The 57,671-nt window shown below is 49.7% G+C and carries 58 protein-coding genes and 1 tRNA gene (2 of these 59 running past the window's edge); 11 read left to right on the forward strand and 48 right to left on the reverse strand.

Annotated features, from left to right (window positions below):
• From M2118_RS05655 to prmC, 24 genes are all read right to left on the reverse strand, one after another.
• On the reverse strand, window positions 1-181 hold the 5' portion of the coding sequence (locus M2118_RS05655; RefSeq protein WP_280794960.1) for a hypothetical protein. Its footprint begins 263 nt before the window's first position; only the first 181 of its 444 coding nucleotides appear in the window; it begins with the start codon at window positions 179-181; its stop codon lies off the left edge, out of view.
• Complete coding sequence (locus M2118_RS05660) at window positions 156-569, reverse strand: TadE/TadG family type IV pilus assembly protein (protein WP_280794961.1); 414 nt, start codon at window positions 567-569, stop codon at window positions 156-158. The genes M2118_RS05655 and M2118_RS05660 overlap by 26 nt, the downstream gene beginning before the upstream one ends.
• Before the next feature lie 8 nt (window positions 570-577).
• Window positions 578-766: a hypothetical protein gene (locus M2118_RS05665; protein ID WP_280794962.1), complete on the reverse strand. Its 189-nt coding sequence runs from the start codon at window positions 764-766 to the stop codon at window positions 578-580.
• A 26-nt stretch (window positions 767-792) separates the two neighbouring features.
• Window positions 793-1,731, reverse strand: coding sequence for a type II secretion system F family protein (locus tag M2118_RS05670; protein ID WP_280794963.1), 939 nt, complete (start codon window positions 1,729-1,731; stop codon window positions 793-795).
• On the reverse strand, window positions 1,728-2,612 hold the full coding sequence (locus M2118_RS05675; protein ID WP_280794964.1) for a type II secretion system F family protein: 885 nt from the start codon (window positions 2,610-2,612) through the stop codon (window positions 1,728-1,730). Before M2118_RS05675 ends, M2118_RS05670 begins: the two co-directional genes overlap by 4 nt.
• The gene (locus M2118_RS05680; protein ID WP_280794965.1) at window positions 2,609-3,823 is read right to left on the reverse strand and encodes a CpaF family protein; all 1,215 of its coding nucleotides are present in this window, start codon (window positions 3,821-3,823) and stop codon (window positions 2,609-2,611) included. Before M2118_RS05680 ends, M2118_RS05675 begins: the two co-directional genes overlap by 4 nt.
• Before the next feature lie 50 nt (window positions 3,824-3,873).
• Window positions 3,874-4,443: a DUF6036 family nucleotidyltransferase gene (locus M2118_RS05685; RefSeq protein WP_280794966.1), complete on the reverse strand. Its 570-nt coding sequence runs from the start codon at window positions 4,441-4,443 to the stop codon at window positions 3,874-3,876.
• On the reverse strand, window positions 4,443-5,018 hold the full coding sequence (locus M2118_RS05690; RefSeq protein ID WP_280794967.1) for a helix-turn-helix domain-containing protein: 576 nt from the start codon (window positions 5,016-5,018) through the stop codon (window positions 4,443-4,445). The genes M2118_RS05685 and M2118_RS05690 overlap by 1 nt, the downstream gene beginning before the upstream one ends.
• A 47-nt stretch (window positions 5,019-5,065) precedes the next feature.
• On the reverse strand, window positions 5,066-5,257 hold the full coding sequence (locus M2118_RS05695) for a hypothetical protein (protein WP_280794968.1): 192 nt from the start codon (window positions 5,255-5,257) through the stop codon (window positions 5,066-5,068).
• A 76-nt stretch (window positions 5,258-5,333) separates the two neighbouring features.
• Window positions 5,334-6,161, reverse strand: coding sequence for a YaaA family protein (locus M2118_RS05700; protein WP_280794969.1), 828 nt, complete (start codon window positions 6,159-6,161; stop codon window positions 5,334-5,336).
• A 77-nt stretch (window positions 6,162-6,238) separates the two neighbouring features.
• Entirely contained in the window at window positions 6,239-6,508 is a 270-nt protein-coding gene (locus tag M2118_RS05705; protein WP_277494327.1) for a F0F1 ATP synthase subunit epsilon, read from the reverse strand.
• Window positions 6,509-6,510: 2 nt separating this feature from the next.
• Window positions 6,511-8,013: a F0F1 ATP synthase subunit beta gene (gene atpD, locus M2118_RS05710; RefSeq protein ID WP_280794970.1), complete on the reverse strand. Its 1,503-nt coding sequence runs from the start codon at window positions 8,011-8,013 to the stop codon at window positions 6,511-6,513.
• A 38-nt stretch (window positions 8,014-8,051) separates the two neighbouring features.
• Entirely contained in the window at window positions 8,052-8,951 is a 900-nt protein-coding gene (locus M2118_RS05715) for a F0F1 ATP synthase subunit gamma (RefSeq protein ID WP_280794971.1), read from the reverse strand.
• Window positions 8,952-9,001: 50 nt separating this feature from the next.
• On the reverse strand, window positions 9,002-10,642 hold the full coding sequence (atpA, locus tag M2118_RS05720) for a F0F1 ATP synthase subunit alpha (protein ID WP_280794972.1): 1,641 nt from the start codon (window positions 10,640-10,642) through the stop codon (window positions 9,002-9,004).
• Window positions 10,643-10,700: 58 nt separating this feature from the next.
• Complete coding sequence (locus tag M2118_RS05725; protein ID WP_110232967.1) at window positions 10,701-11,498, reverse strand: F0F1 ATP synthase subunit delta; 798 nt, start codon at window positions 11,496-11,498, stop codon at window positions 10,701-10,703.
• Window positions 11,498-12,046, reverse strand: coding sequence for a F0F1 ATP synthase subunit B (locus M2118_RS05730; protein ID WP_110232966.1), 549 nt, complete (start codon window positions 12,044-12,046; stop codon window positions 11,498-11,500). The genes M2118_RS05725 and M2118_RS05730 overlap by 1 nt, the downstream gene beginning before the upstream one ends.
• Before the next feature lie 28 nt (window positions 12,047-12,074).
• Entirely contained in the window at window positions 12,075-12,311 is a 237-nt protein-coding gene (atpE, locus tag M2118_RS05735; protein WP_096380363.1) for an ATP synthase F0 subunit C, read from the reverse strand.
• 46 nt (window positions 12,312-12,357) lie between these two features.
• The gene (atpB, locus tag M2118_RS05740; protein ID WP_432418384.1) at window positions 12,358-13,188 is read right to left on the reverse strand and encodes a F0F1 ATP synthase subunit A; all 831 of its coding nucleotides are present in this window, start codon (window positions 13,186-13,188) and stop codon (window positions 12,358-12,360) included.
• Between the two features lie 212 nt (window positions 13,189-13,400).
• Entirely contained in the window at window positions 13,401-14,660 is a 1,260-nt protein-coding gene (locus tag M2118_RS05745; protein WP_280794973.1) for a Fic family protein, read from the reverse strand.
• A 115-nt stretch (window positions 14,661-14,775) separates the two neighbouring features.
• Entirely contained in the window at window positions 14,776-15,225 is a 450-nt protein-coding gene (locus M2118_RS05750; RefSeq protein ID WP_280794974.1) for a hypothetical protein, read from the reverse strand.
• Between the two features lie 2 nt (window positions 15,226-15,227).
• Window positions 15,228-16,565, reverse strand: coding sequence for an MraY family glycosyltransferase (locus M2118_RS05755; RefSeq protein ID WP_280794975.1), 1,338 nt, complete (start codon window positions 16,563-16,565; stop codon window positions 15,228-15,230).
• A gap of 3 nt (window positions 16,566-16,568) precedes the next feature.
• Window positions 16,569-17,246 carry an L-threonylcarbamoyladenylate synthase gene (locus M2118_RS05760; RefSeq protein WP_280794976.1) on the reverse strand — a complete coding sequence of 226 codons (678 nt, stop codon included), beginning with the start codon at window positions 17,244-17,246 and terminating at the stop codon, window positions 16,569-16,571.
• A gap of 50 nt (window positions 17,247-17,296) precedes the next feature.
• Window positions 17,297-18,283, reverse strand: a complete 987-nt coding sequence (locus tag M2118_RS05765) for a glycosyltransferase family 2 protein (RefSeq protein ID WP_280794977.1) — start codon at window positions 18,281-18,283, stop codon at window positions 17,297-17,299.
• A gap of 30 nt (window positions 18,284-18,313) precedes the next feature.
• Window positions 18,314-19,213, reverse strand: a complete 900-nt coding sequence (prmC, locus tag M2118_RS05770; protein ID WP_280794978.1) for a peptide chain release factor N(5)-glutamine methyltransferase — start codon at window positions 19,211-19,213, stop codon at window positions 18,314-18,316.
• A gap of 99 nt (window positions 19,214-19,312) precedes the next feature.
• On the opposite strand from prmC, the gene cysK reads away from it, so the two are divergent.
• The 3 genes from cysK to epsC all read left to right on the forward strand — a co-directional run bounded on the left by cysK (window position 19,313) and on the right by epsC (window position 22,176).
• Complete coding sequence (gene cysK, locus M2118_RS05775) at window positions 19,313-20,248, forward strand: cysteine synthase A (protein ID WP_280794979.1); 936 nt, start codon at window positions 19,313-19,315, stop codon at window positions 20,246-20,248.
• A 135-nt stretch (window positions 20,249-20,383) separates the two neighbouring features.
• Window positions 20,384-21,559 (forward strand): ATP-binding protein, encoded by a 1,176-nt coding sequence (locus M2118_RS05780; protein ID WP_110234842.1) that lies wholly within the window; start codon window positions 20,384-20,386, stop codon window positions 21,557-21,559.
• Between the two features lie 32 nt (window positions 21,560-21,591).
• Complete coding sequence (epsC, locus tag M2118_RS05785; protein WP_280794980.1) at window positions 21,592-22,176, forward strand: serine O-acetyltransferase EpsC; 585 nt, start codon at window positions 21,592-21,594, stop codon at window positions 22,174-22,176.
• Between the two features lie 135 nt (window positions 22,177-22,311).
• Here the strand turns inward: epsC and M2118_RS05790 are convergent, their stop codons facing one another.
• The 7 genes from M2118_RS05790 to M2118_RS05820 all read right to left on the reverse strand — a co-directional run bounded on the left by M2118_RS05790 (window position 22,312) and on the right by M2118_RS05820 (window position 29,831).
• Window positions 22,312-23,307 carry a glycosyltransferase family 2 protein gene (locus M2118_RS05790; protein ID WP_280794981.1) on the reverse strand — a complete coding sequence of 332 codons (996 nt, stop codon included), beginning with the start codon at window positions 23,305-23,307 and terminating at the stop codon, window positions 22,312-22,314.
• Window positions 23,307-24,554, reverse strand: coding sequence for a glycosyltransferase family 4 protein (locus tag M2118_RS05795; RefSeq protein ID WP_280794982.1), 1,248 nt, complete (start codon window positions 24,552-24,554; stop codon window positions 23,307-23,309). The genes M2118_RS05790 and M2118_RS05795 overlap by 1 nt, the downstream gene beginning before the upstream one ends.
• The gene (rffA, locus tag M2118_RS05800) at window positions 24,554-25,702 is read right to left on the reverse strand and encodes a dTDP-4-amino-4,6-dideoxygalactose transaminase (RefSeq protein ID WP_280794983.1); all 1,149 of its coding nucleotides are present in this window, start codon (window positions 25,700-25,702) and stop codon (window positions 24,554-24,556) included. Before rffA ends, M2118_RS05795 begins: the two co-directional genes overlap by 1 nt.
• 20 nt (window positions 25,703-25,722) lie before the next feature.
• Window positions 25,723-26,802, reverse strand: coding sequence for a peptide chain release factor 1 (prfA, locus tag M2118_RS05805; protein WP_280794984.1), 1,080 nt, complete (start codon window positions 26,800-26,802; stop codon window positions 25,723-25,725).
• Window positions 26,803-26,805: 3 nt separating this feature from the next.
• Complete coding sequence (rho, locus tag M2118_RS05810; protein ID WP_280794985.1) at window positions 26,806-28,578, reverse strand: transcription termination factor Rho; 1,773 nt, start codon at window positions 28,576-28,578, stop codon at window positions 26,806-26,808.
• A 249-nt stretch (window positions 28,579-28,827) separates the two neighbouring features.
• Window positions 28,828-29,322 carry a hypothetical protein gene (locus tag M2118_RS05815; protein ID WP_280794986.1) on the reverse strand — a complete coding sequence of 165 codons (495 nt, stop codon included), beginning with the start codon at window positions 29,320-29,322 and terminating at the stop codon, window positions 28,828-28,830.
• A 35-nt stretch (window positions 29,323-29,357) separates the two neighbouring features.
• The gene (locus M2118_RS05820) at window positions 29,358-29,831 is read right to left on the reverse strand and encodes a TIR domain-containing protein (RefSeq protein ID WP_280794987.1); all 474 of its coding nucleotides are present in this window, start codon (window positions 29,829-29,831) and stop codon (window positions 29,358-29,360) included.
• A gap of 211 nt (window positions 29,832-30,042) precedes the next feature.
• Here M2118_RS05820 and M2118_RS05825 point away from each other — a divergent pair, with 211 nt between their 5' ends.
• Window positions 30,043-30,915, forward strand: coding sequence for a glycosyltransferase family 2 protein (locus M2118_RS05825; RefSeq protein WP_280794988.1), 873 nt, complete (start codon window positions 30,043-30,045; stop codon window positions 30,913-30,915).
• Window positions 30,916-30,922: 7 nt separating this feature from the next.
• Here the strand turns inward: M2118_RS05825 and thrB are convergent, their stop codons facing one another.
• The 5 genes from thrB to M2118_RS05850 all read right to left on the reverse strand — a co-directional run bounded on the left by thrB (window position 30,923) and on the right by M2118_RS05850 (window position 36,779).
• A complete protein-coding gene (gene thrB / locus M2118_RS05830; RefSeq protein WP_280794989.1) occupies window positions 30,923-31,858 on the reverse strand; it encodes a homoserine kinase in 936 nt (311 codons plus the stop codon).
• A 14-nt stretch (window positions 31,859-31,872) separates the two neighbouring features.
• Window positions 31,873-32,958: a threonine synthase gene (gene thrC, locus M2118_RS05835; RefSeq protein WP_280794990.1), complete on the reverse strand. Its 1,086-nt coding sequence runs from the start codon at window positions 32,956-32,958 to the stop codon at window positions 31,873-31,875.
• Window position 32,959: 1 nt separating this feature from the next.
• Window positions 32,960-34,288, reverse strand: coding sequence for a homoserine dehydrogenase (locus M2118_RS05840; protein ID WP_280794991.1), 1,329 nt, complete (start codon window positions 34,286-34,288; stop codon window positions 32,960-32,962).
• The gene (gene lysA, locus M2118_RS05845) at window positions 34,285-35,715 is read right to left on the reverse strand and encodes a diaminopimelate decarboxylase (RefSeq protein WP_280794992.1); all 1,431 of its coding nucleotides are present in this window, start codon (window positions 35,713-35,715) and stop codon (window positions 34,285-34,287) included. Before lysA ends, M2118_RS05840 begins: the two co-directional genes overlap by 4 nt.
• A gap of 98 nt (window positions 35,716-35,813) precedes the next feature.
• Complete coding sequence (locus tag M2118_RS05850; RefSeq protein ID WP_280794993.1) at window positions 35,814-36,779, reverse strand: PDR/VanB family oxidoreductase; 966 nt, start codon at window positions 36,777-36,779, stop codon at window positions 35,814-35,816.
• A gap of 111 nt (window positions 36,780-36,890) precedes the next feature.
• On the opposite strand from M2118_RS05850, the gene M2118_RS05855 reads away from it, so the two are divergent.
• Window positions 36,891-38,771 carry a hypothetical protein gene (locus M2118_RS05855; RefSeq protein WP_280794994.1) on the forward strand — a complete coding sequence of 627 codons (1,881 nt, stop codon included), beginning with the start codon at window positions 36,891-36,893 and terminating at the stop codon, window positions 38,769-38,771.
• Window positions 38,772-38,793: 22 nt separating this feature from the next.
• Here the strand turns inward: M2118_RS05855 and argS are convergent, their stop codons facing one another.
• A complete protein-coding gene (gene argS, locus M2118_RS05860; protein ID WP_432418380.1) occupies window positions 38,794-40,458 on the reverse strand; it encodes an arginine--tRNA ligase in 1,665 nt (554 codons plus the stop codon).
• A 59-nt stretch (window positions 40,459-40,517) separates the two neighbouring features.
• Between argS and M2118_RS05865 the strand changes: the two genes are divergently transcribed.
• Window positions 40,518-40,590: transfer RNA gene (locus tag M2118_RS05865), tRNA-Arg, on the forward strand.
• Window positions 40,591-40,643: 53 nt separating this feature from the next.
• Here the strand turns inward: M2118_RS05865 and M2118_RS05870 are convergent.
• The 7 genes from M2118_RS05870 to M2118_RS05900 all read right to left on the reverse strand — a co-directional run bounded on the left by M2118_RS05870 (window position 40,644) and on the right by M2118_RS05900 (window position 48,932).
• Window positions 40,644-42,800: a glycosyltransferase gene (locus M2118_RS05870; protein WP_280794995.1), complete on the reverse strand. Its 2,157-nt coding sequence runs from the start codon at window positions 42,798-42,800 to the stop codon at window positions 40,644-40,646.
• A gap of 8 nt (window positions 42,801-42,808) precedes the next feature.
• Window positions 42,809-43,912, reverse strand: coding sequence for a glycosyltransferase WbsX family protein (locus M2118_RS05875; RefSeq protein WP_280794996.1), 1,104 nt, complete (start codon window positions 43,910-43,912; stop codon window positions 42,809-42,811).
• The gene (locus M2118_RS05880; protein ID WP_280794997.1) at window positions 43,909-45,303 is read right to left on the reverse strand and encodes a hypothetical protein; all 1,395 of its coding nucleotides are present in this window, start codon (window positions 45,301-45,303) and stop codon (window positions 43,909-43,911) included. Before M2118_RS05880 ends, M2118_RS05875 begins: the two co-directional genes overlap by 4 nt.
• A 103-nt stretch (window positions 45,304-45,406) precedes the next feature.
• Entirely contained in the window at window positions 45,407-46,423 is a 1,017-nt protein-coding gene (locus tag M2118_RS05885) for a glycosyltransferase family 2 protein (RefSeq protein ID WP_280794998.1), read from the reverse strand.
• A 19-nt stretch (window positions 46,424-46,442) separates the two neighbouring features.
• A complete protein-coding gene (gene rfbA / locus M2118_RS05890) occupies window positions 46,443-47,339 on the reverse strand; it encodes a glucose-1-phosphate thymidylyltransferase RfbA (protein WP_280794999.1) in 897 nt (298 codons plus the stop codon).
• A gap of 31 nt (window positions 47,340-47,370) precedes the next feature.
• A complete protein-coding gene (locus M2118_RS05895; protein WP_280795000.1) occupies window positions 47,371-48,099 on the reverse strand; it encodes an ABC transporter ATP-binding protein in 729 nt (242 codons plus the stop codon).
• The gene (locus M2118_RS05900; RefSeq protein WP_280795001.1) at window positions 48,096-48,932 is read right to left on the reverse strand and encodes an ABC transporter permease; all 837 of its coding nucleotides are present in this window, start codon (window positions 48,930-48,932) and stop codon (window positions 48,096-48,098) included. The genes M2118_RS05895 and M2118_RS05900 overlap by 4 nt, the downstream gene beginning before the upstream one ends.
• Before the next feature lie 171 nt (window positions 48,933-49,103).
• On the opposite strand from M2118_RS05900, the gene M2118_RS05905 reads away from it, so the two are divergent.
• Window positions 49,104-50,474: a hypothetical protein gene (locus M2118_RS05905; protein ID WP_280795002.1), complete on the forward strand. Its 1,371-nt coding sequence runs from the start codon at window positions 49,104-49,106 to the stop codon at window positions 50,472-50,474.
• Here M2118_RS05905 and M2118_RS05910 read toward each other — a convergent pair.
• Window positions 50,463-51,590, reverse strand: coding sequence for a glycosyltransferase family 4 protein (locus M2118_RS05910; protein ID WP_280795003.1), 1,128 nt, complete (start codon window positions 51,588-51,590; stop codon window positions 50,463-50,465). The two genes, M2118_RS05905 and M2118_RS05910, sit on opposite strands and share 12 nt — an antisense overlap.
• A 75-nt stretch (window positions 51,591-51,665) precedes the next feature.
• Between M2118_RS05910 and M2118_RS05915 the strand changes: the two genes are divergently transcribed.
• Together M2118_RS05915 and M2118_RS05920 are read left to right on the forward strand one after the other, a co-directional pair.
• Window positions 51,666-52,469: a glycosyltransferase gene (locus tag M2118_RS05915; RefSeq protein WP_280795004.1), complete on the forward strand. Its 804-nt coding sequence runs from the start codon at window positions 51,666-51,668 to the stop codon at window positions 52,467-52,469.
• A 163-nt stretch (window positions 52,470-52,632) separates the two neighbouring features.
• Complete coding sequence (locus tag M2118_RS05920) at window positions 52,633-53,541, forward strand: alpha-1,2-fucosyltransferase (RefSeq protein WP_280795005.1); 909 nt, start codon at window positions 52,633-52,635, stop codon at window positions 53,539-53,541.
• Here M2118_RS05920 and M2118_RS05925 read toward each other — a convergent pair.
• A complete protein-coding gene (locus M2118_RS05925; protein ID WP_280795006.1) occupies window positions 53,538-54,908 on the reverse strand; it encodes a hypothetical protein in 1,371 nt (456 codons plus the stop codon). The two genes, M2118_RS05920 and M2118_RS05925, sit on opposite strands and share 4 nt — an antisense overlap.
• A 75-nt stretch (window positions 54,909-54,983) precedes the next feature.
• Here M2118_RS05925 and M2118_RS05930 point away from each other — a divergent pair, with 75 nt between their 5' ends.
• Entirely contained in the window at window positions 54,984-55,715 is a 732-nt protein-coding gene (locus M2118_RS05930; protein ID WP_280795007.1) for a glycosyltransferase family 2 protein, read from the forward strand.
• Window positions 55,716-55,719: 4 nt separating this feature from the next.
• The gene (locus M2118_RS05935) at window positions 55,720-56,085 is read left to right on the forward strand and encodes a DUF2304 domain-containing protein (RefSeq protein ID WP_280795008.1); all 366 of its coding nucleotides are present in this window, start codon (window positions 55,720-55,722) and stop codon (window positions 56,083-56,085) included.
• Here the strand turns inward: M2118_RS05935 and rfbG are convergent.
• Together rfbG and rfbH are read right to left on the reverse strand one after the other, a co-directional pair.
• Entirely contained in the window at window positions 56,069-57,088 is a 1,020-nt protein-coding gene (rfbG, locus tag M2118_RS05940; protein WP_280795009.1) for a CDP-glucose 4,6-dehydratase, read from the reverse strand. The two genes, M2118_RS05935 and rfbG, sit on opposite strands and share 17 nt — an antisense overlap.
• Before the next feature lie 2 nt (window positions 57,089-57,090).
• On the reverse strand, window positions 57,091-57,671 hold the final stretch of the coding sequence (rfbH, locus tag M2118_RS05945) for a lipopolysaccharide biosynthesis protein RfbH (protein WP_280795010.1). It continues 739 nt past the right edge of the window; the window shows 581 of its 1,320 coding nt (coding positions 740-1,320); its start codon lies off the right edge, out of view; it ends in the stop codon at window positions 57,091-57,093.

The raw sequence follows: 57,671 nt of genomic DNA on the forward strand, positions 1-57,671 counted from the left end.
GGGATTCGACGTAGACGCGTGCTGCCTGCCTAGCCGCACCCTCTGTCGCTAACGTCGCGCCTTGCACAGCACCGACTGCCACAACCAAATACACCAGAGGAATCAGGAGCAGCATTCCGGCCGTGATGAACTCAAGCGAAGCTGAGCCATCTTCTTTAGTGAAGAACTTCGGAAGCCGCATGACCACTCACCTCCATCGAAGCTGCAGGACCCCAGAGCCCAATCATGGGAAGTGGCGCTTTCACAGTGATCACCGTTGCGGGAGCACCCATCCATTGCTGGCTTGAAACAGCGATGTCTTGGGCATATTGATCCCCCACCGCAGTTGTGATGAGTTCTTTGGTGCGCTGGACACCTTCAGCAGGGGTGGAGTCGATCAGCGCACCCCACCTCGCTCCTTCTGAGGCTGCATCTTGAATGGTGTTGCGAACATGCAGAGCGAGGCCCAGTTGAAGCACACCCAGGGTCAGGAAGGTGAGCAAAATGCCCACAAAGACAAACTCGACCACAGCCGAGCCGCTCTCGTCATTGCGCACTCTCTCGAGCACGCGTCCTAACCCTGACTTCATGATGTGTTCTAGAAACTCACAACGCGTGAGATGGCCTGATCAAAGACGGTGCCCAGAGCTGGAGCGGCAATAGCCCAGATGGCAACAACGAGTCCAGCGGTCATCAGGGTAATCAGAACCCATCCCGGAACATCTCCACGCTCATCGCTGAACTTGGACTGAATAGCTGAGCTGATTCGAGTAATCATGCTTTTCATTTCTGTATTTCTCCTTGAGTTGTGGACTAGAAGCCCGATTGAATGACGAGTAAACCGGGGAAGACGGCAAAGACGATGGTGACGGGCAAGATCAGGAAAACCAGTGGCACCAGCATGGCCACTTCTTTTTGTCCAGCGCTTTCGAGCAATCTGCGCTTGGAATCTTCACGGGCATCTAAAGCATGTGCTTGAAGTACAGCTGACACTGGAGTTCCACGGTTGAGTGCTCCCAGAATCTGTTCAATGCCACGGGAAAGTGCAGAAATCTTGAGCTTGCGCTCTAGTGACTGCAGGGCAGTAGCCATTGGGATACCCAACTGAACATCCAGCACAACCACACGGAACTCATCTGTGATGTCACCATGGCCAATGGTGGCCATGCGGCGCAGAGCGTCAGGCAGTCCTTCACCTGCGGAAAGACTCAAGGATAAAAATTCCCACACCGCAGGCAATTGAGCCTCGATGCGCTTCACTCGAGCTTTTGCGGCATATCCCAAGAAATACCTCACGCTGAGAAAACCCACAAGCGCACCCATGACGGGCACGAGCACATAAGCGAGCGCACTGGGCTGTGTCATCACAGCAACAGCGCCATCAACCAGAAGCCCCGCTGCGGCTCCCCACAATCCCCAGGTAATTTGGCGGGCACGGAACTCAGTAACCGAGAGTTCGGATCCAGCTCTGGCAAGATCAAGCTCCACGGCATCGGCCGGACCTGCGAACCGTTCCGTGACAGTCATCAAACTGTTCTTCAGTCCACGAATACCAAAGTCGAACTGTGGCAATGGAGCAGAACTCTTTTCTGTCACATCGGCATAGGCCTGCGGTGAGATATCCGCGACCAAGTGAGCAACGCGTTTCTGGAGCGATGCGCTACGAAAGCTCGGCAGTGTGGTGAGGATAATCCACACGCCCAAACCGAAGAGAGCACCAAGTCCTATCCCCCATCCAGCAAGTGAACTCATGCCAACCACCGCTTCTCATCAGGGAGGTATCCCACGGCAGACATGATTCGGTATGCCAGCAGGCTCACTCCGAGTCCAATCAAAATGAGCACAACACCTGCGCCCGAGTTGTAGGCCTGGGCAGCTTCTGACCTGGTGGATAACATCACCAAGACAATCCAGGGAGCCATCACGCCAATACGAGCAGCCAAACGAATCCAGCCCTGTCGAGCTTCAACTTCCTGGCGCAGTGCCGATTCAGCACGGAGGTGCGACCCGAGTGATCCAAGAACGGTCGTGATTTCAGTTCCACCAAGTTCTCGGCCCAGGCGAAGGGTCTCCACGATGCGATCGCCATTGGGGTTGGCCCATCGAGCTTTGAGATCCAGTGCGGCCAGTTCAAAGTTTCCAGAAACTTTGTAATCCTGGGCAAATAAGGCCGCAGGTGTGCTCACTGCTTTCGAAGAGAACCCTGCAAGTGAGATAACAGCATCCGGGATATTCGCTCCAGATCGAATGGCAGAAATTAACGCATCCACCACATCAGGCCATTGATTTCGCAATGCCTTGCGTGCTGAAGCACGCCTGCTTGCGGCAAACATCACCGGAAGCGCTGCTGCCGTTCCCGCTAGAACCACGCTCAACACAGCAACTCCTGTTACTGCCCAAGCAAGAGTGCCACCAATGACTGCAAGAACAACACACAAAGCCAACAACACTGATGACTTCATGCCTAGTTGCAAGGCGGTTTCTTTCAGACCACGCGAAAACTTCGAGGGTGTCGATACCCGTTCCACACGCTCTTTCTTGGGCCACAGCTTGCTGGAAACGATCAGAAAGATGCCCAATCCGGCGCTGGCACCCAGAAAGATTCCCAGGATCTCGATAGATGACAGTCTCATGCTGCGTCCAAGACAATACGAGGGTTGAGGTTTGTCAGTTCAAACTTGTCCATGCGTTCGGGAGCTAGGCCAGTAGCTACCAAAACGTCTTCAACGAGGTGGAAGATGACTGTCGATTCAATCTCTCCATCCACGACACGTCCTGTGGGGGCGATGATTTCGCTGACACGGCGGCGACCAAAACGATCGAGCTCACAGTGCACAACGACATCAATACAGCTCGCCACCGTGGGCACCACGAAACTGGAGTCAATGTTGCGGCCCGCCAATAACGGCAGCGTGCAGAGCTTGGTAAGTGCATCTTGAGCGCTGTTGGCGTGAAGTGAACAGGCACCGGGAAGGCCACTGTTCAACGCGATGAGCAGATCGAGGCTCTCTGCTTCACGGACCTCCCCCACCACCAAGCGGTCTGGGCGCATGCGCAAAGCTTCTTTGATGAGGCGGCGGAGAGAGATCTCGCCTGTGCCCTCCAAGCTAGCCTGACGGCACTGCATCGCAACACAGTCACGAGCATCGAAGTTGAGTTCAAAAGTTTCTTCCACAGTGATGATGCGATCATTCTCACGAGAAGAACGAAGCAGCGCATTGAGCATCGTGGTTTTACCTGCCTGGGTTGCTCCACAAACGAGAATGTTCTGTCTAGCTAGGACACTCATGCGAAGAAACTCTGCTGCTTGGCGCGTGAGAGAACCGCTCTCCACAAGATGAGCCAAGTCACGCACGTTCTTGGAGAACTTTCGAATGTTCACGGCCCAGTGCTTGGAGGTGATGTCGGGAATGGTCACGTGAAGGCGTGATCCATCAGGCAGTGATGCGTCCACAAACGGTGAGGACATATCAACGCGACGCCCAGAAGCCTGAAGCATGCGCTCAACCAGGTCGCGCACCTGTGTATCTGTGAATGAGAGCTCGGTCAGCTCAGCGACACCATTGCGCGCAACGAATACCTCTGTTGGGCTGTTGATCCAAATTTCTTCAATGGAGGAATCTTCCAGCAGGGGCTGCAGTGCACCGAAACCATTGAGTTCAGCCATAGCGAGGAAACGAAGTTCCTCATCGTTAAGAGGGGCACCTGAATTGTGGGAACCATCCCGAAGAATCTCGTCACGAAGTAACTTCTCGAGGTCAGGATTCAGACTCGTCGAGGAAACAGCACCGTCATGTGCTTTGGCTCGAACAGCACCAACAATGCGGGAGATGGAATCAGACATGAAGAAATCATGCCCGTTCCATCACAACCGGCTTAGGAGTTATCCACACCTCACCCGAGTCCGGGAGGGGGTGGAGTTGTTGGCAACTCAGGCAAACCTGTGTTGAGCAAGGCGTTAATCATTCGATATGCCTTCTGAGGAAGGACATCCCCGGGGAAATATTCCTCGAATAATCCTTCAAGTTCTTCAAGTGTCGATAAACCGGTTATGGCAAGCAAATTAGCTATATCTTGATCGTCACGACCTGTACGTGAAGCAGCAAGCTTCATCACCAACATGACTTCAGGCGTGGTCACCTTGAAGGAGACTCCCTTGTTTTCATACAAGGTTTCCCAGGTGACGCTCTTTCCTAAAGATGGAACGAATTGGGTCGCAGCATTGTTGATCCAGTCAGGATCCCAGCCGTTGATGTCAGCAACAGCTTCTGCAGAAGGACGAATAATGTCAAAATTTATGGCACGCAGATCAACATCGCTAGTCAGTCGCCTGTCGAAATATCGAAGTACGAGTGCGGCACCGCCGATGATAAATATTTCAGCGGAAATACCGCGGCTATTGAGATCGTCAGCAAGTTCCTTGAGTCCACGAATGATGTCATCGCGCGAAAGTGATTGAGTCATTAGACGCTCTCCATCGCGATAGCAGGGAACAAAACATTGTGGCGTTGGAATGCAACTGATACCTCGTCGAGGTCTGGAGTTGGACCGTAAATTCCTTCGCGCAAATGCTGTAATTCAGGAAGAAATAATTCTGAACTTTCGAGCCACGAAGGCAATGGCAAAGACTCATCAATCAGCCAATGCTCGACTAGCGCAGCAATAGCTGCGTCATAAAGCGCCGAACCGGTAGATTCCGGGGCCACCAGCGTAAGCACAACACGGACAGCTGGAGTTTGTTTCCTCAGAGAATCACTAAACGAGATGAACTCTCGGTAGGCAGCCTGATTGTCACCTTCAGCAAGAAAAAGAGCGATACTTTCCGCTACTTCTCCTGCTGTGCTGGCCAAAGTCGGAATAGCAATCAACCTGTGCCGTGATTTCTTCAACAGCGATGAGAATCTCTCAACACTTACTCCACGTGCTCCAGTCTCAATTTGGCTAATTGCGGCAGCAGAAGTGCCGCCAAGATCTGCCAATTTACGCACGGTAAACCCACGAGCACGTCGTGCTCGACGAAGTTCTTTGCCTGCGTCCATAGGAGTCTCCTCTGTTATCACATATGATAACAGAGTTTGACTGATCATCACTTTTTTGACCAATCAATGCTGAGCTTTTCAATAACGTGCTCGTATAGCGCCGCCGCCACAGCGACAGACTTGAGCTTCTTGCCCTTCTTCAGCAGCAGGAACTGGTGTGGGTACTTCTCTATAAATCCCAGAGGGTCTTTGACGAACTGATCGTAATCAATAACTCTCTCGTTGGAATGGTGGGCCATGTTATTCCTTCTTCGTTGAATAACCGCTTTCGCGGCCCCCTCCTAAAAGAAAGATTGCCAGCAACCACTGACATTATTAGCAGAGCTTCTGAACGACTCCAGAAACAACCAGGTTGAGCTCTGCTGGCCACTCTGAAGTTGCTTCAGCTCCACGTTCCATGATCATGTTTTTGGAAGCTGCCCACGTAATGAGCTCCTCAACGGAGTTGATACTGCTTGTATTCGCTGCGTCCTTAGCCAGGGTACGAACAAACTCGCCCTTGCCCTTCTTATTGAAGTGATTCAGCGCACGCAGCTGACCGTTTTCACCTTTGGTCACCACGCGCAGATAGACCGTGTTCTCTGCAGGTGCAACAGGGGCGAGGGCTGAATAGCCTTCAGAGCGCAGATCCAGCACGAGCCTAGGTTCTGCCTTGAGCTTCTTGGCCAACGCCTTGCTTCCTGCCTCTGCCCATGCCTTCTTGAGGCTTCCAGCGGCTAATGCAGGCAGTTTGGAGTCGAATGAGAGTCGATATGCCGGGATGGGCTCTAAAGCTCCCACGGGCCCTAGAAGCGCGGATTGGATCATCACGTTCTCTGCCAGGAATCCACGGGCCTGCTCATCGAGATTCATGGCGGCAAGGCCGTCATAGAGAACGCCGGTATAACGATCAATGGCCGGCATGGTGGGTGAGGTCTTGACCGCCTTGTTGCGGTCAACCTCTCCCATCTGCTTAGGGCTCAGCTTGAGAACTTCAGCACAGACCTTGGGCTTGCGCGCCAATGACACTGTTGCAGCCACTACGCGCTTGCGAATGGCGTTCAGCTGAGGAAACGACAGTGCCGTTTCGGCAAGAAGCTGCTCCAAAGGAGCACCCTCTCCCCCGTCGCGCTTCGTTTCCGAAGGCGGTAACAAAATCAACATGTCTGTCCCTTAAGTGCAAACGCCCGCAGGAAGAGAAACTCTTCGACCGCGGGCATTAGCGTGTGAGAGGTTAAGCGTTAGCCAACCAATTCTGCGGCAGAAGCAACAACAGAAACGTTGTTGTTTTCAACCGAAAGGAAGCCACCAGCTGCGTTAGCAGTGATCTTCGAGCCGTCCTCAGCAGTGACGCGAACTTCACCACCGGCGAGAATCGCCAGCATAGGTTCGTGTCCGGGAAGGATACCGATCTCGCCCTCGCTGGTCTTGGCAACAACCATTGAGGCTGCGCCAGACCAGACTTCCTGGTCGGCAGCTACGACGCTGACCTGAAGGAGAGAAGAAGCCATGATTAGCCGTTTTCCTTCTGGATCTTTGCCCACTGCTCTTCAACGTCAGAGATAGCACCAACGTTGAAGAAGGCCTGCTCAGCCACGTGGTCGAATTCACCCTTAGCAATAGCGTCGAAGGACTCGATGGTTTCCTTGAGGGGAACGGTCGAACCTTCAACACCGGTGAACTTCTTCGCCATGTAGGTGTTCTGCGAGAGGAACTGCTGAATACGACGTGCGCGCGAAACGGTGATCTTGTCTTCTTCAGAGAGCTCGTCAACACCAAGAATCGCGATGATTTCCTGGAGTTCCTTGTTCTTCTGGAGGATCGCCTTGACGGTGGTCGCAACGCGGTAGTGGTCTTCACCTAAGTAGCGAGGGTCCATGATGCGCGAGGTCGAGGTCAGTGGGTCCACAGCGGGGTAGAGACCCTTCGATGCGATTTCACGAGAAAGCTCGGTGGTTGCATCGAGGTGAGCGAAGGTGGTCGCTGGAGCGGGGTCGGTGTAGTCGTCCGCAGGAACGTAAATAGCCTGCAGCGAGGTAATCGAGTGACCACGAGTCGAGGTAATGCGCTCCTGGAGGATACCCATTTCGTCAGCCAGGTTGGGCTGGTAACCCACAGCTGAAGGCATACGGCCCAGAAGGGTCGACACCTCAGAACCTGCCTGGGTGAAACGGAAGATGTTGTCAATGAAGAGCAGAACGTCTTGCTTCTGAACGTCACGGAAGTATTCCGCCATGGTCAGAGCAGACAGTGCTACACGAAGACGGGTTCCGGGTGGCTCATCCATCTGGCCGAAGACGAGGGCGGTCTTGTCGAAGACGCCTGCTTCTTCCATTTCGTGGATAAGGTCGTTACCTTCACGGGTACGCTCACCCACACCGGCGAATACCGATACACCACCGTGGTCCTGAGCTACACGCTGAATCATTTCCTGAATCAGAACGGTCTTACCCACACCGGCACCACCGAACAGACCAATCTTTCCACCCTGAACATAGGGGGTCAGAAGGTCGATGACCTTGATACCAGTTTCGAAGAGCTGAGTCTTGGACTCGAGCTGGTCGAATGCTGGTGGTGTGCGGTGGATAGGCCAGCGCTCCTTGATGTCAATCTTTTCGCCAGGCTTACCGTTGAGGATGTCGCCGGTGACGTTGAAAACCTTACCCTTGGTGACGTCACCAACGGGCACGGAGATAGGAGCACCGGTGTCGGTAACTTCCTGGCCGCGCACGAGGCCGTCGGTGGGCTTGAGGGCAATGGCACGCACGAGGTCGTCACCGAGGTGCTGTGCAACCTCGAGGACAAGCTTGGTGCTCTCGCTGCCGAGGACGACCGTGGTCTCCAGGGCGTTGTAGATGCCGGGGATCGAGTCGTGTGGGAACTCGATGTCGACGACGGGACCGTTCACGCGGGCGATGCGACCGGTTGCGGTTGCTGCCTTCTTAGGAGCCGCTGCTTTCTTAGCAGGTGCTGCCTTTGCGGGGGTCTTAGCCTTAGTAGCTGGTGCTGCTGCCATTGCTCTTCTTCTCTCTTACCGGGTTTGGAAAGTCTGTGTTACTTGGCGGACGACAGGGCGTCGGCGCCACCAACGATTTCGGAAATTTGCTGGGTGATCTCGGACTGACGAGCGTTGTTCGCCAGACGGGTGTAGTCGCGGATCAACTTGTCGGCGTTGTCGCTTGCCGACTTCATTGCGCGCTGACGGCTAGCGTGCTCGGACGCAGCCGACTGCAGCATCGCGTTGTAGATGCGGCTTTCGATATAAACCGGAAGCAGTGCATCCAGAACCTTGTCTGCCTCGGGCTCAAACTCGTAGAGGGGAAGAACTTCTTCTTCACCAGGAGCTTCGACACCTTCGACAACTTCCAACGGAAGCATGCGCACAACGGTGGGAACCTGAGAAACCATGGAAACGAAACGGTTGTAAACAACGTGGATTTCATCCACGCCACCGTCTGCGTAGTCGCGCAGGAAGCTTTCGAGAACGGAGGCAGCAATTTCCTGCGCAGTTTCGAAAACGGGCTGGTCAGTGCCACCGGTCCAAATACGCTCAGCGGGACGCTGGCGGAAGGAGAAGTAAGCGTTTGCCTTGCGGCCAACCAGGAAGTACACAACTTCCTTGCCCTGCTCACGAAGAAGCTCAGCGAGCTGCTCCGATTCGCGCAGAACCTGTGAGCTGAACGCACCAGCAAGACCGCGGTCAGATGCAAGGATCACAACTGCTGCGCGCTGAATCTTTTCAGGCTCGGTCGTGAGGATGTGTGACACGTTGGTGTACGTGGCAACAGCCGACACGGCGCGAGTGATCGCACGCGAGTAGGGCGTGGACTGCAGAACGCGTGCCTGCGCTTTTTGAATGCGCGAGGCAGAGATCAGCTCCATTGCACGCGTGATCTTCTTGGTCGTCTGGGCAGAACGAATTTTCTGCCTATAGACCCGAAGTTGCGCTCCCATGTCTCTCCTGTGGTTTCTCTAAAAGGTGATTGATGTCAGTGAAAAGGCGCTTAGCGCTTCTTCTTGACGATCTTTTCCTGATTGACTTCGTCAGCGTCGATGGCGGTGAACTCTTCCTTACCAACCGAAGCCAGTGAAGAACCGTCGCCTGCCTGGAATTCCTTCTTGAAAGCAACAACTGCCTTCTCGAGGTCTTCGACAGTCTTGTCATCGAGCACGTTGGTGTCGCGCAGAGTGGTCAGAACCTTGGTCTTGCGACCGAGGTAGTCCAGGAACTCACGCTCAAAGCGCAGGATGTCCTCAACGGGAACCTCATCGAGCTTGCCGGTGGTACCAGCCCAGATCGATACAACCTGGTCCTCAACGGGGTAGGGGGTGTACTGAGGCTGCTTGAGCAGTTCGGTCAGACGAGCACCACGAGCCAGCTGACGACGGCTTGCGGCGTCAAGGTCGGATGCGAACATCGCGAATGCCTCGAGTGAACGGTACTGAGCGAGTTCGAGCTTCAAGGTACCGGAGACCTTCTTGATCGACTTGACCTGAGCGTCACCACCCACACGAGAAACCGAGATACCTACGTCAACGGCTGGACGCTGGTTCGCGTTGAACAGGTCCGACTGAAGGAAGATCTGGCCATCGGTGATCGAGATCACGTTGGTGGGAATGTATGCCGAGACGTCGTTTGCCTTGGTCTCGATGATGGGAAGACCAGTCATCGAACCTGCACCGAGCTCGTCAGAGAGCTTTGCACAACGCTCCAGCAGACGGGAGTGTAAGTAGAAGACGTCACCGGGGTATGCCTCACGTCCTGGTGGACGGCGAAGCAGCAAGGAAACTGCACGGTATGCCTCAGCCTGCTTGGAGAGGTCATCGAAAATGATGAGGACGTGCTTGCCGCCATACATCCAGTGCTGACCAATGGCAGAACCAGTGTAAGGAGCAAGGTACTTGAAACCTGCGGGGTCAGATGCAGGAGCAGCCACGATGGTGGTGTACTCCATTGCGCCAGCGTCCTCGAGTGCGCCCTTCACAGCAGCAATCGTGGAACCCTTCTGGCCGATAGCAACGTAGATGCAGCGAACCTGCTTGTTGGTGTCGCCGGACTCCCAGTTAGCCTTCTGGTTGATGATGGTGTCGATCGCAATAGCGGTCTTACCAGTCTGACGGTCACCAATGATGAGCTGACGCTGTCCACGACCAACGGGGATCATGGCGTCAATTGCCTTGATACCGGTCTGCATGGGCTCGTGCACCGACTTACGCTGCATCACGCCAGGAGCCTGAAGCTCGAGAGCACGACGGCCCTCAATCTTCTTGATGTCACCAAGACCATCGATGGGGTTACCCAGTGGGTCAACCACGCGACCGAGGTAGCCTTCGCCTACGGGAACGGAGAGAACCTCGCCAGTGCGGGTTACTTCCATACCTTCCACGATGCCGGTGAACTCACCGAGGACAACAACACCGATCTCGTTCTCGTCGAGGTTCAGGGCGAGACCAAGAGTGCCATCTGCGAAGCGGATGAGCTCGTTAGCCATCACACCGGGCAGGCCCTCAACGTGTGCGATACCGTCGGCTGCGTCGATGACGTGGCCAACTTCGGTCTTCGAAGCCTTGGTGGGCTTGTAGGAAGAAACGAAGTCCTTGAGAGCGTCGCGGATCTCGTTGGGGCTGATCGTAAGTTCTGCCATTGTGTTTTCCTTGTCTGATTCAGTCGGTTGACTGAGAGGTTTTGGTAAGTGTTACCGGCTATCCAGCGAGCTGGAGTCGCAGTTCTTGAATACGGGACGAAACTGAACCATCAATCACGTCATCGCCGACCTGCACGCGCAAGCCACCGATAATCGCAGGATCAATGATGAGGTTGATGTTGAGCTCGCGTCCGTAGACCTTCGCCAGGGACTTGCCCAGGCTGGTGAGCTGCGCTGCAGCAATAGGCTGCGCACTGGTCACGGTTGCAATGGAAGCGCCTGCCTGGTCCGCAACAATGTCTGCAGCGTAAGAGAGCAGGGCGCCAATGCGGCGACCACGAGGCTGCTGAACAAGCGCAGACACGATGGCAATAGTTGCCGCCGATGCCTTGCCCTTGAGCAGCTTGACTACGAGAGCGGCTTTAGCGTCGGGGTTACCAAGCTTGGAACCTAGGCTGAGCTCGAGTTCTGCGTCGCTCGACACGGCACGAGAGAACGCGAACAGCTCAGCGTCTACAGCTTCATTCTTCTTGGAACCCGACACAGCAGCGCGGATAGCGATTTCTTCGACACCGGCGAGCAGGTCATCCTGGCTCGACCAGCGATCAGAGACGATCTGTCCCAGCAGCTTGGACGCGGTGGCATCCAGTCCCTTGCCGAAAACCTTGCCCAGAAGGGAAGACTTGTCGGCTGCAGGAACAGCAGGGTCAGCTAGTACGGCGCGCAATTGGGCAGACTCAGCGAAGGCACGACCAGCAGCAAAGAGCTGTTCGCCCAATGCCAGGTTTGCCTTTGCTCCCAAGCCAGCAAGTGCTGCCTTGGAGCTAGTGATTGCGTGTCTGCTTGCGCTACCCATTACTTAGCTGCCTTCTCCGAAGCTGCGAGGTCAGCAAGGAAGCGGTCAACGAGTGCCTTGGACTTCTTGTCGTCGGTGAGAGCCTCACCGATAACGCCCGAAGCCAGGTCGATGGCCAGCGAGCCAACCTCACTCTTGAGCGAAACGAGTGCGCTCTGGCGCTCAGCTTCGATCTGAGTTTTTGCAGTCGCAGTGATGCGAGCTGCCTCGGTTGACGCGAGATCCTTTGCCTCAGTCACGATCTTGGCGCCGTCTGCACGAGCAGCGTCGCGGATCTTGCCTGCCTCAGCACGAGCGTCAGCGAGCTGCGCGGTGTACTTAGCAAGGGCTTCCTCAGCTTCACGCTGAGCAGCATCTGCCTTCTCGATGTTTCCCTCGATAGCTGCTCCACGCGCTTCCAGCATGGCTGAAACGTTGGGGAGCACCTTCTTCCAGAAGAAGATGAGGATGATCGCGAAGACGACCGCCGACCAAACCATGTCGTACGGTGCTGGCAACAGAGGGTTTGGTGTTTCCTCTGTTGAAGCCACGATTAGTGCCTGAAGCATGATGCCTCCGTGTCGAACGGGTAGATGACTAGTTGGTGAAGATGAAGTAGGTCGCGATACCGATGAAGGCAAGTGCCTCGGTGAAAGCGATACCCAGGTACATCAGAACCTGAAGACGACCTGCGAGCTCAGGCTGACGAGCAACCGACTCAATGGTCTTGCCAACGACGATACCTACGCCGATAGCGGGGCCAATGGCTGCGAGACCGTAGCCGACGGTGGCAATGTTGCCGTTGATTTCGGCGAGAACCGATGTTGCGTCCACGATTGTTTCCTTCCGTGTGGTCGATTTAGGCGGATGCCTAAATCGTTTAGTGTTCCTCAGCCAGCGCGAGCTGGATGTAGACCGTTGTGAGCAGCGTGAAGACGTATGCCTGCAGTACTGCAACAAGAATTTCAAATGCGGTGAAGACGAAGCCGAATGCGAAGGTTCCGATTCCGAAGAAACGAGCCCACGCAGCCTGGTCCAGCGCCGCAGAGAAGAAGAAGAAGTCTGTTGCTGAGAAGCAGAGAACCAGCAGCAAGTGGCCGGCAACCATGTTCATCAAAAGACGAAGAGCGAGAGTAATCGGACGCAGGATGAAGATTGAGAAGAACTCAATCGGGGTCACGATGATGTAGATAGGCCAGGGAACTCCTGGTGGGAACAACGACGCCTTGAGGAAGGTTCCGGGGTGCTTCTTCAAACCTGCGTAGATGAAGGTGACGTAGGCCACCACAGCAAGAGTCAGAGGAAGACCGAACAGTGACGAACCTGCCACGTTCATACCAGGGAAGATACCCGGGATGTTCATGGCCAGCACTGTAAAGAAGATGGCGGTGAGCAGGGGAAGGAAGCGCTTGCCGTCCTTCTTACCCAATAGGTCTTCAGCGATGTTGACGCGGACAACGTCCAGTGCCATCTCAGCCAGAGACTGTCCCTTGCCAGGAACAAGCTTCATGTTTCGTGTAGCAAGCCAGAACAGCAGGATCAAAATCGCTGCCATAGCAAAGCGGATCAGGATGATGCGGTTGATCTCGAAAGGAGTACCAGCAAAGAAGATCGCGGGAGGAAAGAATTCCGTAATTGACGGACCCTGAAAGCTCGAGCCATCCCCTGAAGAGGTGACGAGCTTGGTTACAGCGTTTACTAGCAGCGCTATCTCCTGTTTCGGGGCGTGGAGCTTCTGCTCTCGCGTCGACGAACATGCGGGATCCCCCCAGCAGTTCAATCTCGTTTGGCTTCGTTGTCGAAACGTGGGTGATTGATCCGCAGATGGTGCGAGGGATTACTCAAGACTTTACAGGGAAAAAGTGCGGCTGACCCAATCTAAAAAAGACTTACCGGTCAGCGGAATGTTCCGTCTGCGTTGGCCTACTGCTCCCGTGCGGGAGCCGGCGGTCCGAGACGAATTTTCTTTCCTTGCGTATCGACGCCACCCACACGATTGCTGCGTTCTGTCAACGCCACGAGAGAGAGGTACCGATCAGCAGTCCAACAGAGCAACTTACCCTTGTGGTCCTTGGTGCGGGAGAGTATTTTCGCCGCTTCAAGCTCTCCCAGTGCCCGATGCGCAGATGCCGGCGAAACACCAAATCTGCTTGTCACAGACTCCGCAGTCAACACCGGTTCCTCTGCAAGAGTGTCAAGTATTTTGACCGTCACCGCATCACGACGCGGAGCATTGGGGACAACACCACTTTCACGCCGAAAAGAAACGAATTGCTCTGCTAGTTCTTCATCGAGTTCAGAAACGAGCTGAGCTAACTTCACAGCATTTGCTGCGGCACGTTCCGTCGCTTCAGCAAATGCAATGACCCATTCGTCTAACAAAGCAGGTTCTTGGCGAAATCCCGTCAACCCAGAAATATATGCGTCCACATTTCCGGCAAAAACTGTGCTGATGGGAATGAGAGAGTTCCTTACCGCATCAGCTCTTCTGAGCACGGAGTGAATAAGCGCTCGACCTGTTCGACCGTTGCCATCGACGAAGGGGTGAATGGTTTCAAACTGAGCGTGAGCAATGGCTGCCCGCACAACCGGATTCCCCTCGGTGGCGGTGATGAATTGTGCCAAGTTGTCAACAAGGCGTGGCACATCACTTTCTGGCGGCGGCACATACTGGGCCCTCAGCGGGCTCCAACCAGATCCCCCCACCCAGTTCTGTTCTGTGCGGAGCCCATATTCAAGTCGTGGCTCAATCACGTGCTGAAGCGCACACAGGTCAGCCGTTGTGATCTCGCGGGTGTGTTCCGAGAGTTCAGCGATTGCTTGTTCAGTTGCGCGAACATTTGCCACAACATCAAGTGCGGCCTGAGTCCCCTGTTTCAACGATTCTGCGATAGCAAGTTTTTTGGGGGTGACTCGGTTACCTTCAATCCAGGATGAGGAGATGCTCTCGGAGCGGATAAGTAAATGGCTCAGGTAGCCACCACGGCTACCCACTCGCTCATCAGCGCGGGCCAAAACCACCAGTGCATCTTCTGCTGCAGATTGTGCGCGTTCACCCAGTTGAGGCAACCTCAGGCTGAGCTCGTCTGGAACATATGCCAGATAGCGCCCTGCTGCTCGATCTTTGCGACTGAGTCCACCAGTGTCTTCTGGTTGCCACAGCCTCTCTACGTAAGTACCCATGGTGACTCCTGACGTAGAAAAAGGAAGCTTATATTTCTACTTTAGAGCATCTAACCGAGAAATAGGAACACGAACCGACAGGATATTTCAAGAGCAGCGAGGCCGCTGACTGTAGCTAACGACTGAGGTCTGAGACGTAGGGCATGCGGGTCTTCATCACGACGACCACATCCACCACGAGCGAGGCAATGACGCCGGCGATGAGAGACAAGAACAGGGCAGTCGGGTTGATCCAGGGCTGGTCGCGCAGCGCAAGCGCTGCCACGATGAACGCCACGAACTTCAAAAGCCAGGCGCCCAGCACAATTCCGAAGAATGCCACGATGTCGAAGCGCACAGCAATCAAAATGCTCAGCGCAGTAATACCTAAGAACACCCCAGCCATAGCCGCACCAATAACTGCAGACCATGCCGCAATGGGGCCGGCAACGAGCAGGCCGATCACTCCGCCCACCACAGCAATCGCTGCGGCGAAAGCGAAGCCATAGGCCAGCGTGCGGCGCAGCACGGGAACAGAGCTCGGAACACCGGGAGGCAGTACGCGTGAGGTTTCAGGATTAGTCATGACTACTTGTCGGTATCTTTCTCGTCTGCGAATGTGGGTTGTGAATTAGAGGATGACTTCTTGCCTGAGCCGCGGGTCACGATGCCGTCCAGTTCAATCTGACCGGTAGCTCCGGCAATAACTTCCTCGGCAGGAACTGGAACATCGTCCTCGAACTTGTTGCTGGCTGCATCTAGCGGGTCATACTCAGCCAGGACAGCGTCGTCCTTGAGGGACTGAATTGTCTTCTCCACGCGCTGGCGACGCGTCAAAGGCAGGATGGTCAGCACTGCGCTGACAATCGTTCCCACAATCAAAAACACAATCGCGATGGCATATGGCTTCACAATGAAGAACAACAAGAAGCCGATAGAAACAACGGCAGTCCAGCTGTAAAGAATCAGTACAGCTTGCAAGTGTGAATGCCCCATGTCGAGCAGACGGTGGTGCAAATGCTTGCGGTCAGCAGTGAAGGGAGACTTACCCGCGCTCACCCGGCGCAGCACGGCAAGGGAGAAGTCAGCCAACGGGAGAAGCAGAATGGCGAACGGCAACATGATGGGTAAGAAAGCAGGAAGTAGCTGCGACTTACCTAAGCCGGTCTCGGTGAAACCGCCTGGATCAATCTGCCCTGTGACGGCAATACCGGCCACTGCCATGAGCAGACCCACCAGCATGGAACCCGCATCTCCCATGAACAACCGGGCACGGTGCCAGTTGAAGGGTAAGAACCCAGCACACGCACCCACCAGAACTGCAGCAATCAACGAAGCCAGGTTGAAATAGTTGGAGGGGCTGGTCTCACGGGCAAGCAGGTAGCTATAGATCAGGAAGACACCGTTAGAGATCAGTGAGACACCAGCAACAAGACCATCGAGGCCGTCAATGAAATTGACGGCGTTCATGACTAGAACAATGACAAAAATGGTCAGCAGGAAAGACATGGTGGGGGAACCCACCGTGATGCCGCCAATGGGAAGCGACAGAATCTGAACACCCTGCCAGGCAACAAGTGCTGCAACACCTAACTGGGCAGCGAGCTTGATGGTCCAGTCCAAATCCCAGATGTCATCGAGAACTCCGACAACCACGATGAGAAAAGCCGCGCCCATGATGGCCAGCACAGGACCTGGCTCTGCAAAGACAACCCGGAAAAACGGAATCTGACTTGCCACGGCGAAGGACAGCAAGATCCCGAGGAACATCGCCACGCCACCCAAACGAGGGGTGGGGCGAGTGTGAACGTCACGCTCACGAATCTTGGGATAAAGCTTGTATTTCAGGCTCAGGCGACGAATGACATATGAGAACCCGAAGGTGACCACTGCCGAGGCGAAGGCCATGAGCGCGAGCATGAACACGAGTTAGCCCACCGCTTCAGTCGAAGGCTCGAGTGTGTCACCAATGACGTCACGGAGCTGTGCTGCGGTGACAACACCATCACGAAGAATGCGAATACCGCCGGTGCCGCGAGAAAGCGCAGTGGCATCCACGATGGTAGAAGCTAGCCCTTCGGTTGCTTCACCCCCGTCGAGATAAACCTCAACACGAGCACCCAGCTGATCATGAGCACCAGAAGCAGTTGTCGCTGCAGGTTCACCTGTGAGGTTCGCCGAAGAGACCGCAAGCGGTCCGGTTTCTGCCAGAAGTTCAAGCGCAACAGGGTGTGCTGGGACACGAACAGCAACTGTGCCGTTGGTGTCACCCAAGTCCCATGCCAGTGAAGGTTGTGCTTCGAGCACGATGGTGAGCCCGCCAGGCCAGAATGCCGCAGCAAGAGAGCGGACTTCGTCAGGAATGTTCTGCGCAAGACCATCCATCGTTGCTGCCGATGGCATCAACACAGGAGGAGGCGACTGACGCCCGCGGCCTTTGGCCTCCAGAAGCAGTTGCACTGCTTCTGGACTGAATGCATTAGCTCCCACGCCATAGACAGTGTCTGTGGGAATGACGACAAGCTGACCCTTCGCCACGGCTTGGCGAGCAAGCCGCATGCCGGTGAGGAGTTCGGAATTATCCGAGCAGTCGTAGATGCGAGACATAACTCTGACAGTTTACGCGTCGAAGTTTAAAGCGAAGTTGGAACAGCGCCTTAGAGCGGCTGAACCAAATCACGCAAGATGTCACGGGGTCCATTGCTCACTCGGAAATAGCGCCCTGTGAGGACTTGACCAAGCACAGGAACCCAGCGAATAGCCCGGTAGCGTGGGTAGGAAGAGCGTGCCTGTTGGAGTTTCAGCGACGAAGCGATCAACGACAGTGCGGATGCTGAAGCACCGAGTTCACTCGCCCGCTCAGAAAGTGACGTGATGCGAGCCAACAGGCGAGCATTACGTTCTGCCCCTTCAGCGCGTAGCTTGGCCATGCGAGTAGAAAGTGTGTTTTTCTTCACACCAATTTGGTTGGAATCATGTTGGCGATAGCCAATCAGTGATTCCGTCACAGCGAACTGCTCACCTGAGAGTGCAGCAACCATGGCCAGCCACTCGTCATGAACCCAGCCAGAAGGAAAAGGCGCGGCTTTATCGAAGACCGAACGTGAGAAGGCAGCAGTAGCACCGGTCACAATGTTGCGCTTGATTAGAACATCTACGGGGTGAGAAACAATCCCCGCTCGTTCTGCAGAAGAGAGTGACAACGCTTCAAAGAGAGAGTGGCCGAGTGGCTCTCCGCTGGAGTTAACCAACTGGGCATCGCCGAAGACAAAACCTGCCCCTGCTTTCAGCTGGGCAGTTTCCACTTCCAAGCGCTGCGGGAACCACAGGTCATCTTGATCTGCCAAGAAGATGTAGGGCTTGGTCGTTGCGGCAATGGCCTGCTCGAAGTTCTTGGTGACGCCCAAGGATGTCTTGTTTGAGATCACAGTCAATTTCACTGTGCGCAGTTCAGAGCTGTGCTCAGAAAGTCGTTCCCAGGTTTGCTTGACTAGAGCAATCGTGCCGTCAGTTGAGCCGTCATCCGAGACCACGATTTCTGCAGGCAACAGCGTCTGAGCAGCCATGCTCTCCAGCTGCTCCACGATGAACGGTGCACCGTTGTAAGTGCACATTGCCACCGAAATCTCGGGCGAAATAGCCACAGGTCAACTCCCCTTAGGTCAGGGTTCAGTCTACGGGCGGGTTGCTGTGGTGTAACGGTCGCGACCGGTCAGGTCGCGATGTGTTGCAGTAGCACGCCATCCGTCTGCCGAGAGAATCTCTCGAATATCGGCGCCTTGCAATTCACCGTGCTCCAACATGAGTGCAGCACCGGGACGCCCGAGAACTAAAGCCACCTGCGACACCTGGCGCACCACATCAAGACCGTCCTGGCCGCCATAGAGAGCAAGTGCGGGGTCAAAGAGCTGAACCTCTGGGTCACGAGGAATGGCATCTACCGGGATGTAGGGAGGGTTGGACGCAATGACAGCGACTGTGCCTTCAAGCTGAGGGAAGGTCGCTAGCAACTCTTCGCCTGCAAGGTCACCGGGTACTAGGTGAGCATTATTGCCACCCAGTGCAGAGAAGTTCTTCGACGTCCATGGAAGAGCTTCAGGGCTCTTCTCCACGGCATAGATGGTGGCGTGAGGAACTTCAGTTGCCATCGCGAGGGCAATAGCACCAGAACCTGTTCCGAGGTCTACACCAATGGGCGAAGGCTCCGCCAGAGAACGTAAGGCATCAATGGCCATTCCAGCGAGCTGTTCCGTCTCGGGACGAGGAACAAAAACGCCTGGGCCAACCTGGAGCGTCATCGACCTAAACCAGGCGACACCCAAGATGTGTTGGAGGGGTTCGCGGCCAGCGCGGCGTTCGACAAGCTGACGAATAGCAAGCGCAGATTCACCTGGCACGGTGAAGCCCGTGACCAGCTTGGAGGCGAGTTCACCGCGGCTCCAGCCCAGAATGTGACCAATAAGTAGCCCGGCATCCACGTCTGCTTCCAGAATCCCGGCAGCACTCAACTGCTCCATTGCCCACTGACGAAGATCAGTGAGGGCAATGTCGTCGGCATGAGGTGTGGAATTCATAATGTCTTTGAACGTAACAGAACTATGCGGGGGTGCGTGTGTGCCACATAATCAAAGAACGCTTTAGTACCACCCACTTAGTAGAGAAACAGGTTCATCGTGGCTCGTCTGTATGACAACATCACAGAGCTCACTGGCAACACCCCGCTGGTGCGCATCAACAGCTTGACCAAGGGCGCTGGCGCCACGGTTTACGCCAAGCTCGAGTTCTACAACCCCGGCAACTCCGTCAAGGACCGCCTGGGCAAGGCAATCATTGACGCCGCAGAGAAGTCTGGTGAGCTCAAGCCAGGTGGAACCATCGTTGAGGGAACCTCCGGTAACACCGGTATTGCTCTTGCCCTAGTGGGCGCAGCTCGCGGCTACAAGGTCATCCTGACCATGCCAGAGACCATGAGCATCGAGCGCCGCGTATTGGTGCGCGCATACGGTGCTGAAGTTGTCCTCACCCCAGGTTCTGAGGGTATGCGCGGTGCTGTTTCTCGCGCAGAAGAGATCGTGGCTAACACCCCTGGTGCAATCCTGGCTCGTCAGTTTGAGAACGCTGCAAACCCAGCTATCCACCGCGCAACTACTGCCGAAGAGGTCTGGGCAGACACCGACGGCAAGGTAGACATCTTCATTGCAGGTGTGGGAACTGGTGGAACCATTACTGGTACCGGTCAGCGCCTCAAGGAACTCAACCCCAACGTTCAGATCATTGCTGTTGAGCCCGAAGAGTCCCCCATTCTCAACGGTGGCGCTCCTGGTCCTCACAAGATCCAGGGCATTGGTGCGAACTTCGTTCCCCCCATCCTCGACACCACCGTTTATGACGAGGTATTCGACGTCAACTTTGACCAGTCGATTGAGTTTGCTCGCCGCCTGGCTGCGGAAGAAGGCATCTTGGCGGGTATTTCCACCGGAGCTATCTTCTACGCAGCAACTGAGGTTGCCAAGCGTCCAGAGAACGCAGGCAAGACCATCGTTGCCATCGTCTGCGACTATGGCGAGCGCTATGTCTCCACCGCACTGTGGGAGCCTTTTAAGGACTAGCCCCTCTATTCAGAACCCCCGTTTGACGAAGTCTTACGGGGGTTCTTGGGTTAATAGTGATTACGCATGAACCCGTTTATAACAATTTATAAGCATTTATAGTTTTTTCTTATAAGTACTTATAAAATGTTACATATGGAACATGGAACGAACCCTTACTCCCCTGGCGCTGGTCGAAAGCCGACTGAACTTGTTGGAAGAGACCAAACTCTGGACAGATGGAAATCTAGTCTGCAGCGAATCGAAAATGGTCGGGACGCAAGATCTTTTTGCCTATACGGTTTACGAGGTGTCGGCAAAACCGTTCTGCTTGCTGAATTTTCCAGAGAAGCAAAGAAACACGAATGGATAGTAGTTAAATTTGAAGCCGGGGCTGGACAAACTCTTCGGGAAAGACTGAGCCTGGAGCTACATCAAGTTCTTGCAGATTTCGCAAGGCCAGGCGCAAAAGAACGAATGCTAAAAGCTTTCAAAACACTCGCGAGTTTCAAAACGACGTTCGATCCTAATTCTGGAAACTTCAGCTTTGGTATCGACCTAAGTGATCAACCAGGCGGAGGTGCGGATTCAGGAAACTTAGAATCTGACATGTTTAAACTCGTCCACGACGTCTCCAGCGCAGCGCAAGATCTCGGCTTGGGCTTCACACTATTGGTCGATGAAGCTCAAGACCTGGAGGAAGAAGAACTCGCTGTTCTAGCTGCAGTTACTCATCGCGCTGGGCAAGAAGGTTGGGCATTTCTAGCTGCCGTTGCCGGACTTCCAAGCCTGCCAAGATTGTTTTCTGAAGCGAAGTCTTATACAGAACGGCTTTTTGATTATCATGAAATTCGAGAATTACCCCTTGAAGATGCGCGGTTAGCGCTCACCTCACCTGCTGCTAGTGAAGGAATCGGGTGGGAAGACAGTGCTCGAGATTATGTGATTAACGCAGCAAGCGGATATCCCTATTACATCCAGCAATTTGGACATGATTCATGGATCGCCGCGGATTCCGACCCGATTTCTCTCCAAGATGCTCAACAAGGAGTTGAGTTTGGACAACGGGAATTAGACGGTGGGTTCTTCCGGTCCCGCTGGGATCGCGCCACTACCAAAGAAAAAGAATATCTCCGTGCCGTTGCTGCAGAGGGAAATAATTCAGCTATGTCTAGTGAAGTCGCCTCTCGCATGGGGCGAAAGATTGAAAGCCTTGGGCCCGCTAGGGCAAATTTGATTTCAAAAGGCATAATCTACGCCCCCGAACATGGGGTCGTAGCATTTACCGTTCCTGGAATGGTTGAGTTCATCAATCGACAAACTGACGAATAGTTTTTTAGAACTTAGATAGCCTTGTAAGTCTTATGCTCAATATCCGTGAAGACATCGCCAACGCGCGCTCACACGACCCAGCTGCTCGCTCGTCGTTTGAGACCTGGGTTGTTGCCTCTGGTCTTCACGCTGTCTGGGCACACCGCTGGCACCACTGGCTGTGGACTCACGGCTTCAAATTCCTTGCACGTGTGGGATCGCAGTGCTCACGGTTATGGACTGGCGTGGAAATTCACCCAGGTGCAACCATTGGTCGTCGTTTCTTCATTGACCACGGGATGGGTGTTGTGATCGGTGAAACTGCAGAAATCGGTGACGACGTGATGATCTATCACGGAGTCACACTTGGTGGGCGTTCTCTGGAACAAGGTAAGCGCCACCCCACCATCGAGAACAATGTCACTATTGGAGCAGGCGCCAAAGTCCTAGGTCCACTCACCGTTGGTCACAACAGCGCCATTGGCGCCAATGCAGTTGTTGTCAAGGACGTTCCTGCTGACTCACAGGTTGTGGGCATTCCAGGTATTGCCCGCCCACGTAACGGCAAGGTGGCGGTGCCAGGTGACGTAGTCGAGGACAACGGTCGTGCATGGGTTGATCCCGCCATGTTTATTTAAATAGTTCCAAAAGCTCTACATACAGGTAAAATAATAAACAGCAAGAGTTTGATTCTCTGAGAAATCCGACAGTCGACTTGGTCCCTCACGAATATGCTGCGGCAGTGAGGGATTGCTCATTTAAGCTGCAGTGGATTATTTCGCTCGTGAAACTTCCAATGAATACTTCGCAATCTTCTTACCGTCATCCAGCGAGACATTGAGTGCTCGGTGAATGTTGACCCACTTTGTCCAGGCATAAGCAGGATTGACAAAGAGCCAGTGAGCTTTAGCCCAGATGCTGTAGTCACTATCTCGCAGAATCTTGCCCCAGCACACAAGCACATCTCTCACAGAGCGAAGCTTGGCTTGTGCCCACGACAATGACTGTCGACCTTCGCCCACGCGACGCATACCCAGATTCTCGTCAAAAATGCGCTTGCCATATTCACTGAACGTGACGTCATTTGAGTGCTCAACCACGGCAGTTGCCGCATACGCCTTGCGGTAACCAGCTTCGAGCAGATCTCGAGCAAAAGCCATATCTTCGCTGTATTTCACGTCGCGGTAGGGGATGGTGTTGAGCAAGAACTCGCGACGAGTAGCTGAGTTCACGTCGGAGTAAAACAACTCCCCCGGAGTCAATTCGTTGGCTTTAGAAATCGCTCCATCTATGAGGGTAGTTACACCGTCTGGGCCGCAGGCCCTGAAAACGCCATCGATTTCATACTTCAACAGTGGTGAACAATTAGCTCTTGCGATGTGCTTCCCCACTACCCCCACACAATCCAAACCTGCAGGGTCCAGTGGAGCTGTGATGTTGGTGAGCCAATAGGAATCAACTGGAATAGCGTCGTGACTGAGATAGGCAATATTGGTACCACGAGCCAACTTGGCAGCGAGGTTACGTGTCTTGCCGTGACCAAACTCTGAACCAGGAATCTCCGCCAAACGAACTGCTGGGTGGGTTCCAATGATGTCGAGTGTGGCATCGCTTGAACCAGAGTCAATGACGAGGATTTCGAAGTTGCCGGCAAAATCTTGGGACTCAACTGCATGAAGCAAGCGATCCAGATACTTCTCTCCGTTGAAAGTAGGAATGAAGACGGTTGCATCAACCGTCTTCTTACTCTCTGGAGTAACGAGGGGCATTACTTCTTCTTGCGCTTGATGATCTTGTCGAAGGTGGCCACAACATGTGCACCGGCATCGTTCCACGAGCCACCTTCAGCAGATTTAGCCAAGGAACGCGAATACTCAACCTGATCTGGGCGATCTAAGGCAGCAATGATGCGATCTGCCATGAGTGCTGGGGACATGGGCACAAACTCAATACGTGGGTCATCACGCAATGTCATGCGGGTGTTTTCACCATCGTTGACCACGGGAACGACGCCACAAGCCATGACTTCAAGGGGAAGCAACGACATGCATGTCAATGACAGAACAAGTGCAGCACCACAACGGTTATAGAGCTCTGGAAGTTGAGAAACCTGCAGGGTTCCATGGTTTACAAAGGGGAATTCAATACCCGCTTTAGACATATCCCAACCAGCAATGTTGATGGTGATGTCAGGACGCCTGCGGTGGACTTCTTCCAAAACCAAGAGCCCAAACTCGGTGCCACGACGAGGAGTCGTGGGGCGAGCATAGAACAAGATTTCGTTGCGTTCAGCATCGTTGGTGCGGGTATAACGAACAGCATCAACGGCGTATTCGTAGAAGTCTGTGGGCATTCCGTAATCACGCTTCAGCTTCGCGGCAAGCCACGAACCGATCGTGATTCCGTGGTAACCGAGACGGTAAGAGTTCTCCGCCACGACGTAGTCAGGACCTGCAGGGAAGAAGTAGGGCTCAAAGTCGAGTACCCAATAGATCCTCGGGATATTCCGTTCGTAACGCCATGCTGCATACGCAGTTGCCCAGTCGGTCGCCACGATGACATCAAAGTCCCCAGTCAAGCCCGTTTCAGGGTCATACATCCGGTATTCAGCGTTGAGCTGGGGATAACCAGAGTTGGTGGAGAGCATGTGCTTCACGCCCTCAACACTCACCTTGGGGAAAGTACCTGCTGAGTATAGAAAGATAGTGATTTCGTAGCCCGCTTGTTCCAGAAACTGCATGAACAGATACGCATTCTGGTGGCCACCACTTGAGCGTCCCGGAGGAGAGATAACCCAAGCAATCTGGGGCTTTCCATTGGGATTAACAGGCTTATCTGCCTTGAAGTTACGGTCCCGAGTCCAGTCAACAGCGAGAACATCCTGCTTGAACACCGTGGCCAGAGGCACTTCCTCAAAAGGGTTAGACCGGGAGGTTAACCACTTCGCTCCGCGCCACGCAGTGGACTTAACGCCCTCATATTTGAGCATTTCTGATGCGCGCTTGATAACAGACATTACTTCTGGAATGCCTTCACAGTGTCAATGACGTAGGCAACCTGAGCATCTGTCATTCCGGGCCAGAGCGGCAAGCGAGCAAGACGGCCAGCAAAGGAATCAGTCTTCTCGAGAGAGCTAACAGTCCGACCATATTTTGTTCCGGCAGGGCTTGAATGCAGAGGAACGTAGTGGAACGTTCCCACAACGCCATTGCTACGCAGATACTCAAGAAGTGAATCACGAGTGTCCTGATCAGGCATGAGCACAAAGAACACGTGTGCCGCATGTTCTCCGTCAACAGGAGTCATCACAGAACCGCCAAGAGAAGAAGCCCACTCGGTCAGAGCTGAAGAATAGGTATTCCAAATCTCAAAACGGCGTTCCTGAATTCCTTCGAAGGCATCAAGTTGTGCATCTAAGACTGCTGCATTCAACTCAGAAGGAAGGTAGCTGGAACCCCAGTCAACCCAGGTGTATTTGTCCACCTGACCACGTAAGAACTTAGAACGGTTTGTTCCCTTTTCACGCATGATCTCTGCAGCTTCAACGAGAGCTGGGTCATTGATCAGTACTGCTCCACCTTCACCACAGTGCACGTTTTTGGTGTCATGGAAGCTTTGGATTGCAACTGAACCGATAGTTCCGAGGGCACCAAAACGTGACTTCACAGCTAAGCCATGAGCATTGTCTTCAATCACGGGGATGTTGTGCTTGCGTGAGATAGCCATGATGGCATCCATATCCACAGGTGCTCCGCCGTAGTGCATGACAGAGATGGCTTTTGTCTTGGCAGTAATTGCCTTTTCTACCTCAGCAGGGTCAACGTTTCCGCTGTCACCTTCGATATCCACGAAGACCGGCACTCCCCCGGCGGCAACGATAGAAGCAGCGCCAGAAGAGAAAGTGAAACTGGGGACAATTACTTCGTCGCCTTCACCAATACCCAGAAGGCGAACTGCCATCTCTAAAGCAGCAGTTCCTGAAGTGGTGAGCAGAACCGTTGGTGAACCCGTGAGCTCCACCATCTTTGCCGAAGCAGACTTGGTAAAGGGGCCATCACCATGAACATGGTCAGAAGCAATAACGGCTGCGAGATTGTCCGGCGCCGCAGGCGCACGGAAAGGCACCGAGAACAGAATCGGTGTCAATGCGTCGTCTGCAGACATGTTTTGAGTCTAGTTCTGAACTAGTTTTGGTCGCCCAAAGCTGCCAAGCGCGATTCTTCATCAGCAGCAATACAAGACTGAATTACCGGCTCCACAGCACCGTCCATCACGCGGTCCAAGTCGTAGGACTTGTAACCGGTGCGGTGGTCAGCAATACGGTTCTCAGGGAAGTTGTAGGTGCGAATTCGCTCTGAACGGTCCACGGTGCGGATCTGCTCTTTACGTGCCGCACTGGCTTCCGCCATTGCTTCCTCCTGCTGGCGAGCAAGGATGCGCGCGCGGAGCACGCGCATACCGGCTTCACGGTTCTGAAGCTGGCTCTTTTCGTTCTGCATCGAGACCACGATTCCAGTAGGAAGGTGGGTAATGCGCACGGCAGAGTCAGTGGTGTTCACAGACTGTCCTCCAGGACCACTCGAGCGATACACATCGATCTTGAGGTCATTCTGGTTGATAGCGACTTCTTCAGGCTCGTCGACTTCAGGGAAGACCAAAACTCCAGCAGCTGAGGTGTGGATACGTCCCTGAGACTCAGTAGCGGGCACGCGCTGTACGCGGTGTACACCACCTTCATACTTCAGGTGAGCCCAGACACCCTGTGCTGGGTCGTTCGAGTTGCCCTTGATGGCAACTTGAACGTCCTTGAAACCACCGAGGTCAGATTCCGTCTTATCCAGAACTTCTGTCTTCCAGCCCTTGGACTCTGCATAGTGGAGATACATGCGCAGAAGGTCAGCTACGAAGAGCTGGCTTTCTGCACCACCTTCACCACCCTTGATTTCCATGATCACGTCACGGCCATCATCAGGGTCACGAGGAATAAGTAGACGACGTAGCTTTTCCTGTGCACCAGGAATTGCTTCCTCGAGTGCAGGAATCTCAGCAGCGAATGCTTCGTCTTCCTTGGCAAGTTCCTTGGCAGCAGCCAAGTCCTCTTCCAACGTGGTCAAGCGCTCATAGGCAATCTTGATCTGGCTGATTTCGGCATAACGGCGGTTGAGCTTCTTCGAACGTGACGCGTCAGCGTGCACGGCCGGGTCGGAGAGCTGAACCTGCAGCTCTTCGTACTCGGCGAGAAGGCCTTGTACAGAAGAAAGCACGGCTTAGTCCTCCTTGGAAGCGTTGGACTTCTGCATCAACATGAGGAACTCAACGTTGGTTGCAGTGTCCTTGAGCTTACCCACAACGCTTTCCAGCGCCTGCTGCTGGTCAAGACCAGCAAGGGCGCGGCGAAGCTTCCAGGTGACCTTGACTTCGTCGGGACCCATCAGCATCTCTTCGCGGCGAGTACCGGAAGCGTTGACGTCAACGGCAGGGAAAATGCGCTTGTCCGCGAGTGAACGTGAGAGGCGAAGCTCCATGTTGCCGGTGCCCTTGAACTCTTCGAAGATGACTTCGTCCATCTTCGAACCGGTCTCAACCAGTGCCGAAGCGATGATGGTCAACGAACCACCGTTCTCAATGTTGCGGGCAGCACCAAAGAACTTCTTAGGTGGATACAGTGCAGCTGCGTCCACACCGCCGGAAAGAATACGACCGGAAGCAGGAGCTGCCAGGTTGTATGCGCGGCCCAGGCGGGTAATGGAGTCCAGGAGAACGACAACATCCTGGCCGAGCTCGACGAGGCGCTTTGCGCGCTCGATAGCGAGCTCTGCCACCATGGTGTGGTCTTCTGCGGGACGGTCGAAGGTTGAAGCAATAACTTCACCCTTGACGGTGCGTTCCATGTCAGTGACTTCTTCTGGTCGCTCGTCGACGAGAACAACCATGAGGTGAACCTCAGGGTTGTTCTGAGCGATGGCGTTGGCAATCTGCTGCATGACGATGGTCTTGCCCGCCTTGGGTGGTGCAACGATCAGACCTCGCTGACCCTTACCAATAGGCGAAACCAGGTCAATGATGCGACCAGTGATCTTGGAAGACTCGGTCTCCAGGCGCAGGCGCTCCTGTGGGTAAAGAGGAGTCAAGGACTGGAAGTCGACGCGGGTTGCTGCTTCTTCAATGGTCTGACCATTGATGGAATCAATCTTGACCAGTGCGTTGTACTTCTGACGACCGAAGCCTTCGCCATCGCGTGGCTGCTTGATAGAACCAATAACAGCGTCACCCTTGCGCAGGTTGTACTTCTTGACCTGGCCGAGCGAGACATAGACGTCGTTGTTTCCAGGAAGGTAACCGGAAGTGCGCACGAATGCGTAGTTGTCGAGAACGTCCAAGATACCTGCGATAGGGATCAGTACGTCGTCTTCGAGGATTTCTGGTTCAACTTCGTCGCCCATGCGGCCACCGCGGCGGCGGTCACGCTGACGGTTGTTGCGGTTGTTGCGGTCATTTCGGTCGAAGCGCTCTTCGCCCTCGGACTCGGGACCGTTGTTACGGTTACCGTTCTCGCCCTCGGTGCGATCGTTGCGGTCGCGACGGTTGCGGTTACGGTTACGGTTACGGCTGGGGCGATCGCCTTCGGCGTTGTCGCTCTCAGATCCACCCTCTGAAGAGGTGTTGTTCTCAGCGTCGCCGTTGCTTTCAACAGCATCAGCATTCCGACCGCGGCCACGTCCACGACGTGGGCCTGCTTCGCCAGTCTCAGCTGGTGCTGCAGATTCGGCTGCGGGGGCTTCAGCAGAAGCTTCAACAGTCTTCTTGGCTGGGCGGCCACGTCCTCGACGTGGTGCCTCCTCAGCGCTGGCCTGCAGAGCAGGTGCCAGTGCAGGAACACCGGCATCGCCAGAGTTCACGTGGTTTGAAGCACTCACCGAAACAGCACCGGACACTGCATCAGCAGATGCCACGGGAGCAGTTACGGTTGCACGACGAGAAGTGCGCTTGCGGGGTGCTGCTTCTGCAGCGGGGGTTTCATTGATCGAGTTCTCAGACATGAGTTCTCCTTATAGATATTTAGAGCACTAGAGCTTTTCCAAGCCACTGCATCTAATAAATGTGGGCTGTGTGGAGGTAGTGCGAAATGGGGTGTTACAGAAGTTCGATATCGAACTGGTGAATGCTCCGGGAGGCTTTCGCGAGATTTCGCGACTTCAACCGGTGCACTCACATAGTAGCAGCCCAAGCGATTCCTTGAGAAAATGAATATCTAAAATGACCAGGGATTAATTCTCAATTAATGTCGGCTAGCAAAATGCAAGATTTATAGCAGTTAGGTAGCCAGAAATACATAATCCTGTAATCAACAACATTCCATAAAAAGGCGCTATAGACCAAGATAAGACAGCAGTTTTGCTCGGCAGCCATGATTTCTTGTGCTGAATATTTTTACTTTTTTTCGCACTTTTTGCTGTTTTAGCTTCGTTCACTACTGAAACATCCAGGGAAAATGGAGGCACTCTGGAGTCTCCATTTGCAACTAGCTCATACAACTTCACATATTTCTGCTCAGAAGATAAATAATTTGCATCTAGAAATGCGAAGCAAATTACACTGATGAAGCCCAAAATAGCGACCTCAATTGACTTTGTTGTCAATGCATATGCGTAGGCCCCGGCGACAACCGGTATCAGCCAACTTTTCGTATTTGAAGATGCTGCCGACATTCTCAAAATAACGCCTTGAATAAACGCCAAGTGAGTCCGCTTGTCCTCTTGACTCAGAGTATTTTCTTTTGCCATTTGCTAATTCTCCGATAATCACCCAGCAATAAAAGTCATCTGATTCTGCCTGATTTTGACCAAGTCTCTATATTTCTCGCCAAATTGTTATAAGTCCTCGATGGATCTATATTTCCAAACAAATCTTTAACAGTTGGATCAAATACGGGAATCTGAAACTCTGGCTTAAACGGGGAGGGGCCCGGATTATCTGGGCCTTTAGACATTGAAGGCAGCCCATGAATACGGATTGCCAATAACGGAGTGCCTGTCTTCCAAGCATGATTAATTTCATACTGAACCCAAAGACGATTACATGTTTGAGTCCCCAGGAGAACTATGCAAGCAGATTTTCCTTTCATTTGAGTCGCAACCCAATTTTCTATGGCAGCATCTCCACCTTTTTTAACTTCTTCCCACTTCTGCGGTTCCACTGAGGGTTCACCATGTATCGCGTTAATATTTCGAACCATTTGAACTCGATGAACATCCCTCTCATAGTGAAAAGAGAAAAATACTTTTTCTGCCATAAGTCCCCCAAATAATTCAAGAATTTTTCTGAATCCTTGCTAAGAGAATTCATTATTTTATAAACCTAATGAATGTTTGCCCACAACTTAATAAACATTCAGGGGATCTTGACGAATTCGTTTGAGCTCCATCGTGAAATTTTGCCTTCCAAAAAGAAGTAATGAACTTGTTCTTCAGCCATCCTTGTATCCTTGTCAGCAGATTAATTTTATGAAGTCCAAATTTTCTCCCTCCAACGATGTAGCCATCATTACCGTGAGCTACAACTCCAGCGCGCAGTTGGCAGACTTCCTCGCTAGTGCAGTGAATTCGGTGTACTCCCCCAGCCAAATTACTGTGGTGGACAATAACTCTGCAGACATTGCTGCTACTGAGAAACTCACCAAGAAACTCTGCGTCAACTTGCTCAAACTCGATAACAACGTGGGCTACGGTTCAGCTGTGAATAAAGCAGTTCCTCTACTTCCTGAAGAATTCACTACTTTGCTGGTGTGCAATCCAGACAGTGAACTCAATCCACAGACAGTTACAGCACTGAGAAATGCAGTCCAGGACTCCACCGTTGGCGTGGCTGGGCCTCGGATTTACAACGAAGACTGCTCGGTTTATCCCTCAGCGCGATCAATTCCATCCATCCGCAACGGTGTTGGGCACGCACTCTTTGCGAATATTTGGCTTTCCAACCCGTGGACCAAGAGCTATCTTTCTGAAGCACACCTGCAGAACAAAACAGTTTCTACTGGATGGGTATCAGGTGCTTGCTTGGCAGTGCGCCGTGACCTCTTCGCTCAAGTAAGCGGCTTTGACGACCACTACTTCATGTATTTCGAAGACGTAGACCTGGGCTACCGCCTAGGGAAGATGGGGTACACAAACCTCTATGTTCCCGAGGTCTCGATAACCCACATCGGTGGCGAATCCACCAAAGCCATCAAGAAGACCATGCTGCGCATTCACCATGAAAGCGCCATGCGCTTTATCCAAGTGAAATACAAAGGCATTCTGTGGGCGCCAGTACGCGGAGTGATTCGCTTAGGGTTGGCGCTGCGCTTCTGGTTCCAGGCTAGAAAAGCAACAACGTAGAAGTTCTTTATTCAGCAGGTGCGTAAGAAGCGCCTGCAAAGTCCACAGCAAGCATGAGAGCACGCCAAGGGCTCTCTTCGTGCTGGGCAACAAGCTTTGCTGCCTCAACGCGCTGTGCAGGATCAGAACACAGCACCAAAATGGATGGACCAGCGCCAGAAACCACTGCTGCAAAACCGTGTTCACGAAGCAGCTTGATCAGAGTGCTGGTCTGAGGCATAGCCTCAGCTCGATAGTCCTGGTGAAGTTTGTCTTCTGTTGATTCGAACAGAAGTTCTGGGCTCTGAGTGAGAGCAGCGACAAGAAGGGACGAACGAGACACATTGAAGATGGCGTCTTCGTGAGGCACATTCTCTGGTTGCAATGCACGAGCCTGTTTGGTCGACATGGTGAAGGAAGGAACCAGTACCAGAGGTGAAACACCTCGGTGAACAAGCAAACGCTTGCAGCGTGGGCCATCTTCTGTGGTCCACGCGATAGTCAGGCCACCAAACAGCGCGGGTGCGACGTTGTCAGGGTGGCCTTCAAGATCAGTAGCTAGGCGCAGCAATGTATCTGCGTCGAAGTCACAGATTCCTTCGAGAAGTCCCTGAGCAGCAACCAAACCAGAAACAATTGCTGCGCTGGAAGAGCCCATGCCACGGCTGTGAGGAATCTGGTTGTGTGCACGAAGGTTCAGTCCTGGCATTGCCACCCCCGCATGCGCGAAAGCGTGAGCAATGGACTGAACAACCAAGTTGGAAGCATCAGTAGAAACCGGCGCTGCGCTATCTGCAGCACCTTCGCCAATTACCTCAACAGTTGCACCAGGCTCGGAACGAGTAGATACCTCGAGCTGGTCGTAGAAACCTAAAGCAAGACCAAGAGTGTCAAAGCCGGGGCCCAAGTTTGCCGAAGTAGCCGGTACGCGAACGGTAACCGCTCTGCCTACCGGCACCTGCATGGCCCCTGAGGACATTAGTGCGAAGCGCCCTTGACAAGGCCAAGTACACCTGCAACATCTTCAGTGCTCACGGGAACGACAGTAGGAGCCACTTCAGTGCCGTCTGCCTTCTTGAGAGCGTAGAGGGGGTCCTTGAGGCCGTGACCAGTCACAGTCAGTACAACAGTTGATCCAGCTGGGATGTGACCGTTCTCGGCACGTTCCAGCAGACCTGCAACAGAGATGGCAGATGCAGGCTCAACAAAGATGCCCACTTCTGCAGAAAGGATGCGCTGAGCAGCAAGGATGCCTGCGTCATCGATGGCACCGAAGTAGCCATTGCTTGTGTCGCGTGCACCGAGTGCGAACTCCCACGAAGCCGGGTTACCAATACGGATAGCGCTGGCAAGAGTCTCTGGGTTCTTCACGGGGTGGCCTAGCACGATGGGTGCTGAACCAGCTGCCTGGAAACCGAACATGCGAGGAAGCTTGGTGGCTGCGCCGCGTTCGAGTTCTTCGCTGTAGCCACGGAAGTAGGCGGTGTAGTTACCAGCGTTACCTACAGGAACAAAGTGGAAGTCAGGTGCGTCCTGAAGAACTTCTACAACTTCGTATGCAGCGGTCTTCTGGCCTTCGATGCGGTCAGGGTTCACCGAGTTCACGAGGTGAACAGGGTAGTTAGCTGCAAGGTCACGAGCAATGTCGAGGCAGTCATCGAAGTTACCTTGGATCTGAATGATTTCTGCATTGTGAGCAACAGCCTGGCTGAGCTTACCCATGGAGATTTTGCCTTCAGGGATCAGAACAGCAGCAGAAATGCCAGCGTGGGTTGCATACGCAGCTGCAGAAGCACTGGTGTTACCAGTGGAAGCACAGATAACAGCCTTAGCGCCGTGCTCAACAGCCTTCGAGATGGCCATGGTCATACCGCGGTCCTTGAATGAACCCGTTGGGTTCATTCCTTCATACTTCACGAAGACACGTGCACCGGTGCGTGCCGAGAGAGCCTTAGCTTCAATCAGTGGCGTGCCACCTTCACCCAAGGTAATGATGGGGGTCGCATCAGAAATGTTCAGGCGGTCTGCATACTCGGGCAGAACGCCACGCCACTGGTGTGCCAATTTAGGCTCCTTCAACTCGTAGAACCGAAACCACTGAGCTCACGGCATCCAGCTGCGCGAGAGCGGAAACGGTGGCCGCCAGATCAGACTCAAGAGCTGCGTGCGTGCCAATAACTAGCGTAGCCGTCGGAGCAGCCTCTCCAGACACCGCCTCGCTGCCAAATGTGCCTTGCTCAACCAATTCGACCGAAACTCCGTGCTTAGCAAACTCTTCTGCGACGGATGCAAGAACACCAGGACGGTCAAAAACCGACAGAGTCACGTGGTAGCGAGTCGTAATCGCACTAATGGGCAACACAGGCAGGTTAGCGTGCGTTGACGCACCCAAACCAGGGCCGCCAATGACGTGGCGGCGGGCAGCAGATACCAGGTCACCCAAAACTGCAGAAGCAGTTTCAGGACCACCAGCGCCTGCGCCATAGAACATCAGTGAGCCGGCTGCTTCTGCCTCAACGAAGACTGCGTTGTTGGCCTTGTGCACCGCAGCAAGCGGGTGTTCACGAGAAATCAATGCAGGGTAAACGCGGGCTGAAACACCTTCTTCACCGGTGGCCGGGTCGGTCAAGCGCTCGCAGACGGCAAGGAGCTTGACCACGTATCCAGCCTTCTTGGCCAATTCAACGGTCTTACCCGAAATCTCACGAATACCTTCGCGGTGAACACTTTCAAGGGGAATAGTGGTGTGGAATGCGAGGCTGGCGAGAATAGAAGCCTTTTGAGCAGCATCGAAAGCGTCAACATCTGCAGTGGGATCTGCTTCTGCGTATCCCAGCTCGGTAGCCACAGCGAGCGCGTCATCAAATGACGCACCTTCAGTGTCCATCTTGTCCAGGATGTAGTTGGTGGTTCCGTTCACAATGCCCATGATGCGCTTGACGCGGTCACCAGCAAGACTTTCACGGAGAGGGCGAATAATGGGAATAGCTCCGGCCACAGCAGCCTCGAAGTAAAGCTGAGCGCCTACGCGCTCAGCTGCTTCGAACAGCTCGGTTCCGTGAGTCGCAAGCAGTGCCTTGTTAGCCGTGACAACGTCAGCACCTGAGTTGATAGCTTGCAGGATGTAGCTGCGAGCAGGCTCGAGCCCGCCCATGACCTCAATCACGATGTCAGCACTCAGAATCAAAGATTCTGCGTCGGTGGTGAAGAGTTCCTTAGGAAGATCAGCAGAGCGAGCTGCGTCCAGGTTGCGCACGGCAATACCGGTGAGCTCAAGGCTTGCTCCCACACGGGAAGCAAACTCTTCTTTGTGCTCGAGAAGCAGTCGTGCAACCTGTGCTCCGACGGTTCCACCGCCAAGCAAAGCTACGCGGACGTTACGGTACTCAATCATTGATGTGCCTTTCGGATAACGCCCATGTCGCGCGCTAATAGGTCTTCTTCGGTTTCGCCGCGCACAATCACGCGTGCGACCCCGTCTTTCACGGCCACGACCGGAGGTCGTGTTAAGTAGTTGTAGTTACTGGCTAGTGACCAGCAATATGCACCAGTCGCAGGAATGGCAAGTAAATCCCCTGGGTCGACATCTCCCGGGAGGTAATCCGCATAGACAAGAATGTCTCCGGATTCACAGTGCTTACCTGCAATACGGACCAGTACTGGTTCTGCATCGGAAACACGATTAGCCATACGAACTGAGTAATCCGCTCCATAAAGAGCAGGGCGAGCGTTATCGCTCATTCCACCATCAACACTGACATATTTGCGAACAGCAGTTTCTCCACTGGAGACGCCGCACTCGTCAACAACGTCGACAGTTACGTCCTTGGTGGTTCCCACTTCATAAAGCGTGAAGGTAGATGTGCCAATGACTGCACGACCTGGCTCAACACAAATAACTGGGATCTCAATACCTAGGCGAGCACACTCAGCAGAAACCACAGATGCGATTTCCTGAGCTATGTCTTCAATGGCAGTGGGTTCATCCGCTGGAGTGTAAGCAATACCGAAGCCACCACCGAGGTTCAACTCAGGGACCGGACCTCCCTTGAGAAGTTCTGCGTGCAGAGTGAGCAAACGTGCAGCTGATTCGGCAAAACCGTCAGTTCCGAAGATTTGAGAACCGATGTGGCAGTGCAGACCAACAAACTCAAGGGAATCATGAGAGCGAATCTCAGCAACTAGCCCAGGAGCGTCAGAAATGGTGATGCCGAACTTCTGATCTTCATGTGCGGTAGCCAAGAAGCTGTGGGTGTGGGCGTGAACACCACTGTTGACGCGAAGGCGAACGCGTTGTGTTTTACCAGCACGGCGAGCAGCTTCCTCGACTCGTCCGATCTCAACAAAAGAATCAATCACGATAGTGCCGACACCGAGATCAACAGCACGCTCGATTTCAGCCTGAGACTTGTTGTTTCCGTGCAGGCCGATGCGGGCTGGATCGAGTCCCGCGGCGAGCGCAACAGCGAGCTCTCCCCCACTTGCGACATCAACGTTGAGTCCTGCGTCGGAAACCCAGTGCACTACTTCAGTACAGAGGAACGCTTTACCTGCGTAGTAGACCTTTGCCTTAGCTCCAACAACATCCATCGCTGAATCAAAAGCGGTTCGAACTTGCTCAGCTCGATTACGTGCATGAGCTTCGTCAACAACGAATAAGGGAGTGCCGAACTCAGAAGCCAATTCGGATGCCGAAATACCTGCGACTTCGAGTTCACCTGAGTCATTACGAAAGATATTTGATGACCAAATGCCACTAATCAACGCATTGTCATCGACACTGGCATCGAGCCAGTGTGGAGCAAGCGGATTAGCAACCACAGGAATACCTCTTGAGATGAAAAATCAGAGTAAAAGTGTGGGCGAGCGGACCCGGCTTGGTCCCTGAAGCCTATGTCGTATTCGACATATGAATTCTACTAGAGGTCAATCACCAGTCGATTTCCCTTAGCCCTGGATATGCAAATCATCATTGTGTCTCCCTCAGCCCGAGCTTGAGCAGAAAGAACCGAATCGCGGTGATCTACTTCGCCTTCAATTACTCTTGTTTCACAGGAGCCGCAGGTACCTTCCATGCAGTCTCCAGGTATGTCAATTCCCTCAAAGTCTGCAGCCATCAAAATACTTTCATCGGCTGGTACTAGAAGTTCCACATCAGATTTTTTGCAGTAGACAGTGAATTCACTATTTGGCTCAGTGAGCACAATCTCTCTTGGGTGGAAACGTTCCACATGCAGATTATTTAAGTTTTCGACCATCGAATTTTCAAGCGCGGTAATTAATCTTTCTGGGCCACATGAATAAACATGTGTGTTTTCCGAAACCGTGGCTATTGACTTTTCAAGGTCATATGTTTTCCCTTGATCCTTTGGATAGAGCTGAACTTTTTCCCCATAAGCTGAAAGCAAATCACTCGCGTATGCCATCGTCTCCAATGATTTCCCCAAATAAGCAAGTTTCCAGGGAATTCCTTCCTCTTCTGCGAGCTCAAGCATTGGGACTATTGGGGTGATACCTATGCCACCGGCAATAAATAAATAATTCTCTGCTCGAACAAGAGGGAAATGGTTTCGGGGTCCAACGCTTACTAACTCGGTGTCCATTTGGACTGATTTACTAATAAATAAAGAGCCGCCCCGACCAAATTCTTCAATTAAAACTGCAATTCGCCAATTTGTGGGCTCCAACAAGCCTTTCATGAGTGAGTACTGTCGGGTTACAGAATTGTCTAATTTTAGATCTATGTGAGCGCCCGGCGCCCACTGAGGAAGCACTCCACCATCAGCTCTAACAAATTCCAGCTCAACTACTCCCTTAGCTGGAGTAACTCTGTTCACAATCCTCAACAGCTGCATTGTTTCTTCATGCGTAGAAAAATAATTCATTTCTAGCTCACTTTAAGTTTCATTTATAAGTCGGGGTACACATAAAAAGTATGAATATAGATAACCTTAACCCCTGAAGTATTAACTTCATCGGGGGAATTAGGTTTATTTATGAAGCGGGTCAACAGCAATCAAATGGGAATTAACAAAGTTAGGGTAACTAGCCCTAATATCGTGAAACAATTTCGCGAGCTAGTATTTACTTCCTTTAATGGGCTGCCTGTTCTCGCTTTAGTTATTTTCTTGATATCAACGATTTTTAGTGTTCTGGTTTTCAATCAAGGTGACCTAAGCCACACAACCAAATCTTCTTTCGCATTTTTAGATGGACACTTTCTCGATTTTTACGATGTAAATAAAGTCATCGTTGGCGGTAATGACTACTTTCCGCTGTTATATGCAGTTTTTGCAATCTGGTTTATTCCGCTCAAGCTTTTTGGATTTGCTTCAGATGATTCTTTAGGTTTTGCACTCCTACCAATTGAAATAGTTTGGGCAAAGTTATTACTTGCTTTGTTTTTGTTTTCAACGTTACTTGTGGTCAACCTCATTGCTCGAGAGCTATTTCCCAACGAAACAAAAAGACAACAAGTAGTTATTTTTACTTATCTTCTTTCTCCATTTGCATTATTCGCAGCTACAGTCTTTGGGCAGTACGACGTAATCGGTTTGTTCTTTACTCTGCTTGGTTTCTTGTATTACCTCAGAGGTAATACTGGGAAATTTGTCCTTTTCTTCGCAATTGCCATATCGCTCAAGTTTTTTGCTCTTGTAATTTTTGTCCCGCTAGTAGTTCTTAAATACAAATCAATTTGGAAAATTCTTTACCTTTTCGCGTTATCCTCGCTTGCTGTTCTTTTGCAGGTAATTCTTTATTCAGGAAGCCCAGTATTTAGGGAATCTGCATTCAGACTGCTGACTTCTAAAACCGGTAACACCTCCAATGAGCAATTAACTTCCTTCGTCGCCATTCTGTTTATTATTGGATGCTTTTATCTATGGCGGATAAAGCCAAATAGTGAATCATTGGCCAAACACGCCGTTTTCGCTGCCTGTGCATCATACGGAGTTATGTTCGAGGTCGTAGTTTGGCACCCACAGTGGTTGATTATCATGACACCTTTTTTTGCCATGGCGGTCGGATATTACAAGAGGCCAACCACTTTTCTCGTTTGGGAAGCAATTGCTTTTCTTGGCTTCATTTGGTGCGTGGTTAATTGGTGGATGTACAACGTCGATAGCCCAATGATAGAAAGAGGGGCATTTTCAAACATATTTAATCACCATCAACTTATTCTCAGTGACATATATGAGGCCGCCAGAACTCGTGAATTTAAATATGTGCTTGAACTGTTTTTTATTAGCCCTCTGATCTATTTGCTCGTTGAGTCGGTAAGCCCTAAATTTGCACTTTCTTTTAAGATGCCAAAACCTTGGGTTTGGATTTCTCGTTCGCTTCTCATTCCGGCAATCTGGACAATTCCGACCTTGTTTGCTTTCGTTGTTCCACTTTCAATTGCTCAAAACATTTCTCCAGGCGCACCGGCTTACAGCATGGACACAGAGACAATTGGAAAAGATGCAACTTCTGTAACCCCTGAACTCCTTGAAAGCGACACAATTGAGCAGTCATTTGTTGCTAGCAAAGATAAGTTGTCAGGAATTGCAATTCGCGCGGCAACTTATAGACGATCTAATGAAGGCTTCGTCACAATTTCCGTCACAGACAGTTTGGGAAAGATTGTGGCGAAAGAATCCATGCCAGCAGCAAAAATATCTGAAGTGAAAAAAACATACCTCTGGTTTGAACCAAAGATGGATTCTGCCGGAAAAACGTACTTCGTAAAAGTAACAAGTTCAGGAAATTTAGATCGTGATAAATCACTCAGCTTATGGCAAACGCCTACAGATGGCTATTTCAAAGGGCAGTTATCAATAAATGGCGTTGCTATTGATGGTGATCTTGAAATGTACGCATTCTACAAATATTAAAAATGGTTTGTATACTGCGTTTTTACATACGCTCCGGTGCAGAAACACCGAGCAAACCAAGACCATTGCGAATAACCTGACCGGTCGCATCGTTGAGCCATAGACGTGTGCGTTGAAGATCTGTTACTTCTTCTTCTGCCTGTGGAATAACACGGCACTTGTCATACCAGCGGTGGTAGTAGCCTGCTACTTCTTCGATGTAGCGTGCAACGCGGTGCGGTTCACGAAGTTCAGCAGCCTGAGCAACAATGCGAGGGAACTCTTGTAGAACACCCAGAAGCTGTGATTCAGCTTCGTGATCTAGGAGTTCTGGAGCGAAACCATCCTCGCGTCGCACACCAGATGCTTCTGCGTTCCGCGCAACAGCACAGGTTCGGGCGTGGGCATATTGCACGTAGAAGACAGGGTTGTCATTGGTCTTTTTGCCCAGAAGGTCAAGATCAATATCAAGCTGCGAGTCACTAGAGCTACGCACAAGCGCATAACGGCCAGCATCCACGCCAACGGCTTCAACCAAGTCTTCAAGGGTGACGATGGTTCCAGCACGCTTACTCATGCGCATGGGCTTTCCGTCACGAACAAGATTGACCATCTGGCCAATCATGATTTCGAGATTCACACCAGGTTCGTCTCCAAATGCAGCGCACATTGCCATCATGCGGGCAACATAACCATGGTGGTCAGCACCCAACATGATGATGTTGCGATCAAAGCCACGCTCACGCTTGTCTAAGTAATACGCAAGGTCACCAGCAATATAGGCGGCCTGACCATCACTCTTGATGATTACACGGTCTTTGTCGTCACCTAGATCTGTTGTGCGGAGCCAAGTAGCTCCATGTTGTTCAAAGATGTGGCCCTGTTGGCGGAGTCGCTCAACAGCTCGCTCTACTGCTCTTGATTCGTGAAGCGAGTCCTCGTGGAAGTACACATCAAAGTCCACACCAAACTCATGCAGGCTGGCCTTGATCTCACCAAACATGAGTTCCACACCTAGGGAACGGAATACTTCCTGCATTTCTTCTCGAGGAAGAACTGTCAGATCGTTCGCATACGCAGTGGTTACACGGGCTGCAATGTCATGGATATATGCCCCTCCATAACCATCTTCGGGAGCAGGTTCGCCGAGATGTGCCGCAATAAGACTGCGAGAGAAGCGGTCAATCTGTGCACCATGGTCGTTGAAGTAGTACTCACGTGTGACTTCACCACCAGCTGCGTAGAGAATACGAGCTAGCGAGTCACCCACGGCAGCCCAGCGTGTGCCGCCCATGTGGATAGGGCCTGTGGGGTTTGCAGAGACGAACTCAAGATTGAGTTTCACGCCTCGGTAAACATCACCGCGACCGTATTCAGTACCACTTTCAACGATGGTTTTCGCTAGAGCACCAGCTGATGCCGCATCAAGACGAATGTTGATAAATCCAGGTCCTGCAACTTCAACAGAAGCAATTCCTTCAACTGATTCGAGTTCAGTTGCAAGTTCGGTCGCAAGCTCACGCGGGTTCAATCCCCAAGGCTTAGCAAGTTTGAGAGAAATACTGGATGCCCAGTCGCCGTGGTCGCGGTTTTTTGGTCGCTCAAGAACAACGTCATCAACAGAAAGGGAGGAAACGTCGTTGTTTCCACGTTGAGCAACGAGAATGATGCGCTCAAAAAGTTCACGAGCTAGGTCTTGAGGGGTCACAATGCTCAATTCTATCGGCCGGGATGCCCATAGCTTGACTGATAGCCTAGTTCTGTCCCGCCCTCGTAGCTCAGGGGATAGAGCATTGGTTTCCGGTACCAAAGGTCGGAGGTTCGAATCCTCTCGAGGGCACTAGTTTCCCAAAATAAGTTGGTGAAATTCATCAACTGACTGTTTTGAAATATCTAGCTACCTAAAGCACTTTCATATTCATCTAAATATTTGAGTGACATTTCTTTAGCAGAGAAATTCCTATTCTTCGTTTGCCATTTTGTTATATTTCGGGAAAGTGTTTCGAATGCAGTTTTTGATAAAACTTCTTCATTTATCTGCATTATCCAGTGTTCCGGGGAATTCTTAGGATCGATTATCACACCGACACCTGCTTGGGTGATTCTCTCCTCAACAGCACCAGAACCTGAAAAAGCAACTACAGGAATGCCGAGCGATAGCAATTCTGTTAAGGCATGACTGAATGTTTCATGAGTTATCGAAGGAAGAAAAGCAACCTGAGGTTGAATTTTATTGACTAGGGAAGGCAAATCTGAGACTGAATAAGGCCCATAGTTCTTGACGTTTTCACTTAAGAGTTTCCTCAATGGTCCTAATAAATGAATCTCGAAGTTGTGGGAATTTGCGTACTCTGCAAATTTACGAACTTTGTACTCTCCCTTGTGGGGGCCTATGTCACCAAGCACCAAAATTCTTAACTTCTCGTGAATCACTTGATCTTTCGAAGCTCTGACATCAAATTGAACTGAAGTGGTGTGAGGAGCGACCCTGATTTTTGACTGAAGATGAGGGAAAATTGTCCTTAAATCTGACCCAGCTGATTTCGAAGGTACAAATATGCCAGATGCACCAGATAGAAATTGACCCATCTGTTCTTGCCAGCGATGAACCAATCCATTTTTCAAAAAGCGCAACTCATATTTTGGCCAGAGCGCAGTCTGACAATAACCAGTACCTGAAGTGCAAACTCCTCCGCAAAAAACTAGATTTTCATCAAGGAGATTATGAGAAGCGCAAACAGAATAATAATCATGAAAGGTGAAGAAATATGGAATGTTGAAATAACTTGAAATTTCCTTAATTCCAATACTTTGCCAAGCCATATGTTCTATTTGAATTATGTCAATATCGAGGTGACCGAGAATAACGGAAAAGAGATAGTCATAATCACTACTTCTGTGAGAAAAAGGCTCTACCGGATTTGGGAGTTCAACTTCAAATAACTCATGAACTTGGTCCGCACCAATTGACAATCTGACACGGCCACGATCGCAAACCAAGGTAAAAATGTCGAAGTTATCTTCCAACTGACCAAATAATTTGGATGTTGTTGCAGGTAAACCACCACCACTTATCGGTTGCACAAGTAATATTCTTTTTTTCCCAGAATTTAGTGGCAACGAAGTATTGACTGGAATTAATTTGTCAATTGGCAAAGCCCTGAAACGCAGTGTTCTGAGGTCAGATTGTGCTGATGCAAGAACTTCCCAACAAGTTTCACAACCAACATTTAATCGAAGAGCGTTTGATAGCGTTTCTGATATTTCGATTGGAATTTGCTTGACCGAAATTCCTCTACCGGCTAGCTTCATCGAAAGATTTGAAGCAATTTCTGTAACTGAACCTGACAGCAAAGCTGCATCTCGATTAAAAATTTCAAATGCCCTCCGGGAGAGTCCCCAGAGTCTGACATCGATATATTTTGCTTCTTCTGCTCTGAATATGTCAAAACCCCACTGAACATGACCAATAGGGCTAGCTACAACTCTGAACGAATTTATAAGTGATTTTTCATCAGCAAGATTTTGAATGTGCAATCGAAGTATGTCGTTCAATGAAAAATCCTGTAAACAAGATGCTTCTGCGATTACAACTGAGCTCCAATTTTGTTTTCCCAAAATGTTGTAAAGCCAATTGGGGTCAGGAGTATTTTTCAAATCCAAGTCTGGATAATGAGCGCATTTAAATCCCCTAACCAAAGCATATTCAAGACCGAGCTTGGCTATTTGGGAACCGAAATGAGAAGCTGTTGCAAACTCTTCGTCCGAATAGTAGTTAAGAATTGTTAGTGAAGCATGTAGTTGCTCACCAAAATCTTTCGCCGTATCTGCACGATTCCTGCGCAAATGAAATTTTGTTGATTCGGATAGTCGTTGATCTATCTCTTCAGGGAGAAGTAACCCCCTTGAGGTCCTCAATAAATCGATAACTGTTGCAATTGAAACATTCTTGAAAGCAGGAATAAATTTAAATGTTCTAACAAAAAGGTAGATACTGACTCGAACAAATTGTTCAGTCATCAACAATAGAAATTTCTTGAAAGAATTCATGGGTATACCTACTTGACGTCCCAAGTAAAGATCTCTTGTGCTTCACGCGTTACATCAAGAAATTCATATCCATGTGAATTGTCGGGTTCTAGATAAGCTCCCTCTGCCCATTCGTTCCATGCATTAATCACTACAAAGGCTTCTTCCTGAGCAAATCTTGATGAAGAGTATCGCAACGCGTCAATAAGCCATTCTCTGTAAAGCTCTGGCGAACGCCCTTTCAAAATTAAGGTATTAGTCCCATGCCTTGGTGAAGGGTCCCAGGAAACAACTAATCCAGGAATTACAGGAAGATGCCCCCGCCTTGTGTAATTTGTGTAGAGATTGACAACATCTTCATATTCGATGACATGGCCTTTAATGTTGTTTAGCTCAATCGATTGAAATCTGGGAAGATTTTCTAATTCTTGCATGTGATAAATAGGGCGTTCGGCTTCTGCAGAGAAACCCGAATTTGCTGCATCAAAAGTGTCACCCGTTTGAATCGTAATCAGGTATGGGGGCAAAAGACCTGCTGCGGAGCAGATTGCGTTCCAGGTCTCCACGATAAATCCCAAACCAGGAATATCTGAAGTTCTGTAAACAAAAAGTACCGGTCTTCCTGCTACTTTTACGTATCTTGTATCACGAAAAAAGGGGATTAAATACTTGATAAAATTTTCGGCATCTGAAAGCGAATAATCCTGATCAAGTATGACCTCTCCAGCTCCTCCGTCCCATTTTCGAGACCATGATTCATTGGCCCAACAAAAACAGAAATTCATTGGAATATCAGGGTTCTCCAACAAGATTTGCGCAGGTTTTTCAAGGATCTGAGTACCCCCGAACCAATAATGGTAGAAAATCTGACCATACACACCACCCCTTTCCATCAAGGAGGCTTGTTTGCGAAGGATTTCAGGATTATCCAAACGATAGTGTCCTATATCAGCATGCGGAACTCGGGGCTGATCATGGCCAGAATATTTTGGTTTACTTGCCGTAACTCTTGTCCATTCTGTAAACCCTTTTCCATGCCATTCGTCGTTGAGCGGTATGGGATAAAACTGGGGCAAGTAAAAACTGAGGACTTTGGGAGTAACTTGCGAAGGAATTTCTATGCTCTCCTTCATTGTTCAATACCAATTTTAGAACCGGTATTTATTTTGGATCGTACTAGTTCGCTCAGTAACTCAAAATAAATTACAAAGGAGACAATCATGAACGCCGTAGTCGCAAAAAACGGCAATCTGGCATCGGCTGCATTTCCAAACAGAATTAATCCGGTGAGATACCCAACTCCCGCAAGATAAAGGCTTCCTAAAATCAGCAATCGACTAGAAAATAGCTCACGACATTTCCTAAAAGAAACAACCAACACAATAGCAATTGTTGACAACATCAAAATGAACCACGGCCTTAAGAAAAAGAGGCCAGAATTCGAAATGGTTGCTGATACAAGTTTGTCTCTGAGGGATGATGGCTGAAGTGCAATTCCGTAAGGATTTTCAGAAATACCAGGATCTGTAATTAAAAATTGATCTCCGAAGTTCAGCCCTAATAAATATTTAGCCATTTGGCGGTGCTGATGAGTGAAACAAAATGGTTGTTCTTGTATTGCTTTAAGCCAGGCATCGTTTAATGTTTTGCCAGATTTCACTTGAGAAAGCAGACCTTGTGAAAGATTTACATGCCTTGGATCGTAAGTTTTAGAAATTTCTTCAAGGGTCATACCTGGAGCTGAATTCCCAAAAAGGTTTTCTCCACTACAAATACTTGCTCCAGCTAACTCAAGTTTTTGAATTGGTGGGAAGAATTCTTCTGTGCCTCCAAGCTGATTGAAGGTAGGAAGTGAATAGTGGTCGAGCTGAGTTTTGATTCCAAAAAAGGAAATACAAATAACAAAGCCAGCAATAAGCGCAAAGAATACTTGGCGTTTGGGTTGTTTAATTATTCGCTCCGCAATAAACCAAGCTATTGCGATTATTAATGGGAAAGCTGCACTAACAGAATTGTGCCTAGTTGATATACCAATGAAAATCAGGGCAAAAGAAAAAGTAATTGCTAAATAAAAAAGTGACCTACGTTTGACTTTCCTAACAGCCACTGCAATTGCGAACCCGGCGAGTAGAAATGCGGCCGTTAATACGTCTTTCCATATGACTGTTATCGTCCCTGCGATAACTGGGATTGAAAGGTAAACAAATTGGAAAGCAATACTCGCAGAGACCTTTTTTGTAAGGGAATACACCAAACTCGAAATGGCTACTAATAAAAGTGAGACCTGAGCAAAATGCATCATTGAAGGGTTATCAGAAACTCGATCAACAAACCACCAGATATAACTCACCATTGGAGGCCAAATTGAATCAGAAACCCCTTCGCGCGCTCCTGTCAATGCGTGAATTGAGTCGTAAGACATAAATCCTGGGTAATAAACAAAACAAAGTAGTGCTGCAACAAGAAGCGGCCAAATAATTACAAGGCCTACTTTGTATGTGGCGTTATATTTGTTTGAATTCATAGTTCCCGCTCTTCACTAAATATCCCACTAAAAAAGAAATAGAGCATCAAACATAAATGAACATGAATTTGCTTTGCCCCCAATAATAATTTAATCCTAGGGGTTAGTAAGAAACGTTCTTTCGTGAACTGAAAACATTCTTATATCCGCGAACGTTCAAAGCTAATTTCAAAATTGTAGGTCTTTTTGCAATCTTGAGAACTAATTTTTTACGAAAATTAAAACCTGTGTCATCAAATATTTCGTTAAGAAAATCAATCGCAATTTGATGCCCTTCAAAATCTTTATCTCTTGCAGCAACAGTTGCATCGTGAATCGCGGCCGAAATCATTCTTGGAGCTAGATGCTGATGAATAAATTTGGGGTAATAGTCGGAATCAGGGTTAAAAAAACTCAAATATTTCCTGTAAAACTTAATCCGACTTTTGGGGAAAGAATGGTTTCTTGATGAATTATGAGGATGAATTCGATAATTAATTAGTGCATTTGGAGTGTATTCGTATGCCCAACCAGCAACAAATATCCTCATAAAAAGATCATCATCTTCATATCCTCTAAATTGGGTATCGAAACCACCAACACTGAGGAAAGCTTCCCGTCTTATTAATGAAGCGGAAGGTAGCATCATCAAATCTTGTGAAATTAGCCCAAAAACTGAATTTACCGGTGGGATGTATTCTTGTTTTGCTAAAAATTGCCTTCGAATAAATCGATTCTGGTCGTCAAATTCATTGAAATCGCTGTATACCCAGCCGAGTTTTGGATTGTCAGCAAAAAAAGGAACCATTTCGGAAACATGGGTGGGCTCCCAGGTATCGTCTTGATCTAAGAAACCTATCAAATCCCCCTGAGCACTTTTCACACCTGCATTTCGAGCTGAACCTTGTCCGTTATTGTCTTGTTCTAATAATTTGACAATTTTTCTAGCTCGAGGGTTTCGATTTAAATATTGATTCAAAATCTCAACTGAAGAATCACTAGAACCATCGTTGACGATTAGAATTTCCGCAACCTGTTGTGTCTGGTTCAAAATGCTTTCTATTGCATCAATGAGGTGTCTTTCACCGTTATATAGAGCAATTACAGCAGAAACGCTAACTTGTTGATTTGAAGCGACCATATTCAAAGTGTATGCGCCTTTAATTTGAGGTAGTTGACGATAGTCGCTCAGAATTTTCTACCAGAAGATTGCTCAAATATGTTCCGTAACCACTTTTTGAAAGTGCATTCGCTTGGAGAGAGAGTTCCTCTGAAGAAATCCAACCATTGCGCCATGCAATTTCCTCAATGCATCCAATTTTAAATCCTTGGCGATCTTCAATTACACGAACGTATTCTGAAGCTTGCATCATTGATTCGAATGTCCCGGTGTCTAGCCAGGCGGTACCTCGGTCAAGTGTTTGAACGTTGAGTTCTCCAAGTTCCAGGTAACGCTGGTTTACAGAAGAAATTTCGAGTTCCCCTCGATCACTTGGAACGATACCTTTAGAAATTTCGACAACCTTGTTGTCATAGAAATATAGACCCGGAACAGCGTAATTACTTTTTGGATATTCGGGTTTTTCCTCGATTGACACTGCTCGATTGTTGCTATCAAATTCAACGACACCATATGATTTAGGGTTTGAAACGTGATAAGCAAAGATAGTCGCACCAGATTTGTCTGCATTATTAGAGAGTGCAGTACCTAAAGACTCTCCATGGAAAATATTGTCGCCGAGTACGAGAGCGACATTATCTTCACCAATAAATTGTTCTCCGATGATAAAAGCCTGAGCTAAGCCATCTGGTGACTCTTGAACCTCATAATGAAGTTGAATTCCCAGCTCTGAACCATCACCTAGTAAAGCTTGAAATTGAGACTTATATTCGGGTGTAGAAATGATCAATATTTCACGAATTCCGGCAAGCATCAATGTAGAAAGTGGGTAGTAGATCATTGGCTTGTCATAAATGGGCATTAACTGTTTTGAGATGCCTTTAGTAATTGGCCACAAACGGGTCCCCGACCCGCCTGCAAGAATAATTCCGCGCAATTTACTTCCCTCGTTCTATATACATTCTCATCTATCCCAAAGATTTAAGATATTGAGAAACTACGTCCTTGCTTTCCCCGACAACTTGAAGATTTCCCTTTTCAAGCCACGCTGCTTGATCACACATATCTTTTATCGACTCCATCGAGTGGCTAACAAGAATTACAGTTCTTCCAGACATTTTGAAGTCTTTGAATTTATCTAAGCATTTTCTTTGAAATGCTTCATCACCAACGGCTAATACTTCATCAGCAACCAAAATATCTGGTTCAACGCTTATGGCAACAGAAAAACCAAGCCTCACATACATTCCTGATGAATAGTTTTTAATTGGCTGGTCAATGAACTGCTCAACCCCCGAGAAATCTACAATTTCGTCGTACTTTGAATCGATTTCTTTTTTCGACATCCCGAGAATCGAGCCATTGAGATAAATATTTTCTTTGCCCGATAACTCGTGATGAAATCCTGATCCAACCTCAAGTAATGCAGCCATCCGTCCGTTGTAAGTAATTGAGCCCTTGTTAGGCGAATAAATCCTGGCGAGGCACTTCAGCAAAGTTGACTTTCCAGAGCCGTTACTTCCGATCAATCCGAAAGTAGAACCAGCTTTGACGTCGAAGGTTACATCATTTACCGCAGTGAATTCTTCATAACGAGAAATTCTTCCCCGCATAATTGCAGATTTGAGACTCTGGTTTCTTTCATGATGAAGCTTAAATAATTTTGAGACATTTCGAACCTCAACAGCATTCGTCATAATGCCTCCGCTAAATTTTTATCTTTTTTGGAGTAGATCAAAACTCCTAATGCAAGTGAAACAAAGGACCACAGGAAACAGGTCAAGAGGGATGTAGCACTAGGAGCAGTTACGTCATAGAGGACTGTCCTGAAAACATTGATGAACTGTTCCATGGGATTTAAGGAATACACATCCATCAGCGTTATATTCGAACCAAATAATGGCCCCATTTTTTCTGATTGTGTCGCCACCAAACTGAGTGGATAGATCACAGGCGTCAGGTACATCCACAACTGCAGTGCTATGGAAATGAGATGTTCAGTATCTCTGAAGTACACATTCACAATCGACAGAATCAAACTCAAGCCCACTGCAAATACAAACATCAAGAGCATTATCAAAAGCAAATATGGCAAGGTAATCCAAACCTTTGCCCCAGCAATTACTAAAGCTACCAAAAGAACTAACATCTCAAAAAGCCAGTTGTACCCAATCGCTACAACATCAGATATGGGCAAAACAACCCTGGCAAAATAAACCTTTTGTATAAGTGACTCATTTGCGACCAGGGATTGAACACCTGCGCTGAGTGCTCTAGCAAAAAAGAGCCAAGGAAGTAACCCGCAGAGCAGCCATAACGCAAAAGAATCAATACCGCTGGGATTTCCAGGACCAGGTGTTACTCGAAATACGAAAGCAAATACAAAGGTGTAAACAAGCATCAAGGCAAGCGGATTTGCCAGCGACCAGAGCTGACCGAGAATAGTTTTTTTGTACTTGCCTTTTATTTCTCGAACTGCGAGATTGAGCATGAGTTCTCTGGACCCAAATACATCTTTGATGTAAGACATTAGGCACTCCGCTCTTTAGCGAAAGTCTTCTCCAGAATCAGAAAAATGGCCGAATTGTAAATAAATGGCACATTACTTTTTTGGAGGAACATAGAGTCGAGTTTAGCAACCAAGCCTAGATATAAACTCACAGCTGAAGATATCTTCGGTGCAAGTAGTTGAAGGAATAAAATGCTGGAGTCACTGAGAACTAAGTTTTTATCCAATTGGGTTCCCGTTTCCCTTTTTCTGATTGGATTCTTGGGACTTGGAACCGCAAGTCTTCTTCATGGCAACATCATGTCCCTCTTTGATGAGTGGGGATACCTGGACTACCTATTTAAAATCCCAAGTCAAGGAATTGTCCTCAAGGGTGAGTTTTATGGCAATCAAGCTATGGAACTCATGGCCTGCAAAGGCGAGGTACCCTTCGGGATAATGGGAGGAGCTTGTGGGAGTAACTACGACCCAACTACCTTCCCAAATGGTGGAATAGTTACGACAGACCCATACACTCCCCTTTATTTTTGGTTTACGTGGCTTTTAGGGTGGATTTTCGACATCATCCCTGGAGTCGGACAAGTCGCAGCTTGGCGACTGGCAAATATTTTATGGCTGTGTGCCGGCCTCATTACCTTCTATAGATTAGGTCGCCTTTGGAAGGCACCCAAAATAGCTATTTTTGCAATCGGGCTCATCATCATCGGCTCACCATTTTCATACTGGGCTTATACATACGTCAGTACTGATGCGCCATCATTTTTCTTTGGAGCTTTATTGCTTCTTCTTGCTTCAAAATACGTTCGCGGAACTGTCCCAGCCTGGGTACTCATTTTGGTCTCAGTTATAGCAACTCTTTTCAAAGTTACGAACATCCTCGCTGTCTGTTCCATCGCACTTTTCCTGCTGATTTACTCCATTTATTGGAAGCGCAAAAGTCGATCTGAAGATTCACTTGTTACTAGTCAAGGTATTAGCTTCAATTTTTGGAAAGCACTGTTTGTCTCTGGGCTTGCCATAGGGCTATCAGTGATTGCCGAGATTTCTTGGCTCAAATTCCATGATGCGATTGCAGCAACTTCAGCATCAGTTGACCAAGGAATCAACAGTGCATTGACTTGGTATGAACTTCTGCGCTTAACTTCACTTACAACCTCGACGCTTGGAATGACTATTCCAGTAAATGGCTTACCAGGACTCACTACACTCCCTCTACCTGACTACCTCCTTACTCCTTTGATGTGGATTATCGTCGGTGGAGTCCTGGCTGCATTTTGGTCTATGAAAAAAGGGAATTCACGAAACCCCATCATTGTTACTGGAGTAATAACGATGGTAGTAGCTGGTCCAGTATTAGCTCTTGCACTTCAAGTTATGGCTGGGTCCTATTTTGTGCTTCCACCAAGATATATGGCCCCTGTGATGGCGGCAGTGCTCTTACCCGCACTATTTACAATGAAAAACAAAATTGCGCTGTGGTTCATTTCCAGCTATGGCTTAGCTCTACTTCTTGGGCTGATTGCAGCTTCTTGGGTAATTTCCACAGTTGAACTAGGCGGGTAAATCAGTTATCTGCAGGTATTCTTTAGCCCTGTATTCCCACGACCAAAATTCTAATAACGATGGTTGAATTTTAGGCAAGGGATGGCTGACTGCATCATTCAGAGTTTTGGCTAGTGAATCAACAGAGTCACTGGTGACGACTCTCACAGGCGCTCCCTGGCTAACAAGTTTCGCCACACCAGGTGCGTTGTAGGTAACGACTTGTGCGCCTGCTGCGACTGCCTCAAGGAGTGTCGTTTGAAATCCTTCTGAGAGTTCAGTTGGGTTTACATAAACCGAGCTAGACAGAGTCCGCATCACTTCGTATTGGGAAACTTTGCCCTTAAATAAAGCTTCATCTGTGAGCCCAAGCTTGTTTGCTAGCAACTGCAAATTGGGCATCTCTGATCCATCCCCCAAGAGTTCGAGAGTAGGGGAAAATCCATCTTCTTTGAGTAATGCGATTGCCTTGAGAGTTTTATCTGCACCTTTGCCTGGAACAAGTCTCCCTACAAAAACAAATCTAGGGTTACCACTACTAATAAGTTTTTGGTTTGATACTTCTTGAGTTGAGAGATCAACTGCGTTATAGAAAATTTCAGACTGAATTTTGGCTAATTTATATACAAAATCTGCGACGTTCTCTGAGACAGCCAGGACTAGGGTTGAATTCCTCAGCGAGTATTTCCCTAGAGTGAGGTCTACTGCGCGACTCATGAGCCCTACTAAGAACCCAACTCCCCGCACAAAGCCAGAACCATGTTCTGTATGAACAACTGGAATCCGATTTTTACGACCAAGAAAAACACCAATCCAAGTCATTGGAAAGAAACGTGTGTGAGTTGAGAGGACAGAGGGTTGTAAATCCTCAATTATTGAATTCACCTTCTGAAAACCGAGGAAAGTCGGGAAAGAAATCACATCTCCGAAACCAAATCCTCGTTTGATTCGAATTACAGAAATCCCGTCTTCAATTGAATGTGACGGTTCTTTCGAAAGCGTTACAACTGTACATAGCTGACCAAGATTAACCAGCGACTTGGCGAGATTGTAAACATGGTTTTCTACTCCCCCTGTTTTAGGTGGGTAATTATTGACCAAAAACAGAAAATGTTTCTGACCATTATTCAAACTCATATTCAAATCGTATGTCACCAACCTGCTTACCAAGGCTTCACGGTATTCTCATTAAAGTTCGTAATAAGTTGAGGGATGGGTGTTTCATTGGTTGGCATCTCTGTAATTATCCCCATGATTCGATATGACACTTGGCTTGATGAAGCGGTTCACAGCATCCTCAATCAGGAGGATGTATCTGTTCAAGTCGTAGTTGTTCACGACGGCATCGAACCTGACCCGACGAAGTCTTGGCATACCGACTCCAGAGTAACAATCGTTCATTCGCCCGCAAGAGTTGGACAGGCAGCTGGGATGAACCTTGGGGTTAGGCATGCCGAATACGACCTCATCGCGAGATTAGACAGCGATGACGTGTCTTCACCAAGAAGGCTTGCAGCTCAAGTCGCATACTTAACTTCAATTCCAGGAGCGGTCGCTACCGGGACACGTGTGATGCGAATTGACGACCAGAGTGCTGAAATTTCTGAATTGAAATACCCTTCTGGGCCTGATGTAAGAAAACATCTGATACTTCAAAACGTTGTCCCCCATTCATCGTTATTGATGAAAAAACATGCTTTCTACGAAGCTGGCGGATACGACCCATCCATCAGGCAAATGGAGGACTACGAATTTATACTCCGACTTGCATTGCTCGGTCCAATTGGAAATGTGGATGAGTTACTTACCCAGTACAGAGTTCATCCCGGCCAGGTGAGCCGTGGAGCTGCACCTCGTGGGTCTCACATCCAAAAGGTCCTGATTGCCCGCAAGCAGCTATCGAAGAACTTGGGTGATTCGTATCTCAACTACGCGATAAAAGCTTTGGTTTGGCAAGCAGTTCAATATTTGAGGTACTACAAAATCGTTAAGCCAGGATACGAACGAAAATCCTAATTTTGCCCCAATATTCGTTCACAAACTAATGGTTGTTTGGCACAAGACTTATTGTTTGCGTGATGTAGCGAGACACGTTGACAATTTCACGTTCAGAAATTGGTAGACACTAAATTTACATTTTTACCGTGTTGAGAAACAAAGAGATGATGTTCAAGAATTCATGAAAAAAATAGACATTACCGACGGAGTTTGCGCCTATCTTCAAGGAGGGCTGGGCAACCAGCTTTTTATTTATGCGGCGGCATACGCACAGTCAAAAAGACTGAATTGCAATTTGTACGTAGATATTTCTAAGTATTCAAAAAGAGATCCTCTAGATCGACACAAAGAAACACCACGTAAACCCGAACTTATCGGTCTTGGGCTACCTGGGGTGGTTATTGATGATGATTCTCCATGGACTGGTAATTCCCCACGCAGACCTTCATTACTGCGTTTACCCGGTAGCAATTCCAGAAAACTAAACGTTTTCAGGGAGAAAGCTGCTGGGTATAACTCTTCAATTTTAGAAATAAAAAAAGGTACGACTTTATATGGCTATTTTCAGTCATACAAATATTTCGAATCTATTAAAAATGAACTTAAAGAAATCATGCTGTCATGCGAGTTATCTCCTGCTGATAAACGCGCAGTAGCAGAGCTCAATGCTTCTCAAACTACACACGCACATGTAAGGAGAGGCGACTATATTGACCCCGTTGTAGCAGCACACCATGGAATAGCCGGCGTTGAATATTTTGCACGATCCAAACGTCTTATTAGCGAGCTAATTCACGTGAATGAAATGACCATATTTACAGACAGCCCAGAATTGGTAGCCAAAGAATTTGCATCCCTAGATGATTTTTCAATCTTCAACGACTCAGAATTAACTTCATTCGGAGCGATTAGAGCTCTATCACAGGGTTCCGGACTCATTATGAGTAATTCATCGTTCAGCTGGTGGGCGGCATGGCTAATGACAAGGGATAACCAGAAACCAATCGTGGCACCAAGGCCTTGGCAAAGCAATGGATCTGCAGCTGCTGACCTACTCCTACCAGAGTGGATAACACTCGATGCCCGCTAAGGGGCAAGAAACGCAAGATAATGCGAAAACCAAACTCCCAGGCCTAACAGCGAAATTGCATAGGCCATAAACACCCACAAAGGCCACTTTGCCTTAATTACTAATCCGCCGAGAAGTAACATCCCAGGGATTAAACCTGCACCATATCTGGCCGGGAGTTGAAAGTAACTATGTGTCACGAGTGTGAGCATTACCGCTAACAACGGCGCCGCGAGAAGTGCAGATGCTGCCACGGCAACAACCAAAGGGAAATGGTTCTGGTATTTCAAAGTTACGAGCACTGCAGCCAGCACTGAGACGATTGTGAGCCACGAAAGTGGAGCATACACAAATCCTGGTATGTACTCATCTACTGCCCCAGAAGCAATAGATCTAGGCAAAAAACTGGTTAGTTGAATGAATAATTCTTCAATACCAAATGGATGCGAGGCTCCTTGATCCGCTGAGAGAGTGCTTGCTGCCATCAAAGAATTAATACGGAGCCACGCCCATTGTGCTCCTGCTCCAAGAGCAAGTGCGATTGGCCCGATTAACCCTTGATAAACAAGAGTTTTCGTTGTTTTGTTGGGAGAAAATGCTGAATCGCCATGGCGTCGTTGAGTGAAAACCCAAATTGTGTCAGCAAGTAGGTACGCTGCAGCAACACCCACAGAAATCAAATTAATAATCTTAAAAAGTGAAGCAACGACAGCAAAAATGACGAACCAATAACCGGCGATTTCATTTCGAATATATTTTGTTGCTACAAAAAGAAGTAGTGCTCCAAAAAAGAGCGAGCTTGAGTCTGTGCTCACGTATGTATATGTCCACCACACAAATGGAGAAGAAAGGAGCAAAAGTCCAAAAACAAATATGGTCAGGTTTGAAACTGCCCATTTCCGCAATAGCAACCAAAAAAAGAAAATCGATCCTGAGAACCACACAACACCTGAGAGCCTCCACCCTGTCAGTTCAGGAAGACCAGTAATGAAATGAACGAGCTCCCCCACACCAAATGCTGAGTAAAAATACAAAGGGGTATAAGGGTCAGCAGTAGAAATACCAGTGTTGGGGAAGTCCGATAACACCGGTACTTCACCGCAAAGTGTCCCTATGGGGCCGAATGGACTTGTTCCGTGACAAGCAAGAAGGTTGAGAACGAATGGATCAACGATTTCTCCCTTCCGCACTATCCATTGCGAAGGTATCTTCACCAAATAGTCGATGTAAACCCATTCATCTATCGGCGAAGTGGAAAAGGTATGCATTAAGGTCACGGTCGTCAAATACGCAACAGAGATGGCTAAGAGTGAGACCGGAACCCAATAACTAAGCCAAAACTTTTTCGCGGATTTCAACGGATGACGCTCCATCAAGCTATCTGTCATTACCGGCAACCCCACATTTGCTTACTTCTCTTTCATATAAACATAGCCGTAGTCAGGAGAGCTAAGCTTTTATGCATGGGCGTAGATTACACAACAACACTTGTTGTCGTCCCTGCACTTAACGAAGAACTTTCTGTTGCCAACGTAGTCAGGCAAATTGGCAATGAACTCCCCGGCGTCACCTGCTTAGTCGTAAACGATGGCTCACTGGATAGAACTGCATTTGTGGCACTTGAAGCAGGTGCCTTGGTAGCAGACCTTCCATTTAACTTGGGTGTTGGTGGTGCAATGAGACTTGGGTTCAGGTTTGCACTTGAAAATGGATACACAGCAGTTATCCAAATCGACGCCGACGGGCAACATAATCCAGCAGAAGCCCCCAAAATTCTGAAAGAACTCACAAATGCAGACATAGTGATCGGCGCCAGATTTGCTGGCGAAGGCGATTATGTTGCTAACGGGCCAAGAAAATGGGCTATGTCTTTTCTGGCGAAAGTACTCAGCCGAACAGCGCGGATCAAATTGACAGACACTACCTCCGGTTTCCGAGCGGCAGGGCCAAGAGCAATCGAATTGTTTGCAAGCAACTACCCGGTTGAATACCTAGGTGACACCGTTGAATCTTTAGTTTTAGCAGCGCGGGCAGGCTTCGTTATCACCCAAGTTCCTGTGACTATGAGCCCTCGACTTCAAGGCACCCCTTCTCAGAGTCCAATTAAGGCAACACTGTTCTTAGCCAGAGTTGGTCTTGCTGTTCTATTCGCATTTATAAGACCCTCCCTTTCACCCACAAACCGATCTGAATAGAGCAATGATGACAATCCAATACATTCTTGGAATAGCTTCGGCGGCATTTGTACTCATCCTTGTGGTTGAGCTTCTTCGTCGCCGCCAACTCCGAGAGCGCCATGCAGCATGGTGGCTTTTACTTGGAGTTTTTGCTTTAGTCATCAGCATCTACCCACCCTTTTTGGATTGGATAGGCGCCAGTTTAGGCTTCAAAGCACCAATTAACCTTGTTTTTTTTCTGAGCCTGATTATTTTGTTTTTGGTTGCACTTCAACACAGTGCGGAATTAACCAAAATAGAAGGACAAAATCAAAAACTTGTTGAAAAAGTAGCCCTTTTGGAAATAAGACTGAAAAAAATCGAAGATAAGCCTAGGGAATCGAAATAAAGTTTTTAATTTGGCTTACAGTTACATCTCTGGCATTCTCGCCCAAGAGTAAGCGTTTCTTCCACGCAATTGTCCATGCAAGACTGTCATCAAATTTCAACTTATTGCGCCAATTTAGCTGAGCTTCAGATTTACTTGAGTCCAGAGCAAGCAATCCAGCTTCGTGGAGGTGATTCCCCGACGATTCATCAATCCAACTTGCCTCATCTCCCCAAAGCTTGGAAGCAGCATCTGCAATGGACCGCACAGAGACAAAACTTTCAGGGGCCGGACCAAAGTTCCACTCCCCTAAACCGCCACCAGCTAATAGCTCATCGGCAAGTGCCACATAACCATTTACGCAGTCCAAAACGTGTTGCCATGGTCGTACAGCATCTGGGTAACGAATTGAAGTCGGTACACCTTGAGAAAAACTTTGTAGGAGATCTACTAAGAGGCGATCCTTGCTGACATCGCCTCCGCCAATTACATTTCCAGCACGTGCGATAGCAGTAGGAATTCCAGGGAAGCTCTTTATCCAAGATTGGGTCATTATGTCTGCCATAGCTTTGGACGAACTATAAGGATCATCCCCGCCTAAAGATTCATCTTCTTTGTAGCCCTCAACCCGATTTACGTTTTTATAAACCTTGTCTGTGGTAATCACCACATGCGCTTTTACTGAATCAGTATTTGCTACTGCTTCAATAACGTTGAGGGTACCCATCACATTGGTCTCAAAAGTAAGTCTTGGTTCTAAATATGATTCACGAACCAATGGTTGTGCGGCAAGATGGAAAACTACTTCAGGTGAAACATGCTGAACAGCTTTTGCAGTCGCCGCTGCATCTCGAATATCGAGGCGAATGTCGTGTTCTAAGTCGGCATCTAGTCCAGCAACCTCAAAAAGTGCGCCCGGTTCAGGGGCAAGTGAAATACCTGAAACTTGGTGTCCCTGTTGCTTGAGTAACAGAGACAGCCAGGCTCCTTTGAATCCGGTGTGACCCGTTATCAGGTAATGCATTGCTACTTCGTGGCGTCAGTTACGAACTCAATGATGGACTCAGCAATGTAGTCGAGCATTGGTTGAGTAAGTCCCGGGTAAGTTCCAACCCAGAATGTGCGGTTCATCACGATGTCAGTGTTCTTGAGGTCGCCAACTAGACGCCAATCGACATTGCGATATGCAGGCTGCTTAGTCAGGTTTCCAGCGAACAGGAGGCGGGTACCAATCTTGCGAGAATCAAGGAAACGCAAGAGCTCTTCACGGTTTACGGGGTGTGAAGGGTCAAGAGTGATGGGGTAACCGAACCATGAAGGGTCGGACTTGGGTGTTGCCTGAGGAAGGATAAGGCCTTCGACCCCCTGCAACTTGCTGGTGAGGTAGTTGAAGTTATCCTTACGAGCCTGAACAAATCGATCCAGCTTGCTCAGTTGTGAAACGCCCAAAGCGGCTTGCATATCGGTTGCCTTGAGGTTGTAACCGATGTGGCTGTAAATGTACTTGTGGTCATAACCTTCTGGAAGGTCTCCTAGCTGCCATTCGAAGCGCTTAAGGCAGGTGTTGTCACAACCCGTTTCGCAGTAGCAGTCGCGACCCCAGTCGC

It is taken from the genome of Aurantimicrobium minutum, assembly GCF_029892845.1.
Taxonomy (GTDB): Bacteria; Actinomycetota; Actinomycetes; order Actinomycetales; family Microbacteriaceae; genus Aurantimicrobium; species Aurantimicrobium minutum_B.

Coding starts and splice junctions, on each gene's coding strand:
- M2118_RS05660 (WP_280794961.1), bottom strand. CDS start 569: ATGAAGTCAGGGTTAGGACGCGTGCTCGAGAGAGTGCGCAATGACGAG.
- M2118_RS05665 (WP_280794962.1), bottom strand. CDS start 766: ATGAAAAGCATGATTACTCGAATCAGCTCAGCTATTCAGTCCAAGTTC.
- M2118_RS05670 (WP_280794963.1), bottom strand. CDS start 1,731: ATGAGTTCACTTGCTGGATGGGGGATAGGACTTGGTGCTCTCTTCGGT.
- M2118_RS05675 (WP_280794964.1), bottom strand. CDS start 2,612: ATGAGACTGTCATCTATCGAGATCCTGGGAATCTTTCTGGGTGCCAGC.
- M2118_RS05680 (WP_280794965.1), bottom strand. CDS start 3,823: ATGTCTGATTCCATCTCCCGCATTGTTGGTGCTGTTCGAGCCAAAGCA.
- M2118_RS05685 (WP_280794966.1), bottom strand. CDS start 4,443: ATGACTCAATCACTTTCGCGCGATGACATCATTCGTGGACTCAAGGAA.
- M2118_RS05690 (WP_280794967.1), bottom strand. CDS start 5,018: ATGGACGCAGGCAAAGAACTTCGTCGAGCACGACGTGCTCGTGGGTTT.
- M2118_RS05695 (WP_280794968.1), bottom strand. CDS start 5,257: ATGGCCCACCATTCCAACGAGAGAGTTATTGATTACGATCAGTTCGTC.
- M2118_RS05700 (WP_280794969.1), bottom strand. CDS start 6,161: ATGTTGATTTTGTTACCGCCTTCGGAAACGAAGCGCGACGGGGGAGAG.
- M2118_RS05705 (WP_277494327.1), bottom strand. CDS start 6,508: ATGGCTTCTTCTCTCCTTCAGGTCAGCGTCGTAGCTGCCGACCAGGAA.
- atpD (WP_280794970.1), bottom strand. CDS start 8,013: ATGGCAGCAGCACCAGCTACTAAGGCTAAGACCCCCGCAAAGGCAGCA.
- M2118_RS05715 (WP_280794971.1), bottom strand. CDS start 8,951: ATGGGAGCGCAACTTCGGGTCTATAGGCAGAAAATTCGTTCTGCCCAG.
- atpA (WP_280794972.1), bottom strand. CDS start 10,642: ATGGCAGAACTTACGATCAGCCCCAACGAGATCCGCGACGCTCTCAAG.
- M2118_RS05725 (WP_110232967.1), bottom strand. CDS start 11,498: ATGGGTAGCGCAAGCAGACACGCAATCACTAGCTCCAAGGCAGCACTT.
- M2118_RS05730 (WP_110232966.1), bottom strand. CDS start 12,046: ATGCTTCAGGCACTAATCGTGGCTTCAACAGAGGAAACACCAAACCCT.
- M2118_RS05745 (WP_280794973.1), bottom strand. CDS start 14,660: ATGGGTACTTACGTAGAGAGGCTGTGGCAACCAGAAGACACTGGTGGA.
- M2118_RS05750 (WP_280794974.1), bottom strand. CDS start 15,225: ATGACTAATCCTGAAACCTCACGCGTACTGCCTCCCGGTGTTCCGAGC.
- M2118_RS05760 (WP_280794976.1), bottom strand. CDS start 17,246: ATGTCTCGCATCTACGACTGCTCGGATAATTCCGAACTCCTCACCGGC.
- prmC (WP_280794978.1), bottom strand. CDS start 19,213: ATGAATTCCACACCTCATGCCGACGACATTGCCCTCACTGATCTTCGT.
- M2118_RS05780 (WP_110234842.1), top strand. CDS start 20,384: ATGGAACATGGAACGAACCCTTACTCCCCTGGCGCTGGTCGAAAGCCG.
- epsC (WP_280794980.1), top strand. CDS start 21,592: ATGCTCAATATCCGTGAAGACATCGCCAACGCGCGCTCACACGACCCA.
- M2118_RS05790 (WP_280794981.1), bottom strand. CDS start 23,307: ATGCCCCTCGTTACTCCAGAGAGTAAGAAGACGGTTGATGCAACCGTC.
- M2118_RS05795 (WP_280794982.1), bottom strand. CDS start 24,554: ATGTCTGTTATCAAGCGCGCATCAGAAATGCTCAAATATGAGGGCGTT.
- rffA (WP_280794983.1), bottom strand. CDS start 25,702: ATGTCTGCAGACGACGCATTGACACCGATTCTGTTCTCGGTGCCTTTC.
- rho (WP_280794985.1), bottom strand. CDS start 28,578: ATGTCTGAGAACTCGATCAATGAAACCCCCGCTGCAGAAGCAGCACCC.
- M2118_RS05815 (WP_280794986.1), bottom strand. CDS start 29,322: ATGGCAAAAGAAAATACTCTGAGTCAAGAGGACAAGCGGACTCACTTG.
- M2118_RS05820 (WP_280794987.1), bottom strand. CDS start 29,831: ATGGCAGAAAAAGTATTTTTCTCTTTTCACTATGAGAGGGATGTTCAT.
- M2118_RS05825 (WP_280794988.1), top strand. CDS start 30,043: ATGAAGTCCAAATTTTCTCCCTCCAACGATGTAGCCATCATTACCGTG.
- thrB (WP_280794989.1), bottom strand. CDS start 31,858: ATGCAGGTGCCGGTAGGCAGAGCGGTTACCGTTCGCGTACCGGCTACT.
- M2118_RS05840 (WP_280794991.1), bottom strand. CDS start 34,288: ATGATTGAGTACCGTAACGTCCGCGTAGCTTTGCTTGGCGGTGGAACC.
- M2118_RS05850 (WP_280794993.1), bottom strand. CDS start 36,779: ATGAATTATTTTTCTACGCATGAAGAAACAATGCAGCTGTTGAGGATT.
- M2118_RS05855 (WP_280794994.1), top strand. CDS start 36,891: ATGAAGCGGGTCAACAGCAATCAAATGGGAATTAACAAAGTTAGGGTA.
- M2118_RS05870 (WP_280794995.1), bottom strand. CDS start 42,800: ATGAATTCTTTCAAGAAATTTCTATTGTTGATGACTGAACAATTTGTT.
- M2118_RS05875 (WP_280794996.1), bottom strand. CDS start 43,912: ATGAAGGAGAGCATAGAAATTCCTTCGCAAGTTACTCCCAAAGTCCTC.
- M2118_RS05880 (WP_280794997.1), bottom strand. CDS start 45,303: ATGAATTCAAACAAATATAACGCCACATACAAAGTAGGCCTTGTAATT.
- M2118_RS05885 (WP_280794998.1), bottom strand. CDS start 46,423: ATGGTCGCTTCAAATCAACAAGTTAGCGTTTCTGCTGTAATTGCTCTA.
- M2118_RS05895 (WP_280795000.1), bottom strand. CDS start 48,099: ATGACGAATGCTGTTGAGGTTCGAAATGTCTCAAAATTATTTAAGCTT.
- M2118_RS05900 (WP_280795001.1), bottom strand. CDS start 48,932: ATGTCTTACATCAAAGATGTATTTGGGTCCAGAGAACTCATGCTCAAT.
- M2118_RS05905 (WP_280795002.1), top strand. CDS start 49,104: ATGCTGGAGTCACTGAGAACTAAGTTTTTATCCAATTGGGTTCCCGTT.
- M2118_RS05910 (WP_280795003.1), bottom strand. CDS start 51,590: ATGAGTTTGAATAATGGTCAGAAACATTTTCTGTTTTTGGTCAATAAT.
- M2118_RS05915 (WP_280795004.1), top strand. CDS start 51,666: ATGGGTGTTTCATTGGTTGGCATCTCTGTAATTATCCCCATGATTCGA.
- M2118_RS05920 (WP_280795005.1), top strand. CDS start 52,633: ATGAAAAAAATAGACATTACCGACGGAGTTTGCGCCTATCTTCAAGGA.
- M2118_RS05925 (WP_280795006.1), bottom strand. CDS start 54,908: ATGACAGATAGCTTGATGGAGCGTCATCCGTTGAAATCCGCGAAAAAG.
- M2118_RS05930 (WP_280795007.1), top strand. CDS start 54,984: ATGGGCGTAGATTACACAACAACACTTGTTGTCGTCCCTGCACTTAAC.
- M2118_RS05935 (WP_280795008.1), top strand. CDS start 55,720: ATGATGACAATCCAATACATTCTTGGAATAGCTTCGGCGGCATTTGTA.
- rfbG (WP_280795009.1), bottom strand. CDS start 57,088: ATGCATTACCTGATAACGGGTCACACCGGATTCAAAGGAGCCTGGCTG.